This is a genomic window from Streptomyces sp. NPDC031466, assembly GCF_055581265.1.
The window spans coordinates 55,448-109,893 of sequence record NZ_JBVIJT010000006.1 but is presented as its reverse complement, the minus strand read 5'-3'; the positions used below and the strand labels follow the sequence as shown (position 1 = coordinate 109,893).

54 protein-coding genes and 1 tRNA gene (2 of these 55 running past the window's edge) are annotated in these 54,446 nt (G+C 72.7%); 25 read left to right on the top strand and 30 right to left on the bottom strand.

The window, feature by feature from the left end; all coding sequences use genetic code 11:
• On the top strand, positions 1–190 hold the final stretch of the coding sequence (locus tag ACZ5GP_RS15760) for a response regulator (RefSeq protein ID WP_468751371.1). Its footprint begins 452 nt before the window's first position; the window shows 190 of its 642 coding nt (coding positions 453–642); its start codon lies off the left edge, out of view; its stop codon occupies positions 188–190.
• 79 nt (positions 191–269) lie between these two features.
• Entirely contained in the window at positions 270–773 is a 504-nt protein-coding gene (locus ACZ5GP_RS15755) for a hypothetical protein (protein ID WP_468751370.1), read from the top strand.
• A gap of 126 nt (positions 774–899) precedes the next feature.
• Here the strand turns inward: ACZ5GP_RS15755 and ACZ5GP_RS15750 are convergent, their stop codons facing one another.
• Positions 900–1,583 carry a pentapeptide repeat-containing protein gene (locus ACZ5GP_RS15750; protein WP_468751369.1) on the bottom strand — a complete coding sequence of 228 codons (684 nt, stop codon included), beginning with the start codon at positions 1,581–1,583 and terminating at the stop codon, positions 900–902.
• Positions 1,584–1,735: 152 nt separating this feature from the next.
• Here ACZ5GP_RS15750 and ACZ5GP_RS15745 point away from each other — a divergent pair, with 152 nt between their 5' ends.
• Together ACZ5GP_RS15745 and ACZ5GP_RS15740 are read left to right on the top strand one after the other, a co-directional pair.
• Entirely contained in the window at positions 1,736–2,758 is a 1,023-nt protein-coding gene (locus ACZ5GP_RS15745) for a zinc-binding dehydrogenase (RefSeq protein WP_468751368.1), read from the top strand.
• 107 nt (positions 2,759–2,865) lie between these two features.
• The gene (locus ACZ5GP_RS15740; RefSeq protein WP_468751767.1) at positions 2,866–4,116 is read left to right on the top strand and encodes a GNAT family N-acetyltransferase; all 1,251 of its coding nucleotides are present in this window, start codon (positions 2,866–2,868) and stop codon (positions 4,114–4,116) included.
• Between the two features lie 7 nt (positions 4,117–4,123).
• On the opposite strand, the gene ACZ5GP_RS15735 is transcribed toward ACZ5GP_RS15740, so the two are convergent.
• Together ACZ5GP_RS15735 and ACZ5GP_RS15730 are read right to left on the bottom strand one after the other, a co-directional pair.
• The gene (locus ACZ5GP_RS15735) at positions 4,124–4,600 is read right to left on the bottom strand and encodes a GNAT family N-acetyltransferase (RefSeq protein WP_468751367.1); all 477 of its coding nucleotides are present in this window, start codon (positions 4,598–4,600) and stop codon (positions 4,124–4,126) included.
• 69 nt (positions 4,601–4,669) lie between these two features.
• A complete protein-coding gene (locus tag ACZ5GP_RS15730) occupies positions 4,670–5,503 on the bottom strand; it encodes a DsbA family protein (protein ID WP_468751366.1) in 834 nt (277 codons plus the stop codon).
• A gap of 166 nt (positions 5,504–5,669) precedes the next feature.
• Here ACZ5GP_RS15730 and ACZ5GP_RS15725 point away from each other — a divergent pair, with 166 nt between their 5' ends.
• Positions 5,670–7,091 (top strand): NAD(P)/FAD-dependent oxidoreductase, encoded by a 1,422-nt coding sequence (locus tag ACZ5GP_RS15725; RefSeq protein WP_468751365.1) that lies wholly within the window; start codon positions 5,670–5,672, stop codon positions 7,089–7,091.
• 46 nt (positions 7,092–7,137) lie between these two features.
• Here the strand turns inward: ACZ5GP_RS15725 and ACZ5GP_RS15720 are convergent.
• Positions 7,138–7,211 (bottom strand) — tRNA-Thr (locus ACZ5GP_RS15720).
• A gap of 210 nt (positions 7,212–7,421) precedes the next feature.
• Here ACZ5GP_RS15720 and ACZ5GP_RS15715 point away from each other — a divergent pair.
• The 3 genes from ACZ5GP_RS15715 (at position 7,422) to ACZ5GP_RS15705 (ending at position 10,042) form a co-directional block, all read left to right on the top strand.
• Positions 7,422–8,558, top strand: a complete 1,137-nt coding sequence (locus tag ACZ5GP_RS15715; protein ID WP_468751364.1) for an ABC transporter ATP-binding protein — start codon at positions 7,422–7,424, stop codon at positions 8,556–8,558.
• 244 nt (positions 8,559–8,802) lie between these two features.
• Positions 8,803–9,261, top strand: coding sequence for a hypothetical protein (locus ACZ5GP_RS15710; RefSeq protein ID WP_468751363.1), 459 nt, complete (start codon positions 8,803–8,805; stop codon positions 9,259–9,261).
• Positions 9,262–9,322: 61 nt separating this feature from the next.
• Positions 9,323–10,042: a nucleotidyltransferase family protein gene (locus ACZ5GP_RS15705; protein ID WP_358582729.1), complete on the top strand. Its 720-nt coding sequence runs from the start codon at positions 9,323–9,325 to the stop codon at positions 10,040–10,042.
• A 104-nt stretch (positions 10,043–10,146) separates the two neighbouring features.
• Here the strand turns inward: ACZ5GP_RS15705 and ACZ5GP_RS15700 are convergent, their stop codons facing one another.
• From ACZ5GP_RS15700 to ACZ5GP_RS15670, 7 genes are all read right to left on the bottom strand, one after another.
• Entirely contained in the window at positions 10,147–11,811 is a 1,665-nt protein-coding gene (locus ACZ5GP_RS15700) for a DoxX family protein (RefSeq protein ID WP_468751362.1), read from the bottom strand.
• 117 nt (positions 11,812–11,928) lie between these two features.
• Entirely contained in the window at positions 11,929–12,873 is a 945-nt protein-coding gene (rlmB, locus tag ACZ5GP_RS15695) for a 23S rRNA (guanosine(2251)-2'-O)-methyltransferase RlmB (protein WP_358582735.1), read from the bottom strand.
• 108 nt (positions 12,874–12,981) lie between these two features.
• A complete protein-coding gene (cysS, locus tag ACZ5GP_RS15690; protein WP_358582738.1) occupies positions 12,982–14,385 on the bottom strand; it encodes a cysteine--tRNA ligase in 1,404 nt (467 codons plus the stop codon).
• Between the two features lie 80 nt (positions 14,386–14,465).
• Entirely contained in the window at positions 14,466–14,870 is a 405-nt protein-coding gene (locus tag ACZ5GP_RS15685) for a PPOX class F420-dependent oxidoreductase (protein ID WP_468751361.1), read from the bottom strand.
• A gap of 74 nt (positions 14,871–14,944) precedes the next feature.
• Entirely contained in the window at positions 14,945–15,454 is a 510-nt protein-coding gene (ispF, locus tag ACZ5GP_RS15680; RefSeq protein WP_358582744.1) for a 2-C-methyl-D-erythritol 2,4-cyclodiphosphate synthase, read from the bottom strand.
• Positions 15,444–16,175, bottom strand: a complete 732-nt coding sequence (gene ispD / locus ACZ5GP_RS15675) for a 2-C-methyl-D-erythritol 4-phosphate cytidylyltransferase (protein ID WP_468751360.1) — start codon at positions 16,173–16,175, stop codon at positions 15,444–15,446. The genes ispF and ispD overlap by 11 nt, the downstream gene beginning before the upstream one ends.
• A 262-nt stretch (positions 16,176–16,437) precedes the next feature.
• Positions 16,438–16,920, bottom strand: a complete 483-nt coding sequence (locus tag ACZ5GP_RS15670; protein WP_003953493.1) for a CarD family transcriptional regulator — start codon at positions 16,918–16,920, stop codon at positions 16,438–16,440.
• A gap of 625 nt (positions 16,921–17,545) precedes the next feature.
• Between ACZ5GP_RS15670 and ACZ5GP_RS15665 the strand changes: the two genes are divergently transcribed.
• Entirely contained in the window at positions 17,546–18,283 is a 738-nt protein-coding gene (locus tag ACZ5GP_RS15665; protein ID WP_468751359.1) for a copper chaperone PCu(A)C domain-containing protein, read from the top strand.
• A gap of 89 nt (positions 18,284–18,372) precedes the next feature.
• Here ACZ5GP_RS15665 and phoP read toward each other — a convergent pair whose 3' ends face one another.
• Together phoP and phoR are read right to left on the bottom strand one after the other, a co-directional pair.
• A complete protein-coding gene (phoP, locus tag ACZ5GP_RS15660; RefSeq protein WP_127911779.1) occupies positions 18,373–19,053 on the bottom strand; it encodes a two-component system response regulator PhoP in 681 nt (226 codons plus the stop codon).
• Positions 19,050–20,315, bottom strand: a complete 1,266-nt coding sequence (gene phoR / locus ACZ5GP_RS15655; protein WP_468751358.1) for a two-component system sensor histidine kinase PhoR — start codon at positions 20,313–20,315, stop codon at positions 19,050–19,052. The genes phoP and phoR overlap by 4 nt, the downstream gene beginning before the upstream one ends.
• 273 nt (positions 20,316–20,588) lie before the next feature.
• Here phoR and phoU point away from each other — a divergent pair, with 273 nt between their 5' ends.
• The gene (gene phoU / locus ACZ5GP_RS15650) at positions 20,589–21,272 is read left to right on the top strand and encodes a phosphate signaling complex protein PhoU (RefSeq protein WP_358586195.1); all 684 of its coding nucleotides are present in this window, start codon (positions 20,589–20,591) and stop codon (positions 21,270–21,272) included.
• 459 nt (positions 21,273–21,731) lie between these two features.
• Complete coding sequence (locus ACZ5GP_RS15645) at positions 21,732–23,717, top strand: WD40 repeat domain-containing protein (RefSeq protein ID WP_468751357.1); 1,986 nt, start codon at positions 21,732–21,734, stop codon at positions 23,715–23,717.
• Between the two features lie 70 nt (positions 23,718–23,787).
• Here the strand turns inward: ACZ5GP_RS15645 and ACZ5GP_RS15640 are convergent, their stop codons facing one another.
• Positions 23,788–24,162 carry a VOC family protein gene (locus ACZ5GP_RS15640; RefSeq protein ID WP_468751356.1) on the bottom strand — a complete coding sequence of 125 codons (375 nt, stop codon included), beginning with the start codon at positions 24,160–24,162 and terminating at the stop codon, positions 23,788–23,790.
• Between the two features lie 122 nt (positions 24,163–24,284).
• On the bottom strand, positions 24,285–25,046 hold the full coding sequence (locus ACZ5GP_RS15635) for a phosphoglyceromutase (RefSeq protein WP_358586191.1): 762 nt from the start codon (positions 25,044–25,046) through the stop codon (positions 24,285–24,287).
• Positions 25,047–25,257: 211 nt separating this feature from the next.
• On the opposite strand from ACZ5GP_RS15635, the gene ACZ5GP_RS15630 reads away from it, so the two are divergent.
• The gene (locus tag ACZ5GP_RS15630; protein ID WP_468751355.1) at positions 25,258–26,562 is read left to right on the top strand and encodes an MDR family MFS transporter; all 1,305 of its coding nucleotides are present in this window, start codon (positions 25,258–25,260) and stop codon (positions 26,560–26,562) included.
• Here the strand turns inward: ACZ5GP_RS15630 and ACZ5GP_RS15625 are convergent.
• Both ACZ5GP_RS15625 and mshA read right to left on the bottom strand, forming a co-directional pair.
• On the bottom strand, positions 26,534–27,091 hold the full coding sequence (locus ACZ5GP_RS15625) for a type III secretion system chaperone family protein (protein WP_468751354.1): 558 nt from the start codon (positions 27,089–27,091) through the stop codon (positions 26,534–26,536). The two genes, ACZ5GP_RS15630 and ACZ5GP_RS15625, sit on opposite strands and share 29 nt — an antisense overlap.
• Positions 27,084–28,430, bottom strand: a complete 1,347-nt coding sequence (gene mshA, locus ACZ5GP_RS15620) for a D-inositol-3-phosphate glycosyltransferase (protein WP_468751353.1) — start codon at positions 28,428–28,430, stop codon at positions 27,084–27,086. The genes ACZ5GP_RS15625 and mshA overlap by 8 nt, the downstream gene beginning before the upstream one ends.
• 249 nt (positions 28,431–28,679) lie before the next feature.
• Between mshA and ACZ5GP_RS15615 the strand changes: the two genes are divergently transcribed.
• The 3 genes from ACZ5GP_RS15615 (at position 28,680) to ACZ5GP_RS15605 (ending at position 32,885) form a co-directional block, all read left to right on the top strand.
• Complete coding sequence (locus ACZ5GP_RS15615; RefSeq protein WP_468751352.1) at positions 28,680–29,489, top strand: class I SAM-dependent methyltransferase; 810 nt, start codon at positions 28,680–28,682, stop codon at positions 29,487–29,489.
• 297 nt (positions 29,490–29,786) lie between these two features.
• Positions 29,787–30,812, top strand: coding sequence for a C40 family peptidase (locus tag ACZ5GP_RS15610; protein ID WP_468751766.1), 1,026 nt, complete (start codon positions 29,787–29,789; stop codon positions 30,810–30,812).
• Between the two features lie 651 nt (positions 30,813–31,463).
• Positions 31,464–32,885, top strand: coding sequence for a PP2C family protein-serine/threonine phosphatase (locus ACZ5GP_RS15605; RefSeq protein ID WP_468751351.1), 1,422 nt, complete (start codon positions 31,464–31,466; stop codon positions 32,883–32,885).
• Positions 32,886–32,906: 21 nt separating this feature from the next.
• Here ACZ5GP_RS15605 and ACZ5GP_RS15600 read toward each other — a convergent pair whose 3' ends face one another.
• From ACZ5GP_RS15600 to ACZ5GP_RS15585, 4 genes are all read right to left on the bottom strand, one after another.
• On the bottom strand, positions 32,907–33,236 hold the full coding sequence (locus ACZ5GP_RS15600; protein WP_468751350.1) for a DUF2516 family protein: 330 nt from the start codon (positions 33,234–33,236) through the stop codon (positions 32,907–32,909).
• Between the two features lie 146 nt (positions 33,237–33,382).
• Entirely contained in the window at positions 33,383–34,030 is a 648-nt protein-coding gene (locus ACZ5GP_RS15595; protein WP_468751349.1) for a hypothetical protein, read from the bottom strand.
• A 33-nt stretch (positions 34,031–34,063) separates the two neighbouring features.
• The gene (locus tag ACZ5GP_RS15590; RefSeq protein ID WP_468751348.1) at positions 34,064–34,501 is read right to left on the bottom strand and encodes a helix-turn-helix domain-containing protein; all 438 of its coding nucleotides are present in this window, start codon (positions 34,499–34,501) and stop codon (positions 34,064–34,066) included.
• A gap of 146 nt (positions 34,502–34,647) precedes the next feature.
• A complete protein-coding gene (locus ACZ5GP_RS15585; RefSeq protein WP_468751347.1) occupies positions 34,648–35,019 on the bottom strand; it encodes a VOC family protein in 372 nt (123 codons plus the stop codon).
• A gap of 329 nt (positions 35,020–35,348) precedes the next feature.
• Here ACZ5GP_RS15585 and ACZ5GP_RS15580 point away from each other — a divergent pair, with 329 nt between their 5' ends.
• The 4 genes from ACZ5GP_RS15580 (at position 35,349) to ACZ5GP_RS15565 (ending at position 37,677) form a co-directional block, all read left to right on the top strand.
• Positions 35,349–36,428 carry a MerR family transcriptional regulator gene (locus ACZ5GP_RS15580; RefSeq protein ID WP_468751346.1) on the top strand — a complete coding sequence of 360 codons (1,080 nt, stop codon included), beginning with the start codon at positions 35,349–35,351 and terminating at the stop codon, positions 36,426–36,428.
• Between the two features lie 126 nt (positions 36,429–36,554).
• Positions 36,555–36,803 carry an SCO4226 family nickel-binding protein gene (locus tag ACZ5GP_RS15575; RefSeq protein WP_468751345.1) on the top strand — a complete coding sequence of 83 codons (249 nt, stop codon included), beginning with the start codon at positions 36,555–36,557 and terminating at the stop codon, positions 36,801–36,803.
• A gap of 72 nt (positions 36,804–36,875) precedes the next feature.
• Positions 36,876–37,250 carry a helix-turn-helix transcriptional regulator gene (locus tag ACZ5GP_RS15570; RefSeq protein ID WP_468751765.1) on the top strand — a complete coding sequence of 125 codons (375 nt, stop codon included), beginning with the start codon at positions 36,876–36,878 and terminating at the stop codon, positions 37,248–37,250.
• Between the two features lie 10 nt (positions 37,251–37,260).
• Positions 37,261–37,677, top strand: a complete 417-nt coding sequence (locus ACZ5GP_RS15565) for a VOC family protein (RefSeq protein ID WP_468751344.1) — start codon at positions 37,261–37,263, stop codon at positions 37,675–37,677.
• A gap of 84 nt (positions 37,678–37,761) precedes the next feature.
• Here the strand turns inward: ACZ5GP_RS15565 and ACZ5GP_RS15560 are convergent, their stop codons facing one another.
• Positions 37,762–38,799 (bottom strand): GlxA family transcriptional regulator, encoded by a 1,038-nt coding sequence (locus ACZ5GP_RS15560; RefSeq protein WP_468751343.1) that lies wholly within the window; start codon positions 38,797–38,799, stop codon positions 37,762–37,764.
• Between the two features lie 141 nt (positions 38,800–38,940).
• On the opposite strand from ACZ5GP_RS15560, the gene ACZ5GP_RS15555 reads away from it, so the two are divergent.
• Complete coding sequence (locus ACZ5GP_RS15555) at positions 38,941–39,792, top strand: S1 family peptidase (RefSeq protein ID WP_468751342.1); 852 nt, start codon at positions 38,941–38,943, stop codon at positions 39,790–39,792.
• Between the two features lie 49 nt (positions 39,793–39,841).
• Positions 39,842–40,792 carry a GlxA family transcriptional regulator gene (locus ACZ5GP_RS15550; protein WP_468751341.1) on the top strand — a complete coding sequence of 317 codons (951 nt, stop codon included), beginning with the start codon at positions 39,842–39,844 and terminating at the stop codon, positions 40,790–40,792.
• Positions 40,793–41,275: 483 nt separating this feature from the next.
• Here ACZ5GP_RS15550 and ACZ5GP_RS15545 read toward each other — a convergent pair whose 3' ends face one another.
• On the bottom strand, positions 41,276–41,860 hold the full coding sequence (locus ACZ5GP_RS15545) for a TetR/AcrR family transcriptional regulator (RefSeq protein ID WP_468751340.1): 585 nt from the start codon (positions 41,858–41,860) through the stop codon (positions 41,276–41,278).
• Between the two features lie 207 nt (positions 41,861–42,067).
• On the opposite strand from ACZ5GP_RS15545, the gene ACZ5GP_RS15540 reads away from it, so the two are divergent.
• Positions 42,068–42,769 (top strand): peroxiredoxin-like family protein, encoded by a 702-nt coding sequence (locus ACZ5GP_RS15540; RefSeq protein WP_468751339.1) that lies wholly within the window; start codon positions 42,068–42,070, stop codon positions 42,767–42,769.
• Here the strand turns inward: ACZ5GP_RS15540 and ACZ5GP_RS15535 are convergent.
• Complete coding sequence (locus tag ACZ5GP_RS15535) at positions 42,730–43,704, bottom strand: helix-turn-helix domain-containing protein (protein WP_468751764.1); 975 nt, start codon at positions 43,702–43,704, stop codon at positions 42,730–42,732. The two genes, ACZ5GP_RS15540 and ACZ5GP_RS15535, sit on opposite strands and share 40 nt — an antisense overlap.
• A gap of 131 nt (positions 43,705–43,835) precedes the next feature.
• Here ACZ5GP_RS15535 and ACZ5GP_RS15530 point away from each other — a divergent pair, with 131 nt between their 5' ends.
• Together ACZ5GP_RS15530 and ACZ5GP_RS15525 are read left to right on the top strand one after the other, a co-directional pair.
• Entirely contained in the window at positions 43,836–44,747 is a 912-nt protein-coding gene (locus ACZ5GP_RS15530; RefSeq protein ID WP_468751338.1) for an NAD(P)-dependent oxidoreductase, read from the top strand.
• 89 nt (positions 44,748–44,836) lie between these two features.
• Positions 44,837–46,321 carry a peptidoglycan D,D-transpeptidase FtsI family protein gene (locus ACZ5GP_RS15525; RefSeq protein ID WP_468751337.1) on the top strand — a complete coding sequence of 495 codons (1,485 nt, stop codon included), beginning with the start codon at positions 44,837–44,839 and terminating at the stop codon, positions 46,319–46,321.
• Positions 46,322–46,344: 23 nt separating this feature from the next.
• Here ACZ5GP_RS15525 and ACZ5GP_RS15520 read toward each other — a convergent pair whose 3' ends face one another.
• Positions 46,345–48,393 carry a HelD family protein gene (locus ACZ5GP_RS15520; protein WP_468751336.1) on the bottom strand — a complete coding sequence of 683 codons (2,049 nt, stop codon included), beginning with the start codon at positions 48,391–48,393 and terminating at the stop codon, positions 46,345–46,347.
• A gap of 82 nt (positions 48,394–48,475) precedes the next feature.
• Between ACZ5GP_RS15520 and ACZ5GP_RS15515 the strand changes: the two genes are divergently transcribed.
• Complete coding sequence (locus tag ACZ5GP_RS15515) at positions 48,476–49,141, top strand: TetR/AcrR family transcriptional regulator (RefSeq protein ID WP_468751335.1); 666 nt, start codon at positions 48,476–48,478, stop codon at positions 49,139–49,141.
• Between the two features lie 22 nt (positions 49,142–49,163).
• Here ACZ5GP_RS15515 and ACZ5GP_RS15510 read toward each other — a convergent pair whose 3' ends face one another.
• The 5 genes from ACZ5GP_RS15510 to ACZ5GP_RS15490 all read right to left on the bottom strand — a co-directional run.
• Entirely contained in the window at positions 49,164–50,348 is a 1,185-nt protein-coding gene (locus ACZ5GP_RS15510; RefSeq protein ID WP_468751334.1) for a phosphotransferase family protein, read from the bottom strand.
• 97 nt (positions 50,349–50,445) lie between these two features.
• Positions 50,446–51,159, bottom strand: a complete 714-nt coding sequence (locus ACZ5GP_RS15505) for an HAD family hydrolase (RefSeq protein ID WP_468751763.1) — start codon at positions 51,157–51,159, stop codon at positions 50,446–50,448.
• A 42-nt stretch (positions 51,160–51,201) separates the two neighbouring features.
• The gene (locus ACZ5GP_RS15500; RefSeq protein ID WP_468751333.1) at positions 51,202–52,083 is read right to left on the bottom strand and encodes a FadR/GntR family transcriptional regulator; all 882 of its coding nucleotides are present in this window, start codon (positions 52,081–52,083) and stop codon (positions 51,202–51,204) included.
• A 142-nt stretch (positions 52,084–52,225) separates the two neighbouring features.
• Positions 52,226–53,131 (bottom strand): winged helix-turn-helix domain-containing protein, encoded by a 906-nt coding sequence (locus tag ACZ5GP_RS15495; RefSeq protein ID WP_468751332.1) that lies wholly within the window; start codon positions 53,129–53,131, stop codon positions 52,226–52,228.
• A gap of 255 nt (positions 53,132–53,386) precedes the next feature.
• A protein-coding gene (locus ACZ5GP_RS15490; RefSeq protein WP_468751331.1) for a GNAT family N-acetyltransferase crosses the window boundary here: on the bottom strand, positions 53,387–54,446 show its 3' portion. 248 nt of this gene lie beyond the right edge of the window; only the last 1,060 of its 1,308 coding nucleotides appear in the window; its start codon lies beyond the right edge, outside the window; it ends in the stop codon at positions 53,387–53,389.

Here is a 54,446-nt window from a genome sequence, read left to right as displayed (position 1 = left end):
GCTCACCGACCGCGAACGCGACATCCTCGGCCAGCTCTCCCAAGGGCTCGGCAACCGTGACATCGCCCGGGCCCTGTTCATCAGCGAGGCCACCGTCAAGACCCACCTGGGCCGCATCTACGACAAGCTGGGCGTCGACACGAGGGCGGGCGCGGTGGCGGTGGCGAAGGAACAGCGGCTGCTGCCGTGAGGGCGGCCGGGCCATGAGGGGGCCGGGCCGGGGAGGCAGCCGGGCCGGGAAGGCGCCCCGGCCGTGACACCATCGAACCGTGCTCGACATCGGTTACGCCCTCTCCCGCCGCTTCCCGGACCCCCCTGAGCTGGACTACGGCAGGGCGGACGTCCACACGCTCCGGCACGACCTGTTCTGCGGGGACGTGTATCTGGCGGACACCAAGGCTGACCGGGAACTGTCCACAGCCTGGGGATGGGTTCCCGTCCTGGACTTCGCGTGGGCGCTGTGCGACATCGTCGAAACGCTGGACAAGAACCCGCTCGGCAGCCGCGCCTCCCGGCCGCAGTACGCCGAGCTGGACTTCACGGAGTCCACGGACCGCATGCTGTTCACCCGCCGCTTCGGCTGGGTGGACATCGAGGCGGACTGGATGGACCCGGAGGAGCCCGCGCTGAGCTTCTCCCACGCGGAGCTGCGGCGCGAGGCACGCGACTTCCTCCACGACCTCGTCGCGGACCTCACCGACCTGCACGACTCCCTCGCCGACAACCCCACGATCTGGGCCCTCCAGTCCCGCTTCCCCCGCGTCTCCGGCTGACCCCGCCGCCGACCCGGCGGGCGGGGAGACGGCCACCGCCCCGCCACCCGGCGGGGGGGGGAAGACGGCCACCGCCCCGCCACCCCGGCGGCGGACGGAGAGACGGCCACCGCGCGGGGCGGCGCCTCACTCCCCGAAGCCCGCCACCCGTACGCCCATCTCCGCGGCGAAGCCCGCCGCCAGCTCGATCAGCTGCTCGGGGCTGATCACCGCCCCGGCCAGGCTGCCCACCCCGCGCACGATCTCCAGCTCCCCCGCCGCCCGCAGGTCCACGTCCTTCATCCGCGCCCCGCCGAAGTCCGCGCCCCGCAGCACGCAGTCCCGGAACTCCACCCGCTCCAGGGACGCCAGCGCGAAGTCCGGCTCCACTAGGACGCACCCCTCGAAGATCACGTCCCGCAGCCGCGCCTTCCGCAGATTCAGGCAGTCGATCTTCCCGCCCCGCACCACCACCCGCTCCAGCACGGCGCCGTGCAACTGCACCCCGCCGAGCCGCGCGTCGACCACCTCGACGTCCCTCAGCGACGCCTCCGCGAGATCCGTGCCCACGCCCCTCGGCTCCGTCAGGACGCAGTCGACGAACCGCGCCCGCGCCAGCCGGGTCTCCCCGAGCCCGCAGCCCACCAGCGCGCAGTCCATGAAGAACGCGCCGCCCCCGTCCTGCCCCCCGAGGTCGAGTCCGCCGAACTCCACCCCGTCGTAGTCCCCGTCGGGCTCCAGCTCCCCGCCCCCGAAGGACCGCAGCGGCGGCAGCCGCACCTCGGCCCGCCGGGCCTCCCGCACCGCGCCCACGCTCTTCCTGTGACCCATGCGCCCATCGTGCCCGTCCCCACTGACAACGCCGCCGCCAACGCCCACCAGCCATGGGGGTTGACCTCAAGTCCGCTTCAGGTTGAAAGCTGGCCCCGAAGCCGCCGCCCTCCCACCGGGGGCGGCCCCGCCCCCCCCTTGAGGAGCCCACCATGCACGCCATCCGCCTCCACGCCTTCGGCCCCGCCGAGAACCTCGTGTACGAGGAGACGGCGGCCCCCGAACCGGCCGCGGGCCAGGTCCGCGTCAGCGTCGCCGCGGCCGGCGTGCACCTGCTGGACACCGCGATCCGCGAGGGCGTACGCGGCCCGCTGCCCGAGCTGCCCGCCCTGCCCACGATCCCGGGCCGCGAGGTGGCGGGCACCGTCGACAAGGTCGGCGAGGGCGTCGACCGGGCCTGGCTCGGCAGACGCGTCGTCGCCCACATCGGGCTCGCCCCGGGCGGCTACGCCGAGCACACCGTCACGGAAGCCTCCCGCCTGCACGAACTCCCCGACGACCTGGACTTCGCCGAGGCCGTCGCCCTCATCGGCACGGGACGTACGACGATGGGCATCCTGCGGTTCGCGGAGCCCACCCCCGAGACGGTGGCCGTCATCCCCGCCGCGGCCGGCGGCATCGGCACCCTCCTCACCCAGTACGCCAAGCACCGGGGCGCCACCGTCATCGGCCTGGCGGGCGGCCCGCACAAGGTGGCCCGCGTCCGCGCGAACGGCGCGGACCTGGCCGTCGACTACACCGACCCGGCCTGGCCCGACGCGGTGCGCGCCCACCTGACGGACAGCCTCGGCGGCCGCACCGCCACCGTCGTCTTCGACGGCGTGGGCGGCGAGGCGGGCCGGGCCGCGGTCGACCTGCTCGGGCCCGGCGGCCTGCACGTCGTCTTCGGCTGGTCCGGCAAGGGCATCCACGACGACGAGGCACCGGCGCCGGCGCCGAGCGAGCAGGAGCCGGCCGGACGCGGCATCACGCGGGTCGACGTCCTCGGCCCGGCGATGCTGCGGCAGGCCGGCGGCGACAACCCCCTGCGCACACTGGAGGAAGCCGCCCTCGCCGAGGCGGCCACGGGCCACTTCACCCCGGCCGTCCAGCGCTACCCCCTCGCGCAGGCGGCGGCCGCGCACCGCGCGCTGGAGACGCGCGGCACGATGGGCAAGGTCGTACTGGTCCCCTGAGCCTCTGCCCTCCGCGTCCGGAGCGGCTTTCGGAACCCCGCCTTCCACTACGGCCCGAAATTCACCTGCCCGCACGGCGTCCGGGAACTAACGTCCGTTATATGGATATGGAATCCGTCCCGCCCGCGACCACACCCGCGCCCGCCCACCCCCTCCGGTTCCGCGACGTCCCCGAGGCGGGGATCGACAGCGCCCTGTCCCTCGCGTACCTCGCCTTCCACGAGAGCCCGGAGGACGAGAAGCGCAAGCACCACCACGACCTGCTGCTCGACTGCACCCGCGTCGGCGCGTACGACGGCGACCAACTCGTCGGCTTCCTCGCGGCGTTGCCCTTCACCGTGTCGGTGCCCGGCGGCGAAGTGCCCTGCCCCGGGCTGACGTTCGTCTCCGTGGCACCGACGCACCGGCGCCGGGGCGTGCTCTCCGGGTTGATCGCCGAGATGTTCGCCAGGGCGGCGGCGGACGGCGCCCCGATCGCCGCCCTGTGGGCGTCGGAGGACGCGATCTACGGCAGGTTCGGCTTCGGCCCCGCCACCCACGGGAACACCCTGGAGATCGACTCCCGCCGCCCCCTGGCCCTGCGCATCGCCCCGGACGAGCGCCCGTTGCGCCTGGTCGACCCGTCCGACGCCCCGGAGCTGCTCGGCCCGTACTACGACCGCACCCGTGCCGGCCGCGCCGGCCGCCTCGCCCGCACCCCGGCGTGGTGGCGCGAGGAGTGGATGGTGGAGAAGGACGAGGAGGACGACGAACTGTCGCCGCCCCGCGTCGTCACGCTCGGCACCCCGGTCGCCGGGTACGCGGTCTACCGCACCAGGACCCGCGACGACGCCCCGGGCCTCGTCCGCCTGGACGACCTGGAGGCCGACACCCCGGCCGTCGCGGCCGCCCTGTGGCGCTACCTCGCCGCCATCGACCTGACGGGCGCGGTCCGCGCCTGGGGCCGCCCCCTGGACGACCCGCTGCTGCTCTTCGCCGCCGACCGGGACCAGGTGCGCGTCACCGGCCAGTTCCCCGCGCTGTGGATGCGGCTCATCGACGTGCGCGCCGCGCTGACCGCCCGCTCCTGGGCCGCCCCGGTGGACGCGGTCCTCGACGTGCGCGACGACCGCCTCCCCGCCAACGCGGGCCGCCACCGCCTGACGGCGACCCCCGAGGGCTGCGCGTACGAACCGACGGACGCCCCCGCCGACCTCTCCCTCGACGTGCGCGACCTGGCGGCCGCCTACCTGGGCGGCACGAGCGTCGCCGCCCTGGCCCGCGCGGGCCTCGTCCAGGAACACACGCCGGGCACGGCCACGGCCCTGGACGCGGCGCTGCGCACCGCCCTCCTGCCGCACACCGTGGACGAGTTCTAGGGGGTGCCTAGGCGGCGCCGAGGGCGGTGAGCGCGTCGTCGGTCAGCCGGTACACGGTCCACTCGTCCTGGGGCCGCGCGCCGAGCGCCTCGTAGAAGCGGATGGAGGGTTCGTTCCAGTCCAGGACGGACCACTCCAGCCGCTCGTAGCCGTGCTCCACACAGATGCGGGCGAGTTCGGTGAGCAGCGCCCTGCCGTGTCCGGCGCCGCGCGCCTCGGGACGTACGTAGAGGTCCTCCAGGTAGATGCCGTGCACGCCGCGCCACGTCGAGAAGTTGAGGAACCACAGCGCGAAGCCCACCGCCTCGCCGGTCGCGTCGTCCTGCGCGATGTGCGCGAACGCGGCCGGCCGCTCCCCGAAGAGCGCCTCGCGCAGCTGCTCCTCGGTGGCCCTCGCCTCCTCGGGCGCCTTCTCGTACGCGGCGAGGTCGCGCACCAGGGCGTGGATGACGGGGACGTCGGCGGGTGTGGCGGTACGAATCATGGGGGCAGGCTAGCCAGCGCCCCCGCGCCGACGTCAATGCCGTCCGCGGGCCGAGCCCGGGAGCCCTGTTCAGGAGATCCCGGCCGCCTTCAGCTCCTTGGCGAAGGCCGCCTGGTCGTAGAGGGAGTCGCCGGCCGGCTTCTTCCCGTCGACGAGGACGGTGGGCGTGCCCTGGATGCCGTCGGCCGTGAACGTCCTCATCGCCTCACCGACCCACTTCTTGTACGTCCCCTTGGTCACCGCCTTGTCGAAGGCGGCGCCCCGCAGCCCGTCGACCTTGCCGGCGATGTTCAGCAGGAAGGCCGGTGTGTAGGCGTCGTCCGACTCCTCCTCGGGCTGGTTGGCGAAGACGGCCGCGTGGAACCTCGGGAACGCGCCCGCCTCCACCGACGCCCGCAGCGCGTTCGCCGCGTTCACGGAGCCGCTGCCGCCGAGGTTGCCGTCCAGGAACGAGGCGATCACGTACTCGACCTTGACCTTGCCGTCGGCCACCGGCCCGACCAGGGCCTGTGCCCCGCCCTCCTCGAACTTCTTGCAGAAGGGGCAGCGCGAGTCCTCGTAGATCTTGACCGTGTGCCCGGCCTTCGGGTCGCCGACGGTGATGACGCCGCCCCGCACGGAGGCGGGCGTCTCGGCGAGCCGCGCGCTGGACGCCGGCGGGACCTTGGCCTCCGGGGCGTCGGACGCGGGGTCCTCGGAGGCGGGGCGCTTGGCCGCGGGGCCCTCGGACGCGGGCCGCTTCGACTCGGGCGCGGCGGAAGAGGACTTCGCGGCGCCGCCATCGCCGTCGCCGTCGGGGCCGCAGGCGGACGCCGCCACCCCGATCAGCGCCGCGGCCACCACGGCGGTGGCGACACGTGCGGCCTTGCGCCCGGTCTTGCGCCCGGCCTTGTCTACGGCCATGAGTCGAGCCCTCCAAGTATGCGATCAAGCGTGCGATGTGTTGCGCACAAAGTAGCGGAACGGGGGCCGCGTCCCGCCCGCCGGACGGCCCGGCCCCACGGGCCTCGGCCCGGAAGACCACTCCACCCCCTGCCCACCGCCCCCACCTGCGCAGTACCGTCCGCCCATGAGCAGCAGCACGGCCCACACGGGCACCCCCGGCACCGTCAACGGCGGCATATCGTTCTGGTACGCGGACGACGGCCTGCCCCCGGCACGCGAACCCCTCACCGGCGACACCACGGCGGACGTCTGCGTCGTCGGCGGCGGCTACACCGGCCTGTGGACGGCGTACTACCTGAAGAAGGCCGCCCCCTTCCTGCGCATCACCGTGCTGGAGCAGAAGTTCTGCGGCTACGGCGCCTCGGGGCGCAACGGCGGCTGGCTCTACAACGGCATCGCGGGCCGCGACCGGTACGCCAAGCTGCACGGCCGCGAGGCCGCCGTCCGCCTCCAGCAGGCCATGAACGCGACGGTCGACGAGGTGATCCGCGTCGCCGCCGAGGAGTCCGTCGAGGCCGACATCCACCACGGCGGCGTCCTGGAAGTCGCGCACACCCCGGCCCAGTTGGCCCGCCTCAAGGCGTTCCACGAGCGGGAGGTGTCCTACGGAGAGAAGGACCGCACCCTGCACGGCGCCCGCGAGACCGCCGAACGCGTCCGCGTCACGGGCGCCGTCGGCTCCACCTGGACCCCGCACGGCGCGCGCCTGCACCCGGTGAAACTGGTCAAGGGCCTGGCCCGGGCCGTCGAGGCGCTCGGCGTCACGATCCACGAGTCGACGCCGGTCACGGAGATCAAGCCGAAGCACGCGCTCACCCCGTACGGCACGGTGCGCGCCCCCTACGTCCTGCGCTGCACGGAGGGCTTCACGGCCTCCCTCAAGGGCCAACGCCGCACCTGGCTCCCCATGAACTCCTCGATGATCGCGACGGAACCCCTGACGCCCGCCCAGTGGGAGTCCATCGGCTGGGAGGGCCGCGAGACGCTCGGCGACATGGCGCACGCGTACATGTACGCCCAGCGCACCGCCGACGACCGCATCGCACTCGGCGGCCGGGGCATCCCCTACCGCTACGGCTCGAAGACGGACAACGACGGCCGCACCCAGGCCGCCACGGTCGAGGCCCTCCACACCGTCCTGACCCGCTTCTTCCCCCAACTCGCCGGGGTCCGGATCACCCACGCCTGGTCGGGCGTCCTCGGCGTCCCCCGCGACTGGTGCGCCACCGTCACCCTGGACCGCGCGACGGGCCTCGGCTGGGCGGGCGGTTACGTCGGCTCGGGCGTGGCCACCGCCAACCTCGCCGCCCGCACCCTGCGCGACCTGGTCCAACAGGACTCCGGCCAGGCGGGCCCCACCGACCTCACGACCCTCCCCTGGGTCGACCACAAGGTCCGCAAATGGGAACCGGAACCCTTCCGCTGGCTGGGCGTCCACGCCATGTACGCCACCTACAACGCCGCCGACCACCGCGAACGCACCACCCACACCCCCGAGACGTCCCCCCTGGCCCACTGGGCGAACAAGCTGACGGGCCGCCACTAAACGCGAAAACCCCAGGTCAGACCGCTCTGACCCGGGGTTCCACAAGAGCCCCCTGTCGGATTCGAACCGACGACCTACGCATTACAAGTGCGTTGCTCTGGCCATCTGAGCTAAGGAGGCACACGCGGCGCGGCGCGCGTCGCGTTCGTGCAGTGTAACCAACGACTCCCCCGCCCCCGTCGAAAATATCGGCGAAGCCCGGCACGCCTCGGCTACTGACAGACCGCGGACCTCCGGGGTACGGTCACGAGCAGTTCACCCCGGTGGACTACACCACTCCCTCTACTCGGATCGTCCGGCACGTTCCTGCCGGTGAAGGGGGCCCTCACCATGGCCACTGTTACGTTCGACAAGGCGACCCGCGTTTATCCGGGTTCCGAGAAGCCCGCCGTAGACGGCCTCGACATCGAGATCGAGGACGGCGAGTTCCTCGTACTCGTCGGCCCGTCCGGCTGCGGCAAGTCCACCTCGCTCCGCATGCTCGCGGGGCTCGAGGACGTGAACGCGGGCGCGATCCGCATCGGGGACCGCGACGTCACGCATCTGCCGCCGAAGGACCGGGACATCGCCATGGTGTTCCAGAACTACGCGCTGTACCCGCACATGACCGTCGCCGACAACATGGGCTTCGCCCTGAAGATCGCCGGCGTCAACAAGGCCGAGATCCGCCAGAAGGTCGAGGACGCGGCGAAGATCCTGGACCTCACGGAGTACCTCGGCCGCAAGCCGAAGGCGCTCTCCGGCGGTCAGCGCCAGCGGGTCGCCATGGGCCGCGCCATCGTGCGCGAGCCGCAGGTCTTCCTCATGGACGAGCCGCTGTCCAACCTCGACGCCAAGCTCCGCGTGTCGACGCGTACGCAGATCGCGAGCCTCCAGCGCCGCCTGGGCATCACCACCGTGTACGTCACGCACGACCAGGTCGAGGCCATGACCATGGGCGACCGCGTGGCCGTCCTCAAGGACGGGCTCCTCCAGCAGATCGACTCGCCCCGCAACATGTACGACCGTCCGGCGAACCTCTTCGTCGCGGGCTTCATCGGCTCTCCCGCCATGAACCTCGTGGAGGTCCCGATCACCGACGGCGGCGTGAAGTTCGGCAACTCCGTGGTGCCGGTCAGCCGCGAGGCCCTGAGCGCCGCCGCCGACCGCGGTGACCGCACGGTCACCGTCGGCGTCCGCCCGGAGCACTTCGACATCGTCGAGCAGGACGGCACCACCGCGAAGTCCCTCTCCAAGGAGTCCGAGGACGCCCCGGCCGGCCTCGCCGTCTCCGTCAACGTGGTCGAGGAGCTCGGCGCCGACGGCTACGTCTACGGCTCCGCCGAGGTCAACGGCGAGCACAAGGACCTCGTGGTCCGTGTGAACGGCCGCCGCGTCCCGGAGAAGGGCACCCAGCTGCACGTCGTGCCGCGGCCGGGCGAGACCCACGTCTTCTCCACCTCGACGGGCGAGCGCCTCTCCGACTGACGCACGCCACGAACACACCACCAGCACACCCGAGGGGCCCCGCGCCGAGCGAGCGCGGGGCCCCTCGGCGTATCCGCCGGGCCCGCCCACGACGCCGTTGTCGACAAATACCCCGGCACACCGGGCATTTCATCCCCACCGCACCCCGGCCGCGTCAACACCGCGCCAGAGAAACCTCCTTCGTCATCGCTCGACCGAGTGACAAAATGTCGCCAAATCATCACCGAGCGCTACGCTGCCACGCGTGACGCACTCCGCCAACTACACCCAGAAGCCGCGCCGAGCCCACCGGGGCCCCGCCCGCCGCATCGGCCGCACGCTCGCTCTCGTCCTGCCCGTGATGCTGGTGCTTTCCGGGACCCTCGCGGTCACCAGCGTCAACTGGTCGGGGAGCACCTCGGATTCGATGCTCACCGCATCCGCCGACAACCTCTCCGTGCCGGCCAAGTCCCGCGCCCCGCAGGACATCCTGCGCGACCGGCTGCTCCTGGAACTCCAGGAGAAGAACCCCGGCACCACCCTCACCCATCTCCAGCAGGAGGTGGACCGCCATCCGTCGCTGGCCCGCCACTGCGCGGCCATCGCCCGCGCCCTCGGCCGCGCCGCCGTGCGGAAGTACGGCCCGACGCGCGCCCAGTCGTACGCCAGGCCCGTGTGCGACACGTCCTTCGCGGCGGGTGTGGCGGCCCACCAGAACCGCTGAGCCGAGCGGCCCGAACCGCCGCGTGGGGTCTTCGGCGTGGGCACGCCGTAGGGTTTCCGCCATGACCACGCTGAACCCCACGCAGGCCGTAGTCCTGGCCGGCGGCCAGGGCTCCCGCCTGAGGCCGTACACCGACGACCGGCCCAAGCCGATGGTCGAGATCCCCGGCACGGGGACCCCGATCATCGGCCATCAGCTTGCCTGGTTGGCCGCGGAGGGCGTCACGGACGCCGTCGTCTCCTGCGGCCACCTCGCCGAGGTCCTCCAGGAGTGGCTCGACTCCGCCGACCTCCCGCTGAACGTCACCACGGTCGTCGAGAAGGAACCCCTCGGCCGCGGCGGCGGCCTCAAGTACGCCGCCCGCCACCTCCCCCACGCCGACCGCCCCTGGTACGCGACGAACGGCGACATCTGGACCCGCTTCTCGCTGCGCGACATGGCGGCCTTCCACGCCGAGCGGGACGCCACCGCGACCCTCGCCCTGGCCCGCCCCCGCATCCCGTGGGGCGCCGTCGAGACGGACACCTTCGGCCACATCACGGACTTCGTCGAGGCCCCGCCGTCCCCGTACCTCATCAACGCGGGCGTCTACGTCTTCTCCTCGTCCTTCACCGCGCTCCTGCCGGACCTCGGCGACCACGAGCGCACCACGTTCCCCCGGCTGGCCCGCGAGAAGCGCCTGGCGGGCTTCCCGCTGCCGCAGGGCGCCTACTGGCGCGCGATCGACACGGCGAAGGACCTCACCGAGGCCGCCAAGGAACTGGCCGCCCAGGCCCGTTGAGGCCCCCGCCCCGCCGCTCCCCGTCCGTACGCCGAAGGGGCCCCGCACAGCGTGTGTGCGGGGCCCCTTCGGCGTCCGTACGGACGAAACGGACGAAAGCCGGGTCAGTGGCCGAGGACACCGCCCAGGAGCCCGCCCGGCCGCTCGCCGCCGGACCCGCCGGACGCCGAACCACCGGCACCGCCCGTGCCGCCGCCACCGGTGCTGCCCCCGCTGGTCGCCGGACCCGCCGTCGCGGCCGGCGGCTGCTGCTGCTGTTGCCGCTGCTGCTGCTGGGGCGCCGACTGCTGCGGCGGGGCCTGGCCCGCCGTGCTGCTGCCCTGGACCTGGCTCGGCTGCGTGGAGCCCACCGTGCCCGTCTCCCGCGCGGCCCCCGGCGCCGTGGCGCCCTGCGAGGGCTGCGCGGAGCTGCCCTGCGTCGGGGAGTCCGGCGAGGCGGAGGGGGTACGCGGCTTGCGCTCCTGCCGCTTCTTCGCGGGGTCCCCGGGAAGCGGGGAGCCCGGCAGTTCGTTGCGCGGGGACTCGCCGGGCCCGGGCACCACGACCCGGTCCGCGTCCCGCACCGCGCCGCCCAGCAGCGAGCCGAGCAGCAGCGTCAGACCGATCGCGACGCCGCCGATCAGGGCGCCGCGCCGCAGCACCCGCCGCCGCAGGTCCCAGATGTCGGCGCGCGGCCCGAGCGTGCGCCAGGCCTCTCCCGCGAGGCGTCCGTCGACGGAGTAGACGGGGGCGCCCGCGATGATCAGCGGCGACCAGGCGGCGAGGTAGATGATGTCCGGCGCGTCGTAGGCGGGGACGGTCTTCCAGCTGACGGTGACGATGAGCGCGGCGGAGAGCAGCACACCGACACTGGCGGCGACCCGCTGCCAGAGCCCGAGCACCGTCAGGACACCGGCGAGCACCTGGAGGAAGGCGATGGTGAGCCCGGCGCCCACCGGGTGCTGGAGGGCGAAGTCGCGCAGCGGTTCGGCGAGCGCCCAGGGGTGCAGCGAGTGGAGCCACTTGACCATGGAGCCGCGCTCGCCGCCGTCGAAGTAGACGGGGTCGCACAGCTTGCCCATGCCGGCGTAGATCGAGATGAAGCCGAGGAAGACGCGCAGCGGGAGCAGGACCACGCCGAGGTTCATCCGGCGGCCGGGGTAGTAGGCGTGCCGGACCGGGTCGTTGCCCCGGCGGCGCCTGCGCTCCTCGGCGCCGTCCTCGTCGTCCTCGTGCTCGTACGCATCGTCGTCGAAGCGCTCGCGCTCCTGGGCGAGCCGCTCGTCGTAGTCGCTGCTGGGCAGGCGCATCTGCGGCAGCAGCTGGGTCTGCGGGGCCGCGGCACGCGGGCCCACGACGGCGGGCGTCGGGGTCGTCTCGGGGCCCTCGTCCACGCCGACGCGCGGGATGACCTGGGTGGCGCCGCCGTCGTAGGGCCCCGGCTCCTCGGCCGACCGGCGCACGCTGCTGCCGCGTACGGCCTGCAGCAGTCTGATCGCGCCGGTGTCGTCCGGGGCGGACTTCCCGCTCCAGACGACGGGCGCGCGGCGCTTGGCGGCCTCGCCCACGGCGGGCAGGCGCACCGTCGTCTCGGGCAGGCCCAAGTGCCGGGAGATGCGCGGGGATTGAATGCGCCCAGCGGCGGGGAGCTGCACGCGGAAGCTCGCGTGCGCGACGATGACCTGCGCCGGGTCGCTCGGCACCTTCACCATGCTCAGCGCGGGAGCTTCGTCGAAGCCTGACGAGCTTCCCCCTGTGGGAGTGCGGGGTGTTCTGGTGTCCACACTCATCTAACCGAGTGACGTGTGGTTAGGACACTGCCTTGACCACGCGGAAATGTCCGGACCGCGTCAAGAGATCCCCGTCAAGAGATCACACGGCCCGGACATCTGTACGCCCCGCAACACCTACGCGCGGCGCCGCGCGGCCTCGTACAGCACCACGCCCGCGGCGACACCGGCGTTCAGCGACTCGGCACCGCCCGGCATCGGGATGCGCACCCGGAAGTCGCAGGTCTCGCCGACGAGGCGGGACAGGCCCTTGCCCTCGCTGCCGACCACGACGACGACCGGGCCGCTGAGCGCCGCCAGGTCACCGACCTCGTGCTCGCCGTCCGCGGCGAGACCGACGACGGCGATGCCCGCCTTCTTGTACGCCTCCAGGGCGCGCGTCAGGTTCGTGCAGCGGGCGACCGGCGTGCGCGCGGCCGTACCGGCCGACGTCTTCCAGGCGCCGGCCGTCATGCCGGCGGCCCGCCGCTCGGGCACGACGACGCCGTGGCCGCCGAACGCGGTCACGGAGCGCACGATCGCGCCGAGGTTGCGCGGGTCCGTCACACCGTCGAGGGCGACGATCAGCGGGTCCTCACCGGCGTCGTGGGCGGCGGCGACGAGGTCCTCGGGGTGCGCGTACTCGTACGGCGGGACCTGGAGGACGAGGCCCTGGTGGTTGAGGCCGTTCGTCATGCGGTCCAGCTCGGGCCGCGGGGCCTCCATGAGGTGGATGCCGCCGCGCTCGGCCGCGAGCTGGAGCGCCTCGCGCACCCGCTCGTCGTTGTCGATGAACTGCTGGACGTAGAGCATCGTGGCGGGGACGCCGTCGCGCAGCGCCTCGAAGACCGGGTTGCGGCCGACGACCATCTCGGAGGACGACCTGCCGCCGCGCCCCTTGGGCGCGGGGCGGCGGCCCGTGGCCTTCTTGGCCTTGGCGGTGGCGATGCGGTTCTTCACATGCCCCTTGCGCGCCTCGGCGGGCGGCGTCGGACCCTTGCCCTCAAGGCCGCGGCGCCGATTGCCGCCGCTGCCGACCTGCGCGCCCTTCTTGCCGGACATGCGGCGGTTGTTAGCGGCCATGACCTACCTGTCTGTCGTGTTGCGGTGGCGCGTACGTCCGTACGCGCGAAAGGTGTACGTCTATGCAGTGTGCCGCCCACTTGGCCGGGCGGCACCATCAGCGGGGTGCTAGCGCGGGCCGAGCGTCCAGCGGGGGCCGCTCGGGCCGTCCTCGATGACGAGGCCCGACTGGTTGAGCTGGTCGCGGATGGCGTCGGCGGTGCCCCAGTCCTTGCGGCCCCGGGCGGCCTCGCGCTGGTCGAGGACCATGCGCACGAGGGTGTCCACGACGCCGTGGAGGTCTTCGCCGCGGTCGCTCTCGGCGCCGGCCCAGTGCGGGTCGAGCGGGTCGAGGCCGAGGACGCCGAGCATGGCCCGCACCTCGGCCAGCCGGGCGACGGCGGCTTCCTTGTCGTCGGCGGCCAGGGCGCTGTTGCCCTGGCGGACCGTGGTGTGCACGATGGCCAGCGCCTGCGGGACGCCCATGTCGTCGTCCATGGCGTCGGCGAACGCGGGCGGCACCTGGGCGGCGGGCTCGACGGCCCCGCCGGCCTTCTCCACCACGCGCTGCACGAAGCCCTCGATGCGGGCGAACGCGGACTCGGCCTCGCGCAGGGCCTCCGGGCTGTACTCGATCATCGAGCGGTAGTGCGGGGTGCCCAGGTAGTAGCGCAGGACGATCGGGCGCCACTGCTTGACCATCTCACTGACGAGGACCGAGTTGCCGAGAGACTTCGACATCTTCTCGCCGCTCATGGTGACCCAGCCGTTGTGCACCCAGTAGCGCGCGAACGCGTCGCCGAAGGCCTTGGCCTGGGCGATCTCGTTGTCGTGGTGGGGGAAGATCAGGTCGATCCCGCCGCCGTGGATGTCGAACTCCCGGCCCAGGTACTTGTGGGCCATCGCCGAGCACTCCAGGTGCCAGCCGGGACGGCCGCGCCCCCAGGGCGTCTCCCAGCTGGGCTCGCCCTCCTTGGCGGACTTCCACATGGCGAAGTCACGGGAGTCGCGCTTGCCGGTCTCGCCCTCGCCCGAGGGCTGGAGCAGGTTGTCCAGCTCCTGGTTGGAGAGCTCCAGGTAGCCGGGGAAGGACTTCACGTCGAAGTAGACGTTGCCGTCGGCCTCGTAGGCGTGGCCGCGCTCGATCAGGCCGCGCATCATCTCGACCATCTCGGTGATGTGGCCGGTGGCGCGCGGTTCGTAGGTGGGCGGCAGGCAGCCCAGCGCGTCGTAGCCGCTGTTGAAGGCCCGCTCGTTCTCGTACCCGATCGACCACCAGGGGCGGTCCTGCTCGGCCGACTTCTTGATGATCTTGTCGTCGATGTCGGTCACGTTCCGCACGAACGTCACGTCGTAGCCGCGGTAGGCGAACCAGCGGCGCATGATGTCGAAGTTCAGGCCCGACCTGATGTGCCCGATGTGCGGGGCCGCCTGGACCGTGGCACCACAGAGGTAGATCGAGACACAGCCTTCGTGCAGGGGGCTGAAGTCACGGATCTGCCGGGCGCTGGTGTCGTACAGGCGAATCGTCACCACTCCAGAGTAGTGGGCGCGGGGCAGTGCCCCACGCCCCCTCCGGCCCCGGTGCCACGGAACCGTGACGTGCGGCGGTCTCAGACCCGCCCGACGACCTTGCGCGGCGACACGCGCACCACGACCCGGGGGGCGTCGTCCTTGGAGGCGGGGTTGAACTCGGCGTACTTCTTGCCCGTGTACTTCAGCGACAGCTCGTCGATCAGCTCCTGGCCGCCGTCCGTCGTCAGCTGCGCGGTGCCGCGGATCTCCGCGTACGTGTAAGGCGCGTCGAACGGCTGGAGCAGCACCGTCACCCGCGGGTCCCGGCGCAGGTTCTTCTCCTTGCGGCGGCCGAGCGTGGTGGAGAACAGGACGTCCTCGCCGTCCCGCTTCACCCAGACCGGCGACAGCTGCGGGCTGCCGTCGGGCTGGATGGTGGCGACGACGATGAAGGACGGGGCGTCGAGGAGGGCTTTGAGCTGGTCGGACAGGGCGGCGGACATGGCTTCGCTCCTTCGTGGTCAGCTGGCTGTTCGAACCGTGCCGGTACGAGCCCTACGCCTACCCGTTATCGCCCTCAAGGCGTCGTGCGTACGACCAACGCGGTGGCGATCGCGGCAAGCCCCTCGCCGCGACCGGGGAAGCCGAGGCCGTCGGTGGTGGCCCCGGAGACCGAGACGGGCGCGCCCGCCGCGTCGGAGAGCACCTTCTGCGCCTCGTCGCGGCGCTTGCCGATCTTGGGGCGGGGGCCGATGACCTGGACGGCCACATTGCCGACGGTGAAACCGGCGTCCCGCACGATGCGGGCGGCCTCGGCGAGGAGGGTGAGACCGGAGGCGCCGGACCACTCGGGGCGGCCGGTGCCGAAGTGCGCGCCGAGGTCGCCGAGGCCGGCCGCGGAGAACAGCGCGTTGCACGCGGCGTGGGCGACGACATCGGCGTCGGAGTGCCCGGCGAGCCCCGGGCCCTCGTCCTCCCACTTCAGGCCGGCGCACCACAGTTCGCGGCCCTCTTCGAAGGCGTGGATGTCGGTGCCGATGCCGACGAGGGGCAGCACGGGGGCCGGGGCGGGCGTCTCAGAAGCCATCGTTGGCCCTCCGGCGGGCGAGGACGGCCTCGGCGAGGAGGAGGTCGAGGGGGCGCGTCACCTTGAAGGCCTCCTCGTGCCCGGGCACCACGACGACGGGCAGGCCCAGCTGCTCGACCATGCCGGCGTCGTCGGTGACGGGGCCGGTGACGCTCTCGTGGGCGCGTACGAGCGTGGCGCGGTCGAAGCCCTGCGGGGTCTGCACGGCGCGCAGCCGGGCGCGCTCGGGCGTGGCGACGACGGACTCGGCCCCGCCGGGCGCCGTCGCGGGCTCGACCTGCTTGACGGTGTCGGCCAGCGGCAGCGCGGGCACCACGGCGGGCGCCCCCTCGCGGACGGCCTCGATGACGCCGTCGACGGTGTCGACCGGCACGAGCGGGCGGGCCGCGTCGTGCACGAGCACGATGTCGATGCCGGGCGGCAGCGCGTCCAGGCCGGCCCGCACGGACTCCTGGCGGCTCTCGCCGCCGGGGACGACGAGGAAGTCGGTCCGCTCGGGCAGCGCGTGGTCGTCGAGGAGGGTCTTGACCTCGGGGGCGCCGTCCGGCGGGGCCACGACGACGACCAGGGAGACGGCGCGGGAGGCCGCCATGGCGCGGACCGCGTGGATGAGCATCGGGGTGCCGTTCAGCGCGCGGAGCGCTTTGGGGGCGCCAGGGCCGAGGCGCACGCCCCGGCCGGCCGCGGGGATGACCACCGCGGTGCGGGATTCGCTAGACATCGGTTCCGTTCAGGTTTGTGTGCTCGGCCGACGTGGGTATGGCCTCACCGTGCGGGGGCGGACAACGTGACCGGACCCTTCCGTGACATCTGGTCGAGCCGGCTGTCCGAGCCCTGTGCGGATGTCCGGATGCGTTCCGGGTACGAACATGCCGCAGCGCCCGGCGACTCCTGTAAGGGTCAGCGGGCACCGCGGCATTATTGCGCCGAGATCATTGCACCAGGTACGAGTCCGGAGACACGTACCGGGGACAAGTCCGGCGTCAGGACGCGAGGACCTCGTCGAGCAGTGCCTCAGCCTTGTCCTCGTTCGTGTTCTCCGCGAGGGCGAGCTCGCTCACCAGGATCTGCCGTGCCTTGGCGAGCATGCGCTTCTCACCGGCGGACAGTCCGCGCTCCCGCTCACGACGCCACAGGTCGCGCACGACTTCCGCGACCTTGATGACATCGCCGGACGCGAGCTTCTCGAGATTCGCCTTGTAACGACGCGACCAGTTCGTGGGCTCTTCGGCGTACGGCGCGCGCAGCACCTCGAAGACCCGGTCCAGCCCGTCCTGACCGACCACATCACGCACGCCGACGAACTCCGCATTGTCCGCTGGCACACGCACCGTCAAGTCGCCCTGGGCGACCTTGAGCACCAAGTAGGTCTTGTCCACGCCTTTGATCTGGCGAGTTTCGATAGCCTCGATCAGCGCGGCCCCGTGATGGGGATAGACCACGGTGTCGCCAACCTTGAACGTCATGTGACAGGTACCCCTTCCGTGGCTATCCATCCTAACACGAGAACAGCCTCTTCTGAATGGCGTTTTCGCAGGTCAGGGCATATCTCGGGGCTTGACAACAGCAACAGGAACGTGCTGCGCGGGGCCACCGGAACGGGGTATTCGCAGGTCGGAGCGGCTCTTCGGGGAGAGAGAAACATGGGCGTTACGTCCCTCTCGCGGGCGCCCCGAGCGGCCGAACGTCCCGGTTTGCGCGGTTCCAAGCGGTGAACTTTCGCTACTCCGTTCGGTGAGCGGAGAGCTGCGCCACACCCGGCCCACCGGGATTCCGGAATTGATCACGGCGGCCGGTGATCAATTCCCGGCACCCCCCACATTCCTTACCGGAAAATCCGCGTGTCCGCCCGGCCGGACACGTGACGGCACTTATGTGAATGCCGGGCGACGGCCTCGCGGAACGGCCCGAGGGGACCGGTGGGAAGCGGGTCCGGGGAAGGGCGGGAAGAGGCTCGCGGGGTTGAGGGGCGGGTCGGGTGCGGCGGCGCGGGAACGGCTCGGTAACCTAAGCGCGCTGACACACCCTTAGGACGGCTTCAGGGTCGTCCGACCCTCCCGTACCGTCCACGTTCAAGGAGTTGCCGCCGCCGTGAGCCGCAGCCTTCGACGCGGCGCCCTCGCCGCCACCGCCCTCGCGTTCTCGCTCGCCTCGCTCGCCGCGTGCGGCGCGGGCAACAACGCTCAGACGTTGGAGGTCAAGCCGGACAACGCCGCGACCTCCGTCGGTGACATCAAGATCCAGAACGCCATGGTCATCACGCAGCCGGACCCGAAGGCCAAGGGCCCGGCCGTCGTCTCCGCGACGATCTTCAACGGAGGCACGACCGACCAGACCTTGAACTCCATCTCGGTCAAGGGCGCCGCCGACAAGGTCAAGCTCACGCGCGGCAAGGAGGACAAGGCCTCCAAGCCGAACGGCCCGCTGACCGTCCCGGCCGGCGGCTCGCTCGTCATCGGCGGCAAGGACAACGCCTCCGCCGTCCTGCCCGGCGGCCGCGACGCCGTCAAGGACGGCAACGCCCAGCAGGTCACCTTCGCCTTCAGCGACACCGGCGACGTGAGGATCAGGGCGTTCGTCGTGCCCGCCGAGAGCTACTTCGCCAAGTGGGGCCCGACCGAGGTGCCGCAGGCGCCGGGCGCCGAGCGCGGTAAGCCCGCCAAGTCCGGCAAGCCCGCGCAGTCCGCCTCGGGCGCTCCCGCCGACCCGTCGGGCAAGCCGGCCGGCGTCGCGAGCGGCGAGCCCGCGGACCACGCCTCCGGTGCGGCCGAGGAGCCGTCGGACGACGCCTCGCACGGCGCCGACGCCGGTACCGACACCGAGCACTGAGCGACGTACGTACCTGTGCCGAAGGGCGGGACCCCACCGGGGTCCCGCCCTTCGGCATGTGCGGCGGCGCGGGTGCGGCCGCGCGCGGTTTACGGCTCGAACTTGTAGCCGAGGCCGCGCACCGTCACCAGGTAGCGCGGGGCCCCCGGGTCCGGCTCGATCTTGGCGCGCAGCCGCTTGACGTGGACGTCCAGCGTCTTGGTGTCGCCGACGTAGTCCGCGCCCCAGACGCGGTCGATGAGCTGCATGCGGGTCAGCACGCGGCCCGCGTTGCGCAGGAGCATCTCCAGGAGGTCGAACTCCTTCAGCGGCAGGTCGATCTTGGAGCCGGAGACGGTGACGACGTGGCGGTCCACGTCCATGCGGACGGGGCCCGCCTCCAGGGCCTGCGGGGCGACCTCCTCCGGTTCGCCCCTGCGGCGCAGGACCGCGCGGATGCGGGCGACCAGTTCTCGCGAGGAGAAGGGCTTGGTGACGTAGTCGTCGGCCCCTATCTCCAGGCCGACCACCTTGTCGATCTCGCTGTCCTTGGCGGTGACCATGATCACCGGGACGTTGGAGCGGCTGCGCAGCTGGCGGCAGACCTCGGTGCCGGGCAGGCCGGGCAGCATCAGGTCGAGCAGGACGAGGTCGGCGCCGTTGCGCTCGAATTCGTCGAGTCCGTCCGGGCCGGTGGCCGCGATGGCGACCTCGAAGCCCTCTTTGCGGAGCATGTAGGACAGAGCGTCGCTGAAGGATTCCTCGTCCTCGACGACGAGCACTCGGGTCACGGAAGGACCTCCGGGGCAGGGATGGTTTCGTACGTGGTGGTCGCGGCGTTCTCGTCGGATACGGCGTGCCCGGTCTCGGGCCCGCCGCCGTGACCCGGTCCGCGGTCACGCTGGGCGGCCGCCTCCGGCAGCCGCAGGGTGAAGGTGGAGCCCTGGCCCTCCGAGCTCCACACGGTGACCTCCCCGCCGTGCGAGGCGGCCACGTGCTTGACGATGGCGAGGCCGAGGCCGGTGCCGCCGGTGGCCCGGGAGCGGGCCGGGTCGACGCGGTAGAAGCGCTCGAAGATGCGCTCCTTGTCCTTGTCGGAGATGCCGATCCCCTGGTCGGTGACCGCCACCTCGATGAGGTCCCCGCCCGGCGCGGTGACCCGCCGGGCGGCTATCCCGACGCGGGTGCGGGCGGGGCTGTAGTTCACGGCGTTCTCCACGAGATTGCCGAGCGCCGCGGCCAGCTGGCCGCGGTTGCCCCAGATCTGCAGGTCGGCGGTCCCCCCGGCGGCCAGGGTGATCTGCTTGTGGGAGGCCTGGTGCCGGCTGCGGTCGATGGCCTCCGCGACCAGTTCGTCCACCCGCACCGGCTCGGCGTCCTCCAGCGGGTCGTCGTTCTGCACCCGGGAGAGGTCGATCAGCTCCTGCACGAGGTTGGTGAGCCGGGTCGCCTCGATCTGCATGCGCCCCGCGAAGCGCTCGACCGCCTCGGGGTCCTCGGAGGCGTCCATGACGGCCTCGGAGAGCAGGCTGAGGGCGCCCACGGGGGTCTTCAGCTCGTGGCTCACGTTCGCCACGAAGTCGCGGCGCACCGCCTCGATGCGGCGCGCCTCCGTGAGGTCCTCGACGAGCAGCAGCACGAGCCGGGAGCCGAGCGGCGCCACGCGGGCGGAGACCGCGAGGGCCTCGCCGCGGCCGGTGCCGCGCCGGGGCAGGTCCAGTTCGACCTGGCGTATCTCCCCGTCGCGGCGGGTGTCGCGGGCCATCTGGAGCATCGGCTCGACGGCAAGCTTGCCGCCGCGCACGAGCCCGAGGGCGTACGCCGCCGAGCTGGCCTTGACCACGCTGTCGGCCTCGTCGAGGACGACGGCGCTGGAGCGCAGCACGGACAGGACCGTGTCCACGCCGGGCGGCAGTACGGGGTCGGTGTGCAGGGAGGTCCGGGTGGGGCGTTTCTGGTCGCGCTCGCTCCAGCGGAACGCCAGCATGGCGATGACGCCGGTGCACACTCCGGCGATCGCTGCAGCTGCGGCGACCGCCGCGTTCACGTCCATGTCCCCAGGTTATGCGCCGGATGAGTGTCGACCACAGCCATTCGGGTGCGGCCTCGAACACTCGTCGCCCAGAGTTCACCGTGGAGACGGCGTCGGTTCATTTCCGCCGAAGGGTCCGGTACGCGGCCGATCACGGGCGGGGTCCCATGTCGCCCACAGTTCACCTTGATGATGGGGGCGGTTCACGCGAGGTGCCGGAAACGGACGCGTCGGGGCCGCACCGTGGGAGCGTAGGGGCCAGCCCCCTGAGACGTACGAGAGAGGGACAGCCACATGCGCGACGCGTACCACGAGGAACTTGACTCGATCGGCGAGAGCCTGGTCGAGATGGCCCGTCTGGTCGGGTCCGCGATCGGGCGCGCCACGACGGCCATGCTCGACGCCGATCTGAAGCTGGCCGAGAGTGTGATCGCCGCCGACCAGAAGGTCGACGACCTCCAGCACGAGCTGGAGGCGCGCGCGATAGCCCTGCTCGCGCGCCAGCAGCCGGTCGCCACCGACCTGCGCATCGTGGTGACGTCGCTGCGGATGAGCGCCGACCTGGAGCGCTCGGGCGACCTCGCCCAGCACGTCGCGAAGCTGGCCAGGCTGCGCTTCCCCGACTCGGCGGTGCCGCACGACCTGCACGCCACGATCCTGGAGATGGGCCAGCTCGCGCAGCGCCTGATGGCGAAGGCGGCGGAGGTCATCATCACCAAGGACGTCGATCTGGCGCTCCAGCTGGAGCAGGACGACGACGAGATGGACCAGCTGCACCGCACGCTCTTCCAGCACCTGATGGACGACCGCTGGAAGCACGGCATCGAGACGGCCGTCGACGTGACGCTGCTCGGCCGCTACTACGAGCGCTTCGCGGACCACGCGGTGTCGGTCGCGAAGCGGGTGGTCTACCTGGTCACGGGCGAGCACGCGGACGAGATCCAGGCGACGGGCCCGGCGGCGGTGGAGGGGGCCTGAGGCCCTGTCGGGCACCGCGCGTGCACGTGCCCCGCACGAGACAGGTCGTCGTGCGGGGCACGTGTGTTCTCGCGGCGGGACGTGCGGTCCCGCCCGGGGGGGTCAGCCGCAGCCGCCGCCGCACTGGCATGAGCCGCCGGACTGGCAGCCGCACGAGCAGCCGGAGCCGCAGCTGCAGTTCATCTCGATGACCACGGGCTTGGGGGACTCGGCCATGGGTCTCCTCCTCGAAGGCGTACGGGGCGTGTCGCCTGCTGCCATTGCACCGCCATTGCACCCCCGCCGGGCAGGGCGCATCAACGGCGCACGCGCGCGTACCTCCTTTCCGGCCGCCGGGGAGGACCACCTCCCGAAACTCCCTCCCCACCTGTCACAGACATGTCATAGCCTGCGCTGTGAACGGGGGGTTCCGGCCCAGGGCGGACGGCTCGGGCCATTCATGTGGGGGGTCACATCACCGTGCGTACGCGCACCCTCTCGACCGCGACGGCGCTCGCGGTCCTCTTCAGCTCCGCGGCGCTGGTCGCCGCGACGGCCGGCCCGGCGGCAGCGGACTCCGCCAAGCTCCTCGACGTGCGCTCGGTCGGCGATGTCCTCGTCGACGCCGAGCACCAGCGCGTCTACGTGTCCGACCCCAAGGGCGGCAAGCTCGTCGTCACCGACTACGCGGGCACCGTCAAGGCGACCCTGGACGGGCTGCCGGACGTCGACGGCCTCGCCCTCTCACCCGACTCCCGGCAGGTCCACGCGGCCGTCGCGGGCCTGAACCGGATCGTCTCCGTGGAGACGACCTCGTACGCGCAGAGCGCCAGTTACGCCCTGGACGGCGCCGAGAAGCCGCGCACGCTGGCGCAGGCCGGCGGCAAGCTGTGGTTCGGCTACGGGCCTTCGGGCGCGGGCGGGATCGGCTCGCTCGACCTCTCGGGGGACGAGCCGGTCGTCGCGCTCGGCCAGGACGGGGAGGCCGGTTTCCACGCCGCCCCCGAGCTGGGCTCCGACCCCGACTCGGGTCTTCTCGTCGCGGGCGAGAAGGAGACGAGCAACGACGCCCTCACGGTGTACGACGTCTCGGGTCCCGAGCCGGAGCTGCGGGTCACCAAGTCGGTGGAGGGCGGCTTCTTCGACGACATCGCGGTCTCGCCGGACGGCACGCAGGTCGTCACGGCGAGCGGCTCCCCGTACTACCACCCGGTGTACTCCACCAAGGACCTGTCCCCGCTGGGCCGTTACGACTCCGGGGACTACGGCGCGGCCGTCGACATCGCCCCCGACGGCACCGTGGCGGCGGGCACCTTCTCCTGGTACGGGCCCGACGTGCACGTCTACCGGCAGGGCAAGTGGTCCAAGGTGCGGGAGTACGAGTTCCCGAACACCGGTCAGAGCAGCGGCGGCGACACCCTCGCCGAGGGCGGCCTGGCCTGGGCGCCGGACGGCAGCCGGCTCTTCGCGGTCACCTCCAACAGCGAGGGTGCCTTCTCGCTGCGGGTCCTCACCGATCCCGCCAAGTCCCGGCCCACGCTCAAGGTAGCGGCGCCGCAGAAGGCGCCGCGGGCCGAGCGGCTCACCGTCAAGGGCTCGCTCACTGGGACGGACCTGCCCGCCGGCACCTCCCTCGCCGTCACCCGCGAGGACCTGGAGTCCCCCGGCGGCAAGGCGCTCGCCGAGGTCAGGACCAAGGCGGACGGCTCCTTCTCCTTCACCGACACCCCGCCGGCCGGCGGCAAGGTGACGTACGAGGTCGCGTACGCGGGTGACGCCACGCACGCGGCGGTCACCGCGTCGGACTCCGTGGAGGTCTCGCGCTCCAGGACGACCCTCACGCTCGACAAGAACGGCAAGGTGTACGGCTACGGAGCGGACGTGTCCTTCACGGCGCACCTCGGCACGACGTACAAGAACCGCACCGTCGAGATCTGGGCCGACCCCTATGGCGCCGACAAGCCGAACAAGCTGGTGAAGAAGGGCGCCGTGAACTCCCGCGGCGACCTGAGGGCCACGGTCGACATGAAGCGCGACACGAAGGTGACGGCCGTCTTCGCCGGGGACTCTCGCTCGGCCGCCGCGAAGGGCACCTCGACGGCGTACGCCCGGGTGAAGGTCGCCACCGCCGTCTCCGGGCACTACAGGACGGGCGAGATCGGCTCCACGAAGTACCACTACTTCCACAAGAACACCGACCCGGTGCTCGCCACCTCGATGACGTACTACAAGGGCCGCAAGCAGCGCTTCGAGGTCCAGGTGTACGGCTCGGACCACAAGTGGCACGCCACCGGCTCGGAGTACTTCGCGCTCGGCCCCGACGGCAGGTCCACGGTCCGTCTGGAGGCCCCCGGCCGCTCCGGCATCCGGGCGCGCATCCGGTCGGCGTACGTGAACGGTTCCTCGGGGGACAACGTCAACTCGACGACGTACGGGGCGTGGAAGTACCTGAACTTCACGCGCTGACGCCCCGGCCCCGCGCCGGCTCCCCTGGCCTGCCCCCGTCCGCGGGGGCGGGGGCAGGCCGGGGGAGGCATCAGTGGAGGCAGAGGCAGAAGGGGTGGCCGGCCGGGTCGGCGTAGACGCGCCAGTTGGTGCCCGGGTGGAGCTGGTCCGTGCGCTCCAGCACGGTCGCGCCGAGGGCGAGCGCCCGCCGCTCCTCGCCTTCGAGGTCGTCCACGTCGAAGTCCAGGTGGAGCTGCTGGGGGCGGTCCTGGCCCGGCCATTCGGGCGGCCGGTAGCCGTCCACCCGCTGGCAGGCCAGCGGAATTCCCTCGAACCCCCGCACCTCGACCCAGTCGGGATCGTCGGAGTCCATGACCACCCGGCCGCCGAGCAACTCCGCGTAGAACGTGGCGAGCCGTACCGGATCGGCGCAGTCCAGCGCGACCGCCTGCAACTTTCGGATCACTTCTGACACCTCTCGCTCTCAGGACATGAAGGTCTGGGGGCTGCGCGAAGCCCCCTGCCCGCGGAGAATTCCACGGTCAGGGGGCCGTACGCGTCCGGGTCCGTCCCGGCGTCCGTCCGGGGTTACTTCTTCTTGCCCTGGTTCTTGACCGCCTCGATCGCCGCCTTCGCGGCCTCCGGGTCGAGGTAGGTGCCGCCCGGGTTCAGGGGCTTGAAGGCGGCGTCCAGTTCGTAGGAGAGCGGGATGCCGGTGGGGATGTTCAGGCCCGCGATGTCGGCGTCCGAGATGCCGTCCAGGTGCTTGACCAGGGCGCGCAGGCTGTTGCCGTGGGCCGCGACCAGGACCGTCCTGCCGGTCAGGAGGTCGGGGACGATGCCGTCGAACCAGTACGGGAGCATGCGGACGACGACGTCCTTCAGGCACTCCGTCCGGGGGCGCAGCTCGGGGGGCAGCGTCGCGTAGCGCGGGTCCTCGAACTGGGAGTACTCGGCGTCGCGGGCCAGCTCCGGCGGCGGGGTGTCGTACGAGCGGCGCCACAGCATGAACTGCTCCTCGCCGAACTCGGCGAGCGTCTGGGCCTTGTCCTTGCCCTGGAGGGCGCCGTAGTGGCGCTCGTTCAGACGCCAGCTGCGGTGGACGGGGATCCAGTGGCGGTCGGCCGCTTCGAGGGCGAGCTGCGCCGTGCGGATGGCGCGCTTCTGGAGCGACGTGTGGACCACGTCGGGCAGCAGGCCGGCGTCCTTGAGCAGCTCACCGCCGCGGACCGCCTCCTTCTCGCCCTTCTCGTTGAGGTTGACGTCCACCCAGCCGGTGAACAGGTTCTTCGCGTTCCATTCGCTCTCGCCGTGGCGGAGGAGGATCAGCTTGTACGGTGCGTCGGCCATGCCTCTGAGCGTAATCGAACCCCGGCGGGCCTCGCGCGCGCGGGCGCGAGGGGGCCGACGGGGCCGGCGGCGAGGTGGCGGCGGAGGTGACGATTGACGGTTCATGTCAATTGAGTGGCGGGGCGAGGTGGCGGGCTCGTAACGTGTGCTGGCCGCTTGAGACACTTACACACCGGGGGACCGCATGAGGCCGGCGACGACCTTCACCGCCATGAGACGCGCCGTCACCGAGAGCGTGTCGGGGCTCCCGGGCGCCTTCTGGTGGCTGTGGACCAGCACGCTGATCAACCGGCTCGGCGCCTTCGTCGCGACGTTCATGGCGCTGTACCTGACCTTGGACCGGGGCTACTCCGCCTCGTACGCCGGTCTCGTCGCCGCGCTGCACGGGCTCGGCGGTGTCGTGTCCTCGCTGGGCGCGGGAGTGATGACCGACCGGCTCGGGCGGCGGCCCACGCTGCTGATCGCGCAGGCCTCGACGGCGCTGTCCGTGGCGGTGCTCGGCTTCATGGAGCACCCGGTGGCGATCGCGGGCGTCGCCTTCCTCGTGGGCATGGCGTCGAACGCGTCGCGGCCCGCCGTGCAGGCGATGATGGCGGACATCGTGCGCCCCGAGGACCGCGTGCGGGCCTTCTCCTTGAACTACTGGGCCATCAACCTCGGCTTCGCGGTCTCCTCCGCCGGGGCCGGGTTCATCGCCTCGTACAGCTACCGGGCCGGCTTCCTGATCGAGGCGGCGATGACGATGGTCTGCGCGGTCGTCGTCTTCATGAAGCTGCCGGAGTCGCGGCCCGTGCGCACGGCCCTGGAGAAGGCGGCCGAGCCGGTGGTCGGGCTCGGGACCGTGCTGCGGGACGGGCGGTTCATGGGCGTGGTGGGGCTCTCGTTCCTCGTCGCGCTGATCTTCCAGCAGGGGTCCGTCGGGCTGCCGGTCGCGATGGGCGCGGCCGGGTTCACGCCCGCCGACTACGGGCTCGCCATCGCCGTGAACGGTGTGCTGATCGTCGCCCTCCAGATCCCCGTCACCCGTTTCATCGAACACCGGGACCCGCGGCGGCTGTTGGTGATCTCCTCCGTCGTCGCCGGATACGGCTTCGGGCTCACCGCCTTCGCCGGGTCCGTCGGGGTCTTCGCGCTGACGGTGTGCGTGTGGACGCTCGCCGAGATCGTCAACGCGCCGACGCAGACGGGCCTCGTCGTCGCCCTCTCCCCCACCCATGGGCGGGGGCGCTACCAGGGCATGTACACGATGTCGTGGGCGGTGGCCGGGCTCGTCGCCCCGCTGATGTCCGGCTTCATGATCGACCGGTTCGGCGCGCAGTGGCTGTGGGCGGCGTGCGCGGTGTTGGGGACGGGGGCGGCGGTCGGGTACTGGGGGCTGATGCGGGGGCTTTCCGGGGCGGACGCGGTGGTGGCCGAGCCTGCGGTCGCCGGGGCCGTGGTTCCGGGGGTCGCCGTCTCGGAGACCGTGGCTCCGGGGGGAGCCGGCGTCAGCCCTTCGGCCGGGTCAGGTGGCTGAACGCCTCAAGGTTCCGCGTGGACTCGCCCCGCGAGACGCGCCACTCGTACTCCTTGCGGATCGCCGAGGCGAACCCCAGCTCCAGAAGCGTGTTGAAGGAGTCGTCCGACGCCGAGAGGACCGCCCCGAGCAGGCGGTCCAGCTCGGCGGGCGTGACCGCGGAGAGCGGGAGCTTGCCGGCGAGGTAGATGTCGCCGAGGGAGTCGATCGCGTAACTCACTCCGTAGAGGCGGAGGTTGCGCTCCAGCAGCCAGCGGTGCACGGCCTCGTGGTTCTCGTCGGGGTGCCGGATCACGAAGGCGTTCAGGGAGAGGGAGTGGTTGCCCACGATCATCGACAGGGTCGTCGAGAGTTTGCGGGTACCGGGGAGCTTCACCACGTAGGAGCCCGGCTCGGGGCTCTCCCACTCCAGTTCGGCGTCGTCCAGTGTCCGCTCGATGATCGTCGCGGTGTCCGCGGTGGTCGCAGTGTCCACGGTGGTCGCGGTGTCCGTGCTCGTCGCGGTGTCCGCCTGCTCGGGCTCAGCCATGGTGCGAGCGTACGTGACGCCGGAAGTCGTGCATGGCGGCCGTGTACACGTCGGCCGTGGCGGATGCCGCCGTGTCCCAGCCGAAGGACTGCGCGTGCCGCGCGGCCGCCGCCCCCATCCGGTCCACCAGGTGGGGATGGTCGGCGAAATCGCGCAGCACGCGCGCGTAGTGGGCCGGTTCGTGGCCGGAGACCAGGAATCCCGTCACCTCGTCGCGTACGGCGACGGGCAGGCCGCCCACCGCGGCCGCGAGGACCGGTGTGCCCGCCGCCTGCGCCTCGATGGCGACGAGCCCGAAGGACTCGCTGTAGGAGGGCATGACGAGGACGGACGCGGCGCGGAACCAGTCCGCGAGCTGGTCCTGGCCCACCGGCGGCTGGAAGCGCACCACGTCCGCGATGCCCAGCCGCGCGGCGAGCTTCTGGAGGCCTTCCGGCTTGGCGAGGCCACTGCCGCTGGGGCCGCCGACGATGGGGACGACGATGTTCGAGCGCAGCTCGGGACGCTCGTCCAGGAGTACGGCGACGGCGCGGAGCAGTACGTCGGGAGCCTTCAGCGGCTGGATGCGGCCCGCGAAGACGGGGACGAGGGCGTCCTGCGGGAGCCCGAGCCGGTGGCGCGCCGCCGCGCGTCCGTCGGCGGGGCGGAAGCGGTCGAGGTTGACGCCGGGGTGGACGACGGCGACCTTGCCGGCGTCGGCTTCGTAGTGGCGTACGAGTTCGTCGGCCTCTTCGGAGGTGTTGGCGATGAGGCGGTCGGCGGCGCGTACTATCTGCGTCTCGCCGATGACGCGGGCGGCCGGCTCCGGGGTGTCGCCCTCGGCGAGCGCGGCGTTCTTGACCTTGGCCATGGTGTGCATGGCGTGGACGAGGGGCACGCCCCAGCGTTCGGCGGCGAGCCAGCCGACGTGGCCGGAGAGCCAGTAGTGGGAGTGGACCAGGTCGTAGTAACCGGGACGGTGGCCCGCCCAGGCCTGCATCACGCCGTGGGTGAAGGCGCAGAGCTGGGCCGGCAGCTCTTCCTTGGCGAGGCCTTCATAGGGGCCCGCGTCGACGTGGCGCACGAGGACGCCGGGGGCCAGTTGCACGACGGGGGGAAGGGCGCCGGTGGTGGCGCGGGTGAAGATCTCGACCTCGATGTTGATCGCGGCGAGGCGCCTGGCCAGCTCGACGATGTAGACGTTCATGCCGCCCGCGTCGCCCGTGCCGGGCTGGTGCAGCGGCGAGGTGTGCACGCTCAGCATGGCCACGCGACGCGGCCGCCGTGGGGCGCCGGGCATGCGCAGCCGTGAGGGGGCCGCCGGGGAGCGACGCCCGAGCCTGGACACGTAGTGGCTCACGTGGCGGTCCTCCTTGCGTACGGGCATGACGACGCGGAGGGCGTACGAACCTCCGGAGGGTGAACACCGGAGGCCGCTGCTCCATTTCCGCTGTGTCGCCCCTTGGCCCGTTTTTGCCAAAGTGTTACCCGGCTTCCATCCCCAAGAGGCGCAGTGGCGCGGCCACGGCGGGCGCGGGGCGGCGGGCGGCGGGCGGCGGGCGGCGGGCGGCGTGGTCGTACCGCTGTCGCCCCCGCATACCCTTTCCCCATGGCCCCACGCACCCCCTCCCGCCCCGTGGGAACGGTGACGCGCGGGACCACGAATCCGAACCGGCTGCGCCGCATGGACCGCTGGATCGCCGCCACCCACGGCGCCGCCCTGCGCCGCTCCCCCGACCCCGTGGCCGTGGACCTCGGCTACGGGGCCGCCCCCTGGACCGCCGTCGAACTGCTGCTCCGGCTGCGCACCGCCGCCCCCCGCACGCGCGTGGTCGGCGTAGAGATCGACCCCGCGCGGGTCGCCGCGGCCAAGCCGTACGAACGCGAGGGGCTGACCTTCCGGCACGGCGGCTTCGAGGTGCCGCTGGCGGGCTCGGGCGACCCCACGCTGATCCGCGCCGCGAACGTCCTGCGGCAGTACGACGAGGAGCAGGTCGCCGCCGTCTGGGAGCGCCTCCGCGCCCGGCTCTCCCCCGGCGGGCTGCTCGTCGAGGGCACCTGTGACGAGATCGGCCGGCGGCACGTGTGGGTCGCGCTCGGCCCGGAGGGACCCCGCACGGTGACCTTCGCGGCTCGCCTCGCCTCCCTGGAGCGCCCCTCCGACCTCGCCGAGCGGCTGCCGAAGGCGCTGATCCACCGGAATGTGCCGGGCGAGCCGGTGCACGCGTTCCTGCGGGACTTCGACCGGGCCTGGGCGGCCGCGGCCCCGTACGCCTCCTACGGGGCGCGGCAGCGGTGGATCAGGGCGGTGCGCGAGCTGGGCGCCGACTGGCCTGTCGTGGACGGCAGTTCGCGGTGGCGGCAGGGGGAAGTGACGGTGCGCTGGGAGGCGCTGGCGCCGACCGGGGGCGTCCGCTGAGGCCGTCCGGGGGGACACCGGACCTGAACCCCTAGGCCACTCGGGGGCTACCCCGACGCCACCCGGAGGTCGGTCCCGGAGCTGACCCTGAGGCTTTGACCTGCGGGGAACGAAGGTCACTCACGGTTCGTCACATGGGGCAGGTGGGGGATCGGAGTTTGCTGTCGGGCTCTGTCGCATTGCGCGTCGGCATGGCACCATCCCGAAGGCGACCAGACGTTACTGACGGTAAATCAGCTATGGGGGTGGCAGGGCGTGACCGGCAAGCGATACTCGACGGCGGCGACCGTGGCGCTGATGTGCGCGGCTGTGGTGGTGACCGCACCGGGAGCGGCGTATGCCAGCCCCTCTCCCCCGTCCAGCCCCGCGAGGCCGACGCCCAGATCGGACAGAGCGCTCGAACAGGTCCGCAAGGACATCGAGAAGCTCTATCACGACGCGGGCGTGGCCACGGACGCGTACAACGCGGCGGAGGAGAAGGCCGACAAGCAGTCCGAGCGCATCGTGAAGCTGGCCAAGGACATCACGGAGGGGCAGGAGAGGCTGCGGAAGCTGAAGGCCCGCGCGGGCGCCGCGGCCCGCGCGCAGTACCGCGGCGGCGGCATGCCGGGCGAGGCCCTGCTGGTGCTCAGCGACGACCCGAGGCAGTTCCTGGACGGGGCCGGCCGCCTGCGCCAGGGCGAGAAGGCCACCAAGGGCATGCTCACGGAGCTGGCCAGGACCCAGGAAGACCTGCGGATATACGCCAAGGACGCCAACGCCCGCTGGAAGAAGCTGGAAGCCAACCGCAAGGCGAAGGCCGCGTCGAAGAAGAAGATCAAGAAGAAGATCGCGGACGCCGAGAAGCTCGAGTCGAGGCTGGAGAAGAAGGAGCGGGAGCGGCTGCGGGAGCTGGAGGAGGCCGCCGCCCACAAGAAGCAGTCGGCGTGGGTGGGTTCGGGTGCCCTGAAGGACATCAGGGGCAAGGCCACGGCGCGGGGCGCGAAGGCCGTCGAGTTCGCCACCGCGCAGATCGGCAAGCCGTACGTGTGGGGTGCCGAGGGCCCTGGTTCGTACGACTGCTCGGGGCTGACGTCGAAGGCCTGGGCGGCGGCCGGGCGCGGCATCCCGCGGACCTCGCAGGAGCAGTGGAAGCAGTTGCCGCACGTCGACATCGAGAACATGCGCCCCGGCGACCTGATCATCTACCACGCGGACGCGAGCCACGTCGGCCTGTACCTGGGCGCCGGCACCATCGTGCACGCCCCCCGCCCGGGCCGCGACGTGACCATCGCGGGCGCCGGCTCCATGCAGATCCTCGGGGTCGTCCGCCCCGACGAGTAGGCGTCGGCGGGGGTGCGGGGTTGACGTGAGCAGTGCGGGGAGCGCGCGGCTGACGTAGACGGCCGGGGGCGCGCGGTTGCAGTGCCGTGCCGCCCGGCTGACGTTGACCGGTCCTTGCCGCCCAGCTGACGTTGACCGGTGCGTGCCGCCCGGCTGGCGCTGGCCGGTCCGTACCGCCAGGCTGACGTTGACCGGTCCGTGCCGCCCAGCTGACGTTGACCGGTGCGTGCCGCCCGGCTGGCGCTGGCCGGTCCGTACCGCCCGGCTTGCGCTGGCCGTGCCGCGCCCCCTCGGCTGACGTGAGCGACGCCGCCCCGTCGGCATGAGCACCGCGGGGGCCGAGTGGCGCGGTGGCCGAGTGGCGCGGTGGCCCGGGAGAGAGCCGGCGCGGCCTGCGCGCCCCCGCTCGCCGGGGCGGGTCGCCCCGTGTGACCCACCGCACGCCCCGGCTCCCCGCCCGGCCCCGGACGCGTGATGTTCGTCATCCCGGCATGGACGCGCCATGCCCAATTGCGTTCCTGGATGCGGCATATGACGGTGGCTGTTCGCCGCGGGGCATTCCAATGGAGGCGCGGCTACCGCTAAGGTCCCTCGTCGGTGCCGCGTCGACCTGCGTGGCGCCATGCCCTCGGGGGGAGGGAAGGAACAGCGATGCCCGCACCCATACCGCGGCAGAGAGCGATCCCGGCCGCGGAAGGCGGTCAGGCCCATCCGGCGCCCCCGCACGACGCGGCGACGCTCCCGAGCCCTGCGCCGACGCCCGCGCAGGACGCGCCGACGCCCCCGTACGACTCGGCAGCCGCCCCGCACCGCACGGCGGCCGTGCGCAACACCTCCGCGGACGGCGGCAGCCTCAGCCTGCTCGTGATCGAGGACGACCCGGCGGGGTCGCTCAGCGTCCCCCGGCTCCTCGACTCCGCGGGCAAGCCCATCCGCATCCGCACCGCCCGCAACCTCACCGAGGCCGAGCGGCTGCTCACCGACGACGTGCACTGCATCCTGCTGGACCTCGCCCTGACCGTCCCCGGCCCCGGCCCTGCCCCCGGCCACAACACCGGCACCGGCCCCGAGGCAGGCGAGGCGGGCGAGGACGAGCTGGCCGCCCTGAAGCACGTGCTGCGGCTCGCCCCCCGCCACGCCGTCCTCGCGCTCACCGCCAACGACGACTCCGAGCTGGGCGCCGAGGCCGTACGCGTCGGCGCGCAGGACTACCTCTACCGCGACGAGCTGGACGGGCGGCTGCTGGGCCGCGCGATCCGGTACGCGGTGGAGCGCAAGCGCGCCGACATCGCCCAGCGCCAGCTGACCGAGTCCCGGCTGCGCGCCCAGGAGAACGCCCGCCTGGAGCGCGGCCTGCTGCCGACACCGCTCCTGGACGGTTCACCGTTGCGGTTCGCCGCCCGCTACCGCCCCGGCCGTTCCCGCGCGCTGCTCGGCGGCGACTTCTACGACACCGTGCGCACCCCCGACGGCTCCGTCCACGTCATGATCGGCGACGTCTGCGGTCACGGCCCCGACGAGGCCGCGCTCGGCGTGGAACTGCGGATCGCCTGGCGCGCGCTGACCTTCGCGGGGCTCTGCGGCGACGAGTTGCTCTCCACCCTCCAGAAGGTCCTGGAGCACGAGCGTGCCGACGACGAGATCTTCGCGACGCTCTGCACGGTCGACATCGCCCCCGACGGCCGCCGGGCCGGACTCTGCCTCGCCGGCCACCCCGCGCCGCTGATCGCACGCGAGGGCCGCCTCGCGGAACTCCTGCCGTACGAGGACGGGGGCCCCGCCCTCGGCCTGCTGCCGCGCGCCCGTTGGCCGCGCCGGCAGGTGGAACTGGGCGGGAAGTGGAGCCTGATGCTCTACACGGACGGCCTGATCGAGGGCCGGATCGGCCAGGGCAAGGAGCGCCTGGGCCAGGAGGGCATGGTGGAGATGGTCCGCCGCCAGCTCGCCTCGGGGCTCCAGGGCGACGCACTGCTCGAAGCCGCCGTGAACGAGGCCCGGGACCTCAACGGCGGCGACCTGACGGACGACGTGGCGGTCCTGCTCCTCGACCGCGTCCCCGGCGGCACGCGCTAGACCCCGGCCGGGCCCGAGGGGCTACCGGCCGCCGTTGTACGGCCCGTACGGCCCGTCGCTGCTGGAGCCGCCGCGGCGGCCGCCGCCGGTGATCTGCCGGATCGCGGGACGCACGTCCACCATGTAGACGATGGTGGCGACGAGGCCGAGGATCGGCAGGAACGACAGGATGTTGAAGATCAGGTTCACCACGAAGGCGAGCCCGAGGATGATCAGCCAGAACGGCTTGGTCTTCTTGTCCGCGGCCCGATAGGCGTCCTCGCGCCGGACGGCGGCGTCGACGAGCGCGAATCCGCTGAACACGATCAGGGCCAGCGACAGCAGCCACATGAAGTTCGCGAATCCCTGCATCAGCACAACGTCCACCACCAGTCTCGGCTCGTCATCACGCGGCCACCGTACCCGCTACCCCGTCAACGGGGCGGCCACTCGGTGAGTGCCCGCCCCGTCCGGTCGGCCGGTACTGCTTGGCGGCCGGTACTGCTTCGCGGCCGGTGCTACTTCGCGGGCGGCGTGATCTTCTTCGCCGCCGTCGTCTTGCGGGCCGGCGCCTTCTTGGCGACGGGCTTCTTCTCCGGCACGGCGGCCACGGCCGGCGCGCTCGCCGGCTCCGAGGCGCCGATCACCTCGGGCTGCGACGCGGACGGCGCGTCGGCCGGTGCCGTGGCCTGCGCCCCGGACCGCGGCTGCGCGTCGGGCTCGACCGTCTCGGCCAGGTCGAGGATCTCCTCGGCGGCCTCGCCGCGCCAGGTCCTGACGGTCTGCTCGCCGTGCTCGGCGACCTCGTCGTACTTCTCACGGGCCTTGACCGCGAGCTCCGCGGCCACGCCGACGCCGCGCAGCGCGAGGTCCTGGGCGGTCTCGCCGAGCTTCTTCAGGTCGGTGTCCAGGGAGCCGAGCACCTCGGTGACCTTGGCCTGGAGGGTCTCCTGCGCCTCCTTGGCGCGGGCGGCGGCCTTGTCCTGCACGGCCTTGGGGTCGGTGTTGCGCACCGCCTCGAAGCGGGAGGGCGCCTCGGCGATCAGCTGCTCGACGATGCCCGGCACCTTCTTCGCCTGCTGGAAGGCGAGGTCCGCGGACCCGGCGACGAAGTATGCGGGGGTGGTGTTGGTGAGGGTCTTGCGCAGGTCATCGGTGATGGCCATGACGATGGTCCTCCCGGAATCGCGTCGGCTGGTTCAGCTCGGGGGTGTGTGCTTTGGGCCGGCATCACTGCCGTCGGCCGCGGCGTCCTCGGCGCCGGGGTCCTCATCCGCGTACGCCGCGTTCTCGAAGCCGTTCTCCTTGCGGAACGACTCGTAGATCTGCAGCAGTACTTGCTTCTGGCGCTCGTTGAGGGAGGGGTCGGCGAGGATGACGGCGCGCGTCTCCAGCTCGTCCCGCTCCTTCTCGTCGAGGATCCCGGCCCGCACGTACAGCGTCTCGGCGGAGATCCGCAGGGCCTTGGCGACCTGCTGCAACACCTCGGCGCTCGGCTTGCGCAGGCCGCGCTCGATCTGGCTCAGATACGGGTTGGACACCCCGGCGGCGTCGGCGAGCTGCCTGAGCGACAGCTGCGCGGTGCGCCGCTGCTCGCGCAGATACTCGCCGAGATTGCCGACGTTGAGTGATGCCATGCCTCGATGGTGCGCCACCCCCGCTAACTTTTGCAAGCACCTGCTTGCAAAAGTGCGCCACACCACTCGGCCGGGTCGGGACGTCCGAGGCCGGCGCCCCTTCGCGGTGCCGGCCGCACAGAGGCGAGCCCTTCGGTGCCCCGCAATCAGCGCACGACGATGCAGAAGGGGTGCCCAGCGGGGTCCGTGAGGACCCGTGCCTTGTCTCCGTGCGGCTGGTGGGGCGGCTTGGTCGCGCCCAGGTGCAGCAGGCGGGCCTCGGCGTCGTCCAGGCTCTCCGTGACCTTGAAGCAGAGGTGAAGTTGCTGCGGAACGATCTGGTCGGGCCAAGTCGGAGCCCGGTAGTCCTCGACCCGCTGGAAGCCGATGAAGAGTCCGTCCTCACGGTTGAGACCGGCGAACTCGGCGTCCGACTTCGGGTGCGGTTCCAAGCCGGTGGCCTGCTGGTAGAACGCCGCCAGAGCCAGCGGGTCAGGGCAATCCAGTGTTACCGCGACGAGTTCCATCTGCGGGTTCATGAGACCTCCGGGTCGATCAGTGGACTTCCGTGCATGCCAGGGCGGCGGCCGCCGAGGGTTGAGCCGTTCAGCCGTCAGCACAGCAGGTCAGGACCGCACCATGCCAACCGTTATCTGTGACAGGACACTCGCGGCGGTCCGGTGCCTGCGCCGTCCGGGGCGAGTTCCGCCGCCTGTTCGACCTGACCGAGGATCTTCTCGATCCACCGCCGACGGCCACACGGTCGGCGCTCACCGGTCGGGCAGGACACTGGTTGACCTTCACCTTGGGGGAGGCCACACCATCGGTGGGGCCGGGCGACGTGCTCGGCATGAGGAGGAGAGCGGGCATGGGGCTGCTGACCATCGGGGCGTTCGCGAAGGCGTCCCGCCTGTCACCGAAGGCGCTGCGTCTCTACGACGAACTCGGTCTGCTGGTCCCCGCTCGCGTCGACCCGGTGACCGGCTACCGCCGCTACGCCCCGGAACAGCTGGACCAAGCCCGGCTGGTCGCCTGGCTCCGGCGCCTGGGCATGCCCTTGGCCCGCATCCAGCACGTCTGCACGCTGGAGGCAGGCCCGGCGGCCCGGGAGGTCCGCGCGTTCTGGGTCCAGGTCGAGGCCGACACCGCCGCACGGCGGGACCTCGCTTCCTTCCTCATCGACCATCTGTCCCGGAAGGACCCCGCCATGACGCCGACCGCCAAGCCCCTTGCACTCCGCTACGCCGCTCTCTCCGACCCGGGCCTGGTCCGCGAGAACAACCAGGACACCGCCTACGCGGGGTCCCGCCTGCTCGCCGTCGCCGACGGCTTCGGCAGCGGCGGAGCGCCCGCGAGCGCCGCCGCCGTCGACACGCTCAAGCGCCTCGAAACCGACGCCCTTCCAGCAGGCGATCTGCTCAACCTCCTGGAAGACGCCGTCGAACAGGCCGAGCAGGCCGTCGACGGCGTCGCCGAACACACCTCACCGCCCGAGGACGCCGGCACCACACTCACCGCGATGCTCTGGACCGGCTCGCAGTTGGCCCTCGTCCACATCGGCGACTCCCGCGTCCATCTCCTGCGCGACGGAGAGCTGTTCCAGATCACACACGACCACACCATGGTCCAGTCCATGGTCGACGAAGGACGCCTCAGCCGGGCAGAAGCCGCCTCCCACCCCGAGCGGTCACTGCTGATACGCGCTTTGGGGCACGGAGCCGATGGCACCCCTGACATGCGCCTGCACGACGCCCGGCAGGGTGACCGCTACCTCCTCTGTTCCGACGGCCTCTCCGCCGTCGTGCCGATCGAAGAGATCCGCCGGGTGCTGTGCGGGATCAGCGAGCCCGAGCGGGCGGTCCGCGAACTCATCGCCCTCGCCAACGGCTCCGGGGGCCCCGACAACGTCAGCTGCGTGGTCGCCGATGTCGTGGCACTCCAGCAATAGCCTCCCGCCTCGTCCCACGTCCGATGGGACAGGACAGCCCGGCAGGGGGACGATGGAGGGAGCGGAGCAGTTCCGAACGCCCGAGTTCGTACGTGACGCGCGTACGCCGGAAGGAGGCGCGACGCCATGTCGCAGTTCATGGACGTCCACCACGGGATGCGGGGCATCACGGCCGACCAGCTGAAGCAGGCGCACCAGGCCGACCTCGCCATCGAGAAGGAAGAAGGCGTCCACTTCCAAAAGGCCTGGGCGGACCCGGAGACCGGCACGGTCTACTGCCTCTCCGACGCCCCCTCGGCCGAAGCGGTCCAACGCATCCACGAACGGGCGGGCCACAAGGCCGACGAGGTCCACGCCGTCCCGCTCACGGTCTGAGCGGACCCCGGTAACGTTCCCCGCGTGACCTCCCTCCCCGATCTGGTCCGGCTGCGGCAGGCGCGGGACCGCATGGACCGTGACTACGCGCAGCCCCTCGACGTGCCGGCGCTCGCGGCCGAGGCCCTCATGTCCGCGGGGCACTTCTCGCGCAGCTTCCGGGCCGCCTTCGGCGAGACGCCGTACAGCTATCTGATGACCCGCCGGATCGAGCGCGCCAAGGCGCTGCTGCGGCGCGGGGATCTGTCGGTGACGGAGGTGTGCATGGCCGTCGGCTGTACGGCGCTCGGGTCGTTCAGCTCGCGGTTCACGGAGGTTGTCGGGGAGAGCCCGAGCGCCTACCGGGCCCGCGACCACGGGACGGGCGCCGCCGTGCCGGCCTGCCTCGCCAAGATCTACACCCGACCGGTCAGGAACGGAGAAGCGAAAACTCCCGCCGCTCCCTAGCGTGAGGGGCATGGAAATCAACCTCGCACAGTGCTTCATCGCCGTCGACGACCACGACAAGGCGCTCGCCTTCTACCGCGATGTACTCGGCCTGGAGGTGCGCAACGACGTCGGGTTCGAGGGCATGCGCTGGGTGACCGTCGGTTCGCCCACGCAGCCGGGCGTGGAGATCGTCCTCGAACCGCCGCTCGCCGACCCGAACGCCACCGCGGCCGACCGGCAGGCCATGGCCGAGCTGATGGCGAAGGGCCATCTGCGCGGCGTCATCTTCCGCACCGACGACGTCGACGCCACCTTCGAACGCGTCCGCGCGGCGGGCGGCGATGTCCTCCAGGAGCCGATGGACCAGCCGTACGGCGTGCGCGACTGCGCCTTCCGCGACCCGGCCGGCAACATGATCCGCTTCAACCAGCCGCGAGGCGGATGACCCGGCAGCGCACCGGATGCGCCTCGCGCAGGTCCCGGGGGGGCGGCGGGTCGGACCGCATGAGCCGCGTCGTCGCCGGCGTCATCACGGCTGAGGGGGCCGTTCCGGCCAGGTGATGCCGGAGACCACCGCGCGGAACGCCGCGCGGTAGGTGGTGGGGCTCGTGCCGGTGGAGCGCTGGAAGTGGTGGCGCAGGTTGGCGGGGGTGCCGAGACCGGTGCGGGACGCGATGCGTTCCACCGGGTCGTCGGTGCGTTCCAGGAGCCGCTGGGCGCGCTGGATGCGCGTACGGAGCAGGTACTGGAGCGGGGTGAGCCCCGTATCGGCGCGGAAGCGGCGCGTGAGGCTGCGCACGCCGAGCCCCGCGCGTTCCGCGATCACGTCGAGGGTCAGCGGGTGGTGGAGGTTGGCCTCCATCCACCGCGTGACCGGTTCGAGACTGCTGCCGGGCGGGGTGACGGCGTTGTACGCGGCCTCGGCGGCGCCGCCCGGGCCGGCGTCCGGACCGCCCCCGCCGGCAGCCCCCGCGGCGCCCTCCGGTTCCGCGTGCAGATGCAGGAACAGTTGCCGTTCCGTCTCGATGGCCACGGCCTGCCCGTGGTCCAGGGTGATCAGGTGCAGACAGAGGTCGACGCCTCCGAGGACCCCGGCCGCGCTGTGGAAGGGGCCGTCCGCCACGGCCGATCCCTCGGGGTCCACGTGGACCCGGGGGTACAGCCGGGCCAGTTCCCGCGTGTGCCGCCGACTGGTGGCCGCCCGGCGGCCGTCCAGGAGACCGGTGGCCGCGAGCGTGAACGTGCCGGTGCCGACGGCGCAGACGCGGGCCCCGCGCGCCGCCGCGGCCCGCAGCGCGTCCGCGACCCCGGGCGGCGGCGCGGCGCGGAAGCCCTCGTGACCCGGCAGCAACACCGTGTCGGCGTCCTGGAGTCCCTCCGTGCCCCAGGGCGTGTCCAGGCCGAAGGGCGCGGGGCCGCCCGTGCTCCGAAACCCCGGCGCCGCGCAGATCCGCACCTCGTACGCGACCGGGTGGTGGTGCCTGGCCGCCGTCGCGAAGGCCGTCCCGGGGGCGGTGAGCTGGTGGCCCGGGACCCCGTCGAGGGCGAGGACGGCGATCAGTGACATGTCCGGAATTTAGCCGAGGGTGACATCGCAGCCGCTGTCGGCGTGCGCCACCCGCGACGGATGATCGCAGCGCGGTGGGACGCGGGCGGACGGCCGCCCCGTCCGCGCACCGCTCCCTCCCCTTCTGCGAAAGGCCTGCTCATGCACCGTACGGACCTGTCCCCCGCCGCCCCTGGAACCCGCTCGCGGCGGGGGCCGCGCCGCCTGCTCGCCCGGGGCGCCGCGACGCTCGGTGCGGCCGCGGTCCTCGGCGTCACGGCGATGACCGGCAGCGCGAGCGCCATCGTCAACGGCGAGGACGCCACCCAGCACTACTCCTACATGGCGACCGTGCCGGTCAAGGAGTACGGCGCCCAGTGCGGGGCGACGCTGGTCGACGCCCGCTGGGTCCTCACGGCCGCGCACTGCGTCAATCCGGAGCTGGCCACCCTGACCGGCAAGGTCCGGGTCGGCAGCGGCCACCGCACGACCGGGGGCTCCGTCCGGAACATCGACAAGATCGTCACCGCGCCCGGCTATGTGCAGGACATGACCGGAACGACGTACAACAAGAACGACCTCGCGCTGATACGCCTGGACCGTCCCGTCGCCCAGAAGCCCGTCCGCATCGCCGACAAGGCGGGACCGGTCGGCACGCCCACCCGCATCCTCGGCTTCGGCACGGTCGTCGAGGCACCGACGCTGGAGGACGCGAGGTTCCCCGACCGGCTCCAGCAGCTGGACACGCGCAGGGGCGCGCCCGGCGACTGTGCGCCGGGCTGGGCGGGCAGGACGCGGCTGTGCACCGTCAGCCCGAAGCCGAAGGCCATGGCGTGCAACGGCGACTCCGGCGGCCCGCAGCTCCAGCGTGCGAGGAACGGCCGCTGGGAGCTGATCGGCGCCACCTCCGGGCCGGGCAGCGTCCGCGAGGGCTGCGGGACCGGACCGGGCCTCTACTCGAACGTGCCCGCCTTCAAGAGCTGGATCGAGCAAACGATCCGCCAGGGCCACTGACCCCCGAGATGACCGGTCGGCGGGCCGCGCGAGTGGTTGGATGCCGGACATGTCAGTGATCGCCGTCCTCGCCCTCGACGGGGCCCCGGGGCATCACCTCACCACGCCCGGCCTGGTCTTCGGCACCGCCTGTCGCGAACACCCCGGCCTGTCCTACGAGGTCCGGCTCTGCGCCGCCCCCGGGTTCCGGGCGGCGGGCGGCCCGGGACCAGCGCTCCCCGTCCGGCCGCCGCACGGCCTCGAAGGGCTGGCGGACGCGGACGTCGTCCTGGTCCCGGGGCACGACGGCCACCGGGCCGGGCGGCCCCCCGAGGGCGTCGTCGCCGCGCTGCGTGCGGCGGCGGGCCGGGGCGGCCGCGTCGCCGCCGTCGGCACCGGCACGTTCACGCTCGCCGCGACGGGGCTGCTCGACGGGCGGCGCGCCACGACCGGCTGGCGGCACGTGGCGGAGCTGGCAGCCCGCTATCCCCGTATCGACGTCGACCCCGCCGGCACGGCCGTCGAGGACGGGCCGTTCTGCACGGCGGCCGGGGTCTTCGGGGGCCTGGACGTCTGTCTGCTCCTGCTGGCCCGCGACCACGGCCGCCACATCGCCGGGCAGACGTCGCGGGAGCTGATCACGCCGCTGCACGGGGACGCGGACAGCGTCCAGGAGGCCATCGACCGGGAGGTCGCCGAGAGCGCGGGACTCGACCCCACCCTGCGCTGGATCGGGGCGCACCTCCACCTCCCGCTCACGCTCCCCGAGATCGCCGCCCACGCCGGGACGAGCGTCTCCAGCGTGACGCGCCGCTTCCGCGCCCACACCGGGCTCAGCCCGCTCCAGTACGTCCTGCGTGCGCGGTTGCACGAGGTGATGCGGCTGCTGCGGGAGACGGACACGCCCGTCGAGGGTGTCGCCGACGCGACCGGGTTCACCTCGCCCGCCGCCCTGCGCCACCACTTCCGCGCGCTCACCGGCACCACACCCCGCGACTACCGCCGCGCCCATACCCCGTGAGCACGGACCCGGGCGGGGCCTCCCGGTGTCCGCCCGCGCCCGGCTCGGCGGCACCTTCGGTGCCCGTACCCGGACCCGGCGCATGACCACGTCCTTTTGGGTACTTGGCGAAGAGCGCGTCTGGGGCCAATCTGGTGACCACTCCGCGACGCACGGCAAGGAGGTTCGGTGACAGAGCGTCAGGGTGCTTGGGAGAGACACGGCTTCACGGGAGGTCCCGTCCGGGACTCGGGCTGGAACGTCGGGGCCGGCGCGCCACGCGGGCGCCGCTGAACCGGGCCGGCACACGCGGGCGAGACCTCGTCCAGGAGGGCGGGGCGGCCGGAACATCCGACCGCCCCGCCCCCGCATGCCGGACCTTTGTCCCGCCCCCGTACGCCGGCCCCTCGCACCGCCCCCGTACGCCGGGCCCTCGCCCCACACCCCTGTACGCAGGCCCTCGCACCGCCCCCGTACGCCGGGCCCGCTCCCCTCGCCCCGACGTCACCGCAGTGACGCGAGTGCCGTATCCACCGTTCGTCGCAGTTCCGCCGCCTCCGCGCCCGCCCGGGAGCGCAGGTTCACGCCGTACGCGAGCAGCGCCAGGACCTCGGCGGCCGCCGGCACATCGGCGGCGGACGCCAACTCGCCCTCCGCGCGCGCCACTTCCAGCGCGCCCCGCAGCGCGTCCCGCAACTGCTCGTGGTGCTCCTCCAAAAGGGCCCGCACCTCGGGGTCGGCGCGCTCCGCGCCCACGTGGGCGTTGACGACCATGCAGCCCCAGCCCGCGTAGGGGCCCGAGCAGCGCAGCTCGATCAGCGCGTCGAAGAACTCGCGCACGGCGGGCAGCCCCCGCCCGTCCTCGGCGACGGACCGGAACCCGCGTCGGGAGTGGTCCCGTACATAGCGGCGCAGGGCGGCCAGATACAGCTCGCGCTTGCCGCCGAACGTGGCGTACAGGCTGGAGCGGTTGAGACCCGTCGCGGTCGCCACGGCCTGGATGGAGGTCGTCGCGGCGCCGTGCTGCCAGAAGAGCCGGACGACGCGGTCGAGCGCCTCGTCCGGGTCGAAGTGCTTGATGTCGGCCATGAGTTGGGGCTCCCCGCGCTGCCGTACTGCCATCACGCCGTACTGCCCTGCCGCCGTACCGCGAGCACCGTCCCGGACATTCTTGGAACGGCAATTCCAAGATACCCCTTGACGCCGCCCCCGCCCCCTCAGCATCCTGAAACGACCGTTCCAAGTTCCGCGTCCGACGCGGGCCGGAACGCATGACCCGCCCACGAAAGGCCCCGCATGAGCCTCAAGGACGACCTCCGCGACCTGTACGTGAACGGCCACCGCAGACTGCCCCAGGACGTCCTGGAGGTCATGGACCGCGGCGCGGAGCAGCTCCTCGCCACCCGCCTCGCCGAGAAGGCCCTCGGCGCGGGCGGGCACGCCCCCCGCTTCACCCTCGACTCCGCCACCGGCGACAGGGTCTCCCTGGACGCCCTCCTCGCCGAGGGCCCCGTTGTCCTGACCTTCTACCGCGGCGCCTGGTGCCCCTACTGCAATCTCGCCCTGCGCGCCCTCCAGCGGCACCGGGACGACTTCGCCGCCCGCGGCGCCCGCCTCGTGGCCGTCTCCCCGCAGATCCCGGACGAGAGCCTCACCCTGACCGAGAAGGAGCAGCTCGGCTTCCCCGTCCTGTCCGACGTCGGCTCCCGCGTCGCGAAGGAGTTCGGGATCGCCTTCGACCTCTCCGACGAACTGGGCGCCCTCTACGACCGGCTGGGCTTCGAACTGCACCGCGTGAACGCCGGCCACCACCGCACGCTGCCCCTGCCCGCCACCTACGTCATCGACCGCGCCGGAGTCATCCGCTGGGCGTTCGTCGACACCGACTACACCGTGCGGGCCGAGCCGTCCGACATCCTGCGGGCCCTGGACGCGATCGGCGCGCCGGACGCCCCCGCTCAGGCGGCGGGGCGGCGGCTGAAGAACGACCGGCGGTAGTCCCCGGGCGAGACCCCGACCTGCTTGAGGAAGTGGTGCCGGAGGTTGTTGGCCGTGCCGAGGCCGCTCAGCTCGCCCACCTTCTCCACCGGCAGGTCCGTCGTCTCCAGGAGTTCCTGGGCCCGCGCGAGGCGCTGGCCGAGCAGCCACTGGAGCGGGGTCGTGCCGGTGGCGGCATGGAGGCGGCGGTAGAAGGTGCGCGGGCTCATCGCCGCCCGGCGCGCCAGGTCGTCCACGGTCAGCGGCCGGTCCAGGCGGGCGCGGGCCCACTCCAGCACCGGTCCGAGGCCCGCGCCGTCCGTCTCGGGCACGGACAGGTCGATGAACTGCGCCTGGCCGCCCGGCCGGTGGGCGGGCACCACCATGCGCCGCGCCAGCTGGTTGGCGACGTGCGCGCCGAGGTCCCGGCGCACCAGGTGCAGGCACAGGTCGAGGCCCGCGGTCAGGCCCGCGCTGGTCAGGACGTCGCCGTCGTCGACGTAGAGGACGGATCCGTCGACCGTCACCTTCGGGTAGCGGGACGCCAGTTGGGCGGTGTGCATCCAGTGCGCGGTGGCCCTGCGCCCGTCCAGGAGGCCGGCCTCGGCGAGCGCGAAGGCGCCGGTGCACAGGGACACCATGCGGGCGCCCGCCCGGTGTGCCGCACGCAGGGCCTCGGTCAGTCCCGGTGCGAGCGGCCTGCCCTCCTCCACGCACGCGTCCGGCACGGAGGTGACGACGACGGTGTCGGCCCCGGCGAGGCCCTCCAGGCCGTAGGGGGTGCGCAGCGCGACGCCGAACGCGCCGCCCGCCTCCTCCCGCTCGCCCGTGGCGCACAGCCGCAGGTCGTACCAGTGGTCGGACAGGTCGGGCTGGGGCTTGCCGAACACCGTGCAGGGGATGCTCAGTTCGTACAGGTCCCAGGACGGGACCCCGATCTCCTCGGCCACGACCACCGCGACGGAACCAGCGCTCATGCCGCGAGCGTACGAGGCCGGGGGCGCCCCCGGACCACCGGCAGGAATTTGGTGATCACCGTCACCGCTGTCACTGTCCCGTGCCCGCCGCCCCTGCGAGCGTGATCCCCATGAACGCACAGCACACCGAAGCAGCGCCCGCCGAAACCCCCGTCACCGTCCTCGGCCTCGGCCTGATGGGCTCCGCCCTCGCCGGCGCCCTCCTGGACCAGGGCCACCCCACCACCGTCTGGAACCGCACCGCGCACAAGGCGAAGCCGCTGGCCGACCGCGGCGCGCACCCGGCGGCGACCCCCGGGGACGCCGTCGCCGCGAGCGGCCTCGTCCTGGCCTGCGTGCTCGACCACGACGCGCTGCGCACCGTCCTCGACCCGGTCGCCGAGGCGGGCGGCCTCGCCGGGAAGGCCCTGGTCAACCTCACCTCGGGGGCGCCGGAGCAGGCCGTGGAGATGGCGGCGTGGGCCGCTTCGCACGGCGCGGGCTACCTCGACGGCGGCATCATGACGACCCCGCCCGGCGTCGGGAACCCCGAGATGATGTTCCTCTACAGCGGCGACGCGGAGGTCTTCGAGACCCACCGGCCCACCCTGGCCGCCCTCGGCGACCCCCTCCACCTCGGCACGGAGCCCGGCCTCGCCTCGCTGTACGACGCGGCGCTGCTCGGCCTGATGTGGGCGACGTTCACCGGCTGGCTGCACGGCACCGCCCTGGTCACCTCGCAGGGCACGACGGCCACGGACTTCACCCGGGTCGCGCTGCGCTGGCTGACCGGCGCCGTCTCCGGTTTCGTCACCACGTACGCGCCCCAGGTGGACGCCGGCCGCTACCCGGGGGACGACGCCACGGTCGACGTACAGATCGCCGCCATCGGCCACCTCGTGCACGCCGCCCACGCGCGCGGCCTCGACACCTCCCTGCCCGAACTGCTCAAGGCGACGATGGAGCGCGCCTCCGCCCAGGGCCACGGCTCCGACAGCTACGCGAGCGTCATCGAGGTGCTGCGCGGCGCCACACACCGGTAGATACCGCGGTTCACCTCCCACGCCGTGGCGGAAGCGGACAGGATGGACACCGAAACGTTCATCCGTAGGCACCGGGGGGAGCCACCACCATGAACCGTCCGCTGCGGCACATTGCCGTCTTCTGCGGGATCCTCACGCTCGCCCTGCTGCTGCGCGCGACCTGGGTGCAGTTCGCGCGCAACGACGAGCTGTCCCACCACGCGAAGAACCGCCGCGTGCAGATCGAGGCGTTCTCGCACCCCCGCGGCGACATCATCGTCGGCGGGAAGTCCATCACCGGCTCGAAGAAGACGTCCGGCACCGACTTCGCGTACAAGCGGACCTTCAAGCAGGGCCCGATGTACGCGCCGGTGACGGGTTACTTCTCGCAGGCCCAGGGCGGCACCTTCCTGGAAGGCGTCCACAACGGCATCCTCAGCGGCGACGACGACCGGCTCTTCATCAAGCGCACCCTGGACATGCTGACCGGCAAGAAGCAGCAGGGCGGCGACGTCGTCACCACCATCGACCCCAAGGCGCAGAAGGCCGCCTACGAAGGCCTGGTGGCGCTGGACGCCAAGGGCGCCGTCGTCGCGCTCGACCCGCGCACCGGCAAGGTGCTCGCCCTGGCCAGCACCCCCTCGTACGACCCCTCGGTGTTCGCCGGCATCTCGCGGGAGGAGGGCCGCGCCTTCACGCGGCTCGCGAAGCGCGCGGACAAGCCGCTGAGCAACCGCGCGCTGCGCGAGACCTTCCCGCCGGGCTCCACCTTCAAGATCCTCACGGCGGCCGCCGCCCTGGAGCACGGCGTGGTGACGGACATCGACAAGCCGACCGGCGCCAGAACCCCGTACAAGCTGCCCCTCAGCTCCACCCGCATCGGCAACGACGTGCCCGACTCCCACTGCGACAAGGTGTCGTTGAAGACGGGCATGCAGTGGTCCTGCAACAACGTCTTCCTCGACGTCGCGCTGAAGGTCGGCAAGGACAGGATGCGGGAGACGGCCGAGCGGTTCGGCTTCAACGAGGAGCAGTTCATCCCCGTGCGCGCGGTCGCCAGCGGCTACCCGGAGCGGCTCGACAAGCCGCAGACCGCCCTGACCGGCATGGGCCAGGGCAGCCTGACCAGCACCCCGCTCCAGATGGCGATGGTCACGGCGGGCCTCGCCAACGACGGCAAGGTCATGCAGCCCTACCTGGTCGAGGAGTTGCGCGGCCCCGACCTGACGACGGTCGAGAAGGCCGAGCCGCATGAACTGGACCAGGCCGTCTCCGAGGACACCGCGCGGAAGGTCCAGGAGATGATGGAGAACACCGTCGAGAACGGCACGGCGAACAAGGCGCGGATCGACGGCGTCGCGGTCGGCGGCAAGACCGGCACGGCCCAGCACGGCGCGGACGTCAACGACGAGCGGCCCTACGCCTGGTTCGTCTCCTACGCGAAGACCCCCGGGGACGACGACGGCGAGTCACCGATCGCCGTCGCGGTCTTCGTCGACCCCTCCCACATGGACATCCCCCGCTCGGAGATCGCGGGCGGCAAGCTGGGCGCGCCGATCGCGAAGGCGGTCATGGAGGCGGTCCTGGAACGCTGACCCCCGGGCCCCCGACTCGTCCGCTACGCCGGCACGTCCCACGGCAGCGGCCGGCTGTGCACGACGTCCAGCCGTGACACGGCCCGGGTCAGCACGACGTACAGCCGGTGCGCGCCCCGCCGCTCGGCCTCGGCGATGGCGGCCGGTTCGACGGCGACGACATGGTCGTACTCCAGGCCCTTGGCGAGCGAGGCGGGCAGCACGGTGACGCGCGCCCCCGGCTCGTCCGCGTCGGCCGTGCCGATGCCGGCGCTCTCCAGGGCGGTGCGCAGCGCCTCGGTGTGCGCGTCGGCGGCGATGACGCCGATCGACCCCTCCCGCCCGAGCGCGTCCCGCACGGCCCGCACCGCGGCGGCCCGCACGTCGTGCGCCTCGCGGATCCGCAGCTCGCCGTCGGCCCGCATCGACCGGGCGGGCGGCACGTCCACGTCGAGGCGGGCCAGGAGCCGGTTGGCGAGCCCGATGATCGCCCGGGGCACGCGGAACCCGGTGGTCAGCCGCGTCACGACGGCGTCCGGCCTGCCGAGGTGCCCGAGGAGTTCGGCCCAGTCGCGGGCCGCCCAGGGCGTGGTGGCCTGCGCGAGATCGCCGAGGACGGTCAGCGAGCCGAAGTCCGCGCGGCGCGCGATGGCCCGGCACTCCATGGGCGACAGGTCCTGCGCCTCGTCCACCACGATGTGCCCGTACCCCTCGGGCCGCTCCAGGAGCCCCTGGATCTCGTCCATCAGCACCAGGTCGGCGGCGCTCCACCGCGCGGACCTGTACGAGCGCGGGGGCCGGGCCCACCGGATCGCCCGCCGCTCCTCGTCCCGGAGGACGCCGTCCGACGCGGCGGCGAGCGCGTCCGGGTCGCCCAGCAGCCCCGCGAGCACCTCGTCGGCCCCGGCCTTCGGCCACACCTGGTCCACGAAGGCGCTCAGCGCCCGCGACCGGCCGATCTTCCGCACCCACGCGGCCTGGCGCGGCCCGGCCCGCCGCTCGGCCTGCTCCCGGACGGCCCGTACGGCCCGGTCGCGCACCCGCTCCCGCCCCACCGCGTACGACGGCTCCTCGGCCCGCACCCCCGCCACGATCCGCTCCAGCTCGTCCAGCGGCACCCGCCAGCGGTACGACCCGTCCACCACCGCGAGGGACGCGGCGGGCGCCCGGACCCGCGCGTACAGCGCGCGGCGCAGCACCTCGGCCATGCGGGCGTCGTGCTTGACGGCGGCGGCGGCCTCGTCGTCCCGGGCGCACACCGGGTGCCGCCCGATCTCGTCCAGGACGGTGGACTGGCGTACGCCCGTCTCGCCGAGGGAGGGCAGCACCTCGGCGATGTACCGCAGGAAGGTCCGGTTGGGCCCGAGGATGAGCAGCCCGGCGCGCCGCAGCCGCTCGGGGTGGGTGTAGAGGAGGTAGGCGGCGCGGTGCAGGCCGACGGCGGTCTTGCCGGTGCCGGGCGCGCCCTGCACGCACAGGGAGGCGGGCAGGTCGCCGCGGACGAGGTCGTCCTGCTCGGGCTGGATGGTGGCGGCGATGTCCCGCATCGGGCCGACGCGGGGCCGCTCGATCTCCCCGGCGACGATGCGGCTGCCGCCCTGCGGGGCCCCGCCCGCCGTCAGGTGCTCGTCCTCCATGCCGGTCAGGTCGGCGGGGTCGCCCTTGCTGCCGGGTGCCCAGCCGAACCGGCGGCGGACGGCGACGCCCCGGGGGTCGCGGGCGCCGGCCTGGTAGAAGGCGCGGGAGACGGGCGCGCGCCAGTCCACGACGAGGGGCGGCGCGCTGGGGTGCTCGGTGACGCGCAGCCGCCCGATGTAGTAGCGCTGGCCGCGGTGGTCGCCGGCCGCCTCGGCGTGGGGGCCGGCGACGGCGAAGTCGAGGCGGCCGAAGAACAGGGGTGCCTCGGGCAGCTCGCGCAGGGCCTTGGCCCGGCTGCGGAACCGGTGGCCGAGGACTTCGGCGTCGGCGCCGGACGCGGACACGTCGACGCCGGTGACCACGTGGTCCTCGGCGTCTTCGACCATGCCGGTCAGGGCGGCGCGGCAGGCGTCGTGGTAGCGGCGTTCGAGGGCGAGGGGGTTCGTGGCGGCCATCCGGCCAAAATAACGTAACCGAGTTAATTTCGTAACTCGGTTACATTCATTACCGGGTATCGACCCGCCGTACACTGCGTCCATGACGGCGCACCCCCACGACACCGGCGACGACCGGGGCGAGCACGACGGCCTGCGCACCCGCAAGAAGCGGCAGCGCCACCGGACGATCTCCGACACCGCGATCGCGCTCTTCCTGGAGAAGGGCTTCGAGAAGGTGTCGGTCGCGGAGGTGGCGGCGGCCGCGGAGGTCTCCAAGCCGACCCTCTTCCGGTACTTCGCGTCCAAGGAGGACCTGGTCCTGCACCGCTTCGCCGACCACGAGGACGAGGCGGCCCGCGTGGTCGCCGGCCGCCCCTCGGGCCGTCCCGCGCTGGCCGCGCTGCACCGCCACTTCCGCGACGGCCTGGACCGCCGCGACCCCGTCACCGGCCTCTGCGACGTCCCCGCGGTCCTCGCCTTCCACCGGCTCCTGTACGGCACGCCGTCCCTGGTGGCCCGCCTCCACGGTTACCAGGCCCGCTCCGAAGCGGCGCTCGCCGGGGCGCTGACCGCCGCGCACGGCGGCGCCCCGTTGGAGTCCCGCCTGGCCGCCGCGCAGGTCGTGGCCGTGCAGCGCGTCCTGGCGGAGGAGAACTGGCGCCGGATCACCGAGGGCGAGACGGCGGACGACGTCCGGCCGGACGCGCTGACCGCGGCCGACGAGGCGTTCGCCCACCTGCGCGCGGGCCTGCCGCGGTACGCCTGACCGCCGCCCTGCTACGTCCCGTTCAGGCTCCTCCCCCTGCGGCGCCCGGGCCCCCGGCGTCCCGCTCCCCTTCGGCGAGGACCCGGCCGTGCGGCCCCGCGTACCACTCCCGCAGGGCCCGTTCCACCCGCCGCTCGTCCGGCACCTCGGCCAGTCGCAGGGGTTCGGCGGCGCGCCGCAGTGCGCGGCAGACCCGGGCGGCCGCGCGGGTGTGGTCCGCGCCGTCCGGCCCGGCCGGCAGGGCGGTCAGGCCGAGCGCGGCCCGCATGATGTCCGGGAAGACGGACTGGGCGTACTCGAAGTCCAGGTAGACGGGCAGGTCGGCGCTCAGGCCGGCGGTCATGTCCCGGCGTCCCGCGCGCTCCATCTCCTCGGCCCACAGCTCCGTCATCCGGGTCTGCTCGTCCTTCTCGTACTCCATGCGTACGAGATGGGTGGCGAGGTCGTGCAGCGGGTCGCCGTACATCGCCAGCTCCCAGTCGATGACCGCCATCCGACGGCGGCCGACCACCACGTTGGCCCGGTGCACGTCGGTGTGGAGCAGGCAGAAGGGGCGCGGGGTCAGGGGCGGGCGGCCCGGGTCGTCGCGGAAGGCGCCCAGGACGTCCGGGCGCAGCCCCACGGCGGTGAACAGCTGCTCGAAGCGCGGGCGGTGGGGGCGGTGGACGCGCTCCTCGGTGAAGGCGATCAGCCAGTCGAGGAAGGCCTGGCTCCGCCCCGGAGCGGGCCAGCCGGCCGGCCGGGGCGGCAGTTCCCGTTCGGGCACGGCCGCGGCCCTGGCGAAGAAGTGGGCGAAGGACCGCATCATCGCCTCCCCGACGGGCCCCTCGGGCTGGATCTCGGACAGGGCGCGCCCGGCCCGGTAGGAGTGCAGCGACCAGTCGCCGAAGTCGCGCAAGCAGCGCGGGACTTCCCTCAGGTGCCGGCTCACCACCGTGAGCAGCTCCGTCTCGCTGGGCCAGATGCGGGGCACCACCTCGACGGTCTCGCGCGGCATCCGGCACTTGACCCGGGCCCGGAAGGGCATGGTGCGCAGCAGCAGGGCGAGGGACCAGCCCAGCGGCACCACGTAGTTGATGTTGTGGTGACCGGCCACGACCTCGCGGTCGGGGTGGTCCCTGTGCGCGTCGGCGAGACGTCGGATCCACGTCTCGCGGCGCCCGCGTTTCGGCGCCTCGTGGGGGGAGCGAGGCGGAGGTGACGGCATGAGCGCAGAGAGTATCCGCAGATCGGAACCGTTCCTGCGACTTGCCACGATGTGGACACCGGCGCGCCGATTGTCATACTCCGCCCGCCGCCCGCGCCTACTGGCGCCCGCCCCGCAGAGAGCGCAGGACCGGTTCCAGGGAGGACACCAGCGCGGTGCCGCCCGCGTCGCGCAGCAGCCGGGCCTTGCGCTGGTTGCGGGCGTAGCCGAGGAATCCGACGCCGGCCCGCCGGGCCGCCGCGAGGTCGGTGGGGGCGTCGCCGATCATCAGGGTGGCCTTCGGGTCGGCGCCCAGGGCGCTCAGGGCGCGCCGCAGGCAGTGCGGGTCCGGCTTGAGCAGCCGCAGGTCCCGGGTGCGGCCGTGGATGTGCGGGGCGAAGCACTCCAGGAGGCCGCGGGAGGTGAGGTAGGTGTGCACGGCGCGCGGGGAGTTGTTGGTCGTCACGGCCAGCCGGGCGCCGAGCGCCGTCCAGGTGCGGATCAGCGGGTCGACGTGCGGGGTGGGCCAGGCGGAGGCCACGGCCTTCAGCTCCTGCTGGGTGAGGAGTTCTTCCAGCTCCTCGACCAGGTCGCTGCGGGGCCGGCGGCGGTCGACGGCGCGCAGCACGACGTACGGGTCGGGCTGTCGCCGCTCGTCGTCGGTGAGCAGGCCGTGCAGGCCGAGGCCCGCGAGGCGCCGGACCAGGTCCTTCGCCACGTCCTCGGCGGAGTGCCCGGCGAAGAGGCGGCAGATGGGGCCGTCGAAGTCGAAGAGAACGAATCGAACAGGACCGATCAGTTCGTGGAGCCTTTCGGTCTCCTCATCGAGCATCTCGGGCCATATCGCGTCGGATCGCGTCGAGTCAGAGGTCACCTAAGAGAGTGTCAGGTCCGTGGTGATGGTTGCCCAGAGCGCGTCGAACCACTTCTGCGACTCCTCCACGAACAGGGTGTCGCGCGAGACCGCCGGGTCCTTGCCGAAGGAGAAGAGGGGCGCCTTGATGCCCAGCACGTCGTAGAGGTCGACGTTCTCACCGCTGTCACCGTCGCTGTCGCCCAGCTCCAGCTGCTGGGGGCCCAGGGTGTAGTACGCGAGCAGCGCCTCGCGCCCGTTGAGCAGGTACAGCTTGACCGGCGTGGTGAACGGCAGCGCGCGGAACTGCACCGACACGTCGATGCCGTGCGAGGCCCGCAGCGCCCGCAGGTTGTGCCGCAGCACCTGCCCCTGCGCGTTGCGCTGGGTCAGCCAGCGCTGGTGGAGCCGCTCGCGGTTCTCGGCGTCCCGGTCGATCGGCACCGGGAAGGCCAGCTGGATGTCGCTGCTCGGCAGCAGGACGCGCACCGTGATGGACTTCGGCGCGATGCGCCCCTCGTGGATCAGGCGCACCGGCTCACCGAGGGCGACCATCAGTGTCTCGGCGGTGTAGGACACCACGTCGACGCGTACGTCCGGCTCCGCGAACGCCGCCGCGAGGCGCGGGGCGAGCGCGACCATGGAGGGCTGGGGACCCTGGGCCCCGAGGGCCGGGCCCGCGTCGGCGACCCGGGGCGGGCTGCCCTTGCTGACGTCGGACAGGAGGCCTTCGCTCTGGAGCTTCCGCATCGCCTGCCGCACGGCTCCGCGCTCCACACCGAACTCGCCCGCCAGCTCGGCCTGCGTCGGCAGCCGGTCGCCCGGCTTGAGCGTGCCCGACCGGATGCGCTCGCGCAGGGTGTCGGCGATGTCCTGGGGCGAGCGCTTTCTGTTGCCGTTCACTGCGACATTCTCCTGAGTCACGACCGGACGATACAACTGCGCGCCATCACACGGGAGTTGCGGATGTGCTGCTTGTTCCACCCGGCCAAGCGGGCCGGACATGGGTCGAGTTGGTCGCCAACCCGCTCAAGACGGTCGCACCTCAGCACGCCGCCAGTTCCAGGTCCCGGCTGATCGTGTCCCACAGGGCGTCGAACCACAGGTGGGACTGGTCCACGAACGTCGTGTCCCGCAGCCCGTCGCCCCGCCGGAACGGGAAGAGCATCGACTGCGTGCCCTGCGCGTCGTACATCTCCAGGGACTCCTGGCCGATCTCCTCGTCCCGCTTGCTGAGCGTGTAGTACGCGAAGAGCGCCTCCGCGCCGTTGAGCAGATACAGCTTCACGGGCGGCGTGAACGGCAGCGCGCGAAAGCGCACCGACACGTCGACGCCGTGCGAGGCGCGCAGCGCCAGGAGGTTGTGGCGCAGCACCTGTCCCTGGGCGTTGCGCTGGTCGAGCCAGCGGCGGTGGATCCGGCCGCCCTCGTCCCCGCCGCCGACCGGCGTGGGGAAGGCCAGGGCGATGTCCCGGCTCGGCAGCAGCACCCGCACGTCGACCTTGGCCGGTTCGCGCCCCCCGGCGTGGATCCGCCGGAGCGGTTCACCGATCGCCATGGTCAGTGAGACGGAGGTCAGGCAGAGCGCGTCGATCTCCACGCGCGGGGCCTCGAAGGCGGCCGCGACACGCGGCGCGAGACCGACCGTCGTGGGCTGGGGGCGCACCGACCCGTCGCACGCGGGCGCGCGCTCCGTCGCTTCGGCGACCGTCGCGGGGCTGCCCTTGGACACGTTGGACAGGAGGTGCTCATGGTGCAGGATGCGCAGCGCCTCGCGCACGGTCCCGCGCTCCACACCGAACTCCTCGGCCAGCTCGGCCTGGGTCGGCATGCGCTGGCCCGGCCGCAGCGCACCGGACCTGATCCGGTCGCGCAGCACGTCGGCCACCTCGCGGTGGGAACGCCGTCCCCGGCTGCCGTTGACGGGCGCGTGTTCCGTACTCACAACCAAACCGTACAACTTCGCGCCATCTTTGGGGAGTTGCGGGAAAGGTGGTTATGAGTCGACTCCGGGCGGAGATAAGTCAGTTGGAGTTGGTGGCCAACTTCGGCGACATGGTCGGAGCCCGTGGAGGTTGGCCACCCGGTGAGTTCCGACTGACCGGGAACCCATCCGGAGGGGAGCCGGGAGACCGGTCGGCCGTCGGAAAAGCGAGCCCCGGCTCCCGGCTACGGGGGGCCGGGGCTCACCCTTCGCGGACCGGCCTCAGAAGATGTCCTGGCACCACGGCCGCCGGGCCGCGCGGAACAGGGCGTCGGCCACCGCGGCCGCCCCGGCCCGCTCCTCAGTCACGAGCCCCAGCGCCACCAGCCGCGACACCGACTCGTCCCCCAGCCACAGCCGCGCCAACTCCGCGACGTCCAAGCTCAGATCGGCGGCAAGACGGGTCGGCGCGCACACCGCGCCACCGTCCGGCGCCGCGTCCAGCCGATAGCGCCCTCCCGCGAGCCCCGCCGCGTCGGTGACCTCCAGGACGAGCGAGCCCGCCCCGCCGTACGTACGCGCCTCCAGGGCCCGTACGACATCCAGGATCCGCACCCAGAGCCAGTCCGAGTGCCCGGTCACCCTGGCGGCACGGGGGTCGGGCAGCAGCTGCGGGAGCAGGTCGTCGGGGGCCCGCCAGCCGGACTTCACCGTCACGACCCGGTCGACCGAGCACACGTAGTGCCACAGCGCCCGCTCGGCGGCGGGCGTGACGGCGGTCAGCGAGAGCACCGTCAGGACGTTGCGCGGCTGGAGGGTCTCGCTCCACTCCTCGTCGGTGGCGCGGTACGCGACCAGTCCGTCGACGCGGCCCGAGGGGTCGCGGTAGAGGGCGTAGAACGGCTCCTGCCAGGGCTGTTCGGGCATGGCGTGCCGCCCGGTGTTCCGTTGCCACCAGTGCTCGTCGCGGGAGATGGCGCCGTGCTGCGCCGCCCGGAACCGCTCGTGCAGCTCGGGGCCGGACTTGCGTACCTCGTCGCCGTCGACCAGGTCGATGCGGGCCCCGGCCTCCTGCGGCCCCGACCAGCGCGGGTCGAGCCCCGAGCGCGTCACGTCGACCGTCCACTCGGCCATCGAGGTCGCGGGACCGAAGCCGAACCGGCCGTAGATGCCGTACTCGGCGGAGATCAGCGTGGCGACCACGTCGCCGCGCGCCTTCGCCGCCGCGAGGTCCGCGCTCATCATGCGGGTGAGGATGCCGCGCCGCCGGTGGGTGGGCGCCACGGTCACCGCCGAGACGGCGTTGGCGGCGACCGGGGCGCCGCCCACCGCGGTCAGCTCC

Excerpts from the sequence above, each read along its gene's own strand:
- ACZ5GP_RS15750 (WP_468751369.1), bottom strand. The coding sequence starts at position 1,583 with ATGGGTCACAGGAAGAGCGTGGGCGCGGTGCGGGAGGCCCGGCGGGCC.
- ACZ5GP_RS15745 (WP_468751368.1), top strand. The coding sequence starts at position 1,736 with ATGCACGCCATCCGCCTCCACGCCTTCGGCCCCGCCGAGAACCTCGTG.
- ACZ5GP_RS15740 (WP_468751767.1), top strand. The coding sequence starts at position 2,866 with ATGGAATCCGTCCCGCCCGCGACCACACCCGCGCCCGCCCACCCCCTC.
- ACZ5GP_RS15735 (WP_468751367.1), bottom strand. The coding sequence starts at position 4,600 with ATGATTCGTACCGCCACACCCGCCGACGTCCCCGTCATCCACGCCCTG.
- ACZ5GP_RS15730 (WP_468751366.1), bottom strand. The coding sequence starts at position 5,503 with ATGGCCGTAGACAAGGCCGGGCGCAAGACCGGGCGCAAGGCCGCACGT.
- ACZ5GP_RS15725 (WP_468751365.1), top strand. The coding sequence starts at position 5,670 with ATGAGCAGCAGCACGGCCCACACGGGCACCCCCGGCACCGTCAACGGC.
- ACZ5GP_RS15715 (WP_468751364.1), top strand. The coding sequence starts at position 7,422 with ATGGCCACTGTTACGTTCGACAAGGCGACCCGCGTTTATCCGGGTTCC.
- ACZ5GP_RS15705 (WP_358582729.1), top strand. The coding sequence starts at position 9,323 with ATGACCACGCTGAACCCCACGCAGGCCGTAGTCCTGGCCGGCGGCCAG.
- ACZ5GP_RS15700 (WP_468751362.1), bottom strand. The coding sequence starts at position 11,811 with ATGAGTGTGGACACCAGAACACCCCGCACTCCCACAGGGGGAAGCTCG.
- rlmB (WP_358582735.1), bottom strand. The coding sequence starts at position 12,873 with ATGGCCGCTAACAACCGCCGCATGTCCGGCAAGAAGGGCGCGCAGGTC.
- ACZ5GP_RS15685 (WP_468751361.1), bottom strand. The coding sequence starts at position 14,870 with ATGTCCGCCGCCCTGTCCGACCAGCTCAAAGCCCTCCTCGACGCCCCG.
- ispF (WP_358582744.1), bottom strand. The coding sequence starts at position 15,454 with ATGGCTTCTGAGACGCCCGCCCCGGCCCCCGTGCTGCCCCTCGTCGGC.
- ispD (WP_468751360.1), bottom strand. The coding sequence starts at position 16,175 with ATGTCTAGCGAATCCCGCACCGCGGTGGTCATCCCCGCGGCCGGCCGG.
- ACZ5GP_RS15670 (WP_003953493.1), bottom strand. The coding sequence starts at position 16,920 with ATGACGTTCAAGGTTGGCGACACCGTGGTCTATCCCCATCACGGGGCC.
- phoR (WP_468751358.1), bottom strand. The coding sequence starts at position 20,315 with ATGGACGTGAACGCGGCGGTCGCCGCAGCTGCAGCGATCGCCGGAGTG.
- phoU (WP_358586195.1), top strand. The coding sequence starts at position 20,589 with ATGCGCGACGCGTACCACGAGGAACTTGACTCGATCGGCGAGAGCCTG.
- ACZ5GP_RS15635 (WP_358586191.1), bottom strand. The coding sequence starts at position 25,046 with ATGGCCGACGCACCGTACAAGCTGATCCTCCTCCGCCACGGCGAGAGC.
- ACZ5GP_RS15630 (WP_468751355.1), top strand. The coding sequence starts at position 25,258 with ATGAGACGCGCCGTCACCGAGAGCGTGTCGGGGCTCCCGGGCGCCTTC.
- ACZ5GP_RS15625 (WP_468751354.1), bottom strand. The coding sequence starts at position 27,091 with ATGGCTGAGCCCGAGCAGGCGGACACCGCGACGAGCACGGACACCGCG.
- ACZ5GP_RS15615 (WP_468751352.1), top strand. The coding sequence starts at position 28,680 with ATGGCCCCACGCACCCCCTCCCGCCCCGTGGGAACGGTGACGCGCGGG.
- ACZ5GP_RS15610 (WP_468751766.1), top strand. The coding sequence starts at position 29,787 with ATGTGCGCGGCTGTGGTGGTGACCGCACCGGGAGCGGCGTATGCCAGC.
- ACZ5GP_RS15605 (WP_468751351.1), top strand. The coding sequence starts at position 31,464 with ATGCCCGCACCCATACCGCGGCAGAGAGCGATCCCGGCCGCGGAAGGC.
- ACZ5GP_RS15600 (WP_468751350.1), bottom strand. The coding sequence starts at position 33,236 with ATGCAGGGATTCGCGAACTTCATGTGGCTGCTGTCGCTGGCCCTGATC.
- ACZ5GP_RS15595 (WP_468751349.1), bottom strand. The coding sequence starts at position 34,030 with ATGGCCATCACCGATGACCTGCGCAAGACCCTCACCAACACCACCCCC.
- ACZ5GP_RS15590 (WP_468751348.1), bottom strand. The coding sequence starts at position 34,501 with ATGGCATCACTCAACGTCGGCAATCTCGGCGAGTATCTGCGCGAGCAG.
- ACZ5GP_RS15585 (WP_468751347.1), bottom strand. The coding sequence starts at position 35,019 with ATGAACCCGCAGATGGAACTCGTCGCGGTAACACTGGATTGCCCTGAC.
- ACZ5GP_RS15580 (WP_468751346.1), top strand. The coding sequence starts at position 35,349 with ATGGGGCTGCTGACCATCGGGGCGTTCGCGAAGGCGTCCCGCCTGTCA.
- ACZ5GP_RS15575 (WP_468751345.1), top strand. The coding sequence starts at position 36,555 with ATGTCGCAGTTCATGGACGTCCACCACGGGATGCGGGGCATCACGGCC.
- ACZ5GP_RS15570 (WP_468751765.1), top strand. The coding sequence starts at position 36,876 with ATGGACCGTGACTACGCGCAGCCCCTCGACGTGCCGGCGCTCGCGGCC.
- ACZ5GP_RS15565 (WP_468751344.1), top strand. The coding sequence starts at position 37,261 with ATGGAAATCAACCTCGCACAGTGCTTCATCGCCGTCGACGACCACGAC.
- ACZ5GP_RS15560 (WP_468751343.1), bottom strand. The coding sequence starts at position 38,799 with ATGTCACTGATCGCCGTCCTCGCCCTCGACGGGGTCCCGGGCCACCAG.
- ACZ5GP_RS15555 (WP_468751342.1), top strand. The coding sequence starts at position 38,941 with ATGCACCGTACGGACCTGTCCCCCGCCGCCCCTGGAACCCGCTCGCGG.
- ACZ5GP_RS15550 (WP_468751341.1), top strand. The coding sequence starts at position 39,842 with ATGTCAGTGATCGCCGTCCTCGCCCTCGACGGGGCCCCGGGGCATCAC.
- ACZ5GP_RS15545 (WP_468751340.1), bottom strand. The coding sequence starts at position 41,860 with ATGGCCGACATCAAGCACTTCGACCCGGACGAGGCGCTCGACCGCGTC.
- ACZ5GP_RS15540 (WP_468751339.1), top strand. The coding sequence starts at position 42,068 with ATGAGCCTCAAGGACGACCTCCGCGACCTGTACGTGAACGGCCACCGC.
- ACZ5GP_RS15530 (WP_468751338.1), top strand. The coding sequence starts at position 43,836 with ATGAACGCACAGCACACCGAAGCAGCGCCCGCCGAAACCCCCGTCACC.
- ACZ5GP_RS15525 (WP_468751337.1), top strand. The coding sequence starts at position 44,837 with ATGAACCGTCCGCTGCGGCACATTGCCGTCTTCTGCGGGATCCTCACG.
- ACZ5GP_RS15520 (WP_468751336.1), bottom strand. The coding sequence starts at position 48,393 with ATGGCCGCCACGAACCCCCTCGCCCTCGAACGCCGCTACCACGACGCC.
- ACZ5GP_RS15515 (WP_468751335.1), top strand. The coding sequence starts at position 48,476 with ATGACGGCGCACCCCCACGACACCGGCGACGACCGGGGCGAGCACGAC.
- ACZ5GP_RS15510 (WP_468751334.1), bottom strand. The coding sequence starts at position 50,348 with ATGCCGTCACCTCCGCCTCGCTCCCCCCACGAGGCGCCGAAACGCGGG.
- ACZ5GP_RS15505 (WP_468751763.1), bottom strand. The coding sequence starts at position 51,159 with ATGCTCGATGAGGAGACCGAAAGGCTCCACGAACTGATCGGTCCTGTT.